A 57,671-nucleotide genomic window follows, 5' to 3' on the forward strand; every position below is an offset into this window, starting at 1 on the left:
ATTTTATATTTTAAATTCATTAACTGTCTGGCCTTTGAGGACTTCCAGCTTGATTTCATAAGTCCTGCTTTCTCCAGGTTTCAACAAAATCAACGTTCCATTTTCACGTGCTGCTGCTTGTCCGATTGGAGGATTTGTAGCTGGCTCTAGCGCTGTTACGTATTCATTTTTGCCCCAGTGCTGCCAGTTGATTAACCATGGCATCTGCTTCTTGGAAAATGAAATACTCAAGCCAAGCTCCAAGTTATCATTCATATATCCACACGTGACCTGATCATTTTCATCAGTTGAAGGATCTATGAAAGCCACATCCTCTCCAAAAGCAGAATGCTCATCTAATGGAGCAGCACATTTGGTAAATCTATTTTTCTTGTTGAAATCAGATATAGAATCATCTGATTCTCTTTTCTGGATTTCTCCTTTCCAAACTATCCTAGTTCCATCATCGATCAGAGGCCATCCGCAATTGATATGATATAATACCATATGAGGTGCTGGTGAATTACCACGATTAAAGACCTCATCTTTGATATTAATTTCCGCGGATCCGAGCCTTCCAGAGATGGTTCTTTTTACTTCTAAACTCGGTCCGAAAGTCGTCGTCTCACGAATGATTCCTACGATTTCATAACTCAGATCTCCTGAATATATATCTGGCTGTTTGATGGAAATGAGTTCCGCAGGCGTATTGCTATAATTACCGTGCAATCCACGACTTCCAGTTTCATCCGAATTAGGTGGTCCCATGGAAGCAATCCCACAGGTGGTCAATAACCCTCCACCGAATGTCCTCAACCAATCTATACCTTGGTTAGAAAAAGGCTGAGCAGCAATGTGTCCCGCATTACTGATCCAAGATAAGCTATGCTCATTATGAAATGCGTCCAAAATATCCATTCCCCGGTCCAACACGACTTTAAATCGAAGGCCGGCTCCGGTATTAATCCAGGCTATTCGGGTTCCGCGTCCAGCTCCATTGTCTAGTACGGAAGTTTCTATTCCGCCTAGCTGTCGGAAATTGGACAATTTATCTTTCCAAGTGGATGGATCTGAGAGGTTCATTCTTAGGTTTGAGACTAGTGTGTAATCTATTAAAAAGGCCTTCCGACACTGTCCTGCCCTATATGGGTCGAGTGCGTAAGCAAGTGTTAATTTATAAAAATTGTAAGGGACAAATATGCCGTTAATAAAAAATGGCCTATGTAATTCAACATAGACCATTTAGATATAAAATATTATTTTGTCAAGTGACGAAAACTAATGCAAAACCTCAATCCTCACTCTCATCTTCCTCAAAAAGAATCACCTCGGCATCAAACTCTGCTTCTATAAACTCATCTCTAGCAATCCAATATTCCGATGTGATAAGCTGATATTGCCCCCCTTCAATTTTTCTCAAAACCCAAATAATTGAATTTGCTTCTTCAAATTTGACTTTACCTTCCAAGTGGTCTGAGAAAAGGCGTTTGATCAAATTGCTATCCTTTAGCGTATGTTGCAATGCTTTCAAAACAATCTCTTTGGTAATTTCTTCAGCATCGTCACCTTCATTACTAATTTCCAATTCAGCGATAGTTGCTTTGGCACTTGGAAATGTACCATTATACGCCTTGTGCAATAGCTGGTTAATATTAAAAAGCTGATGATGCAGACCAATTTCCGGATATTCCTCAGAGATTTTATCCAGCAGCATATCATGCGACATTTGATCTATTTGTCTTTCATTGAGAGTTTCGGAAAGTCTATAGTCAAGCAGTATCGCTGCAGCTTCAGCTGGTTCAAAATCAGAAATAGCCATATTGAGCAATTCCTTTAGCTCCGCAGGATTGGAATTGGAAGCATCTGGAAAACCAAATCGATCGAGCAACTCTACTAAATCTTGATTGCTCCAACTTCCCGGTAATTCATCTACTGTTTTTACACTGTTAATGATAATATGGTAATTCATAAGAATGGTTGTGGTTTTAAATAAAATTGATTTCTGATTCGCTAGAAAAAGGTAAGGCTAGCTAATCTTTCCATAGTTTTCTTAACGCAGGTTCTACGGCAAGCGTTCGGGTGAGGAAGTAGATCACCCGTCAAAAATGATAAAATCAGGTGCTAACTAACTCATCACAAGAGTTAGATTCAGATATGTTAATGTTTGTGAGTAAAATTGAATGGCTATGGTTTCCCTAGCAATTGGTTCAAGTCTTATAACTAGGACTTGGGATATTAGAGTTTTCAGACTGCTTTATAAAGAATTGAAAAATAATTACAGAAAATTGAACACCATAATTAATCAACGATTTACTCAATTACTACTTACTAGCTTTTTTCAGTCAGGAGACTGCATTGATGTGAGTCAAAGCCTGCCTGTTGCAGGCAGGTCTGAAGACTTAAACTAGTGATCTTCTAACTTGAACTAGCTAGTAAAATAAAAAAATGGCCCATATTTTTCAACATGGGCCATTTAAATATTGTTTCCAAGCCTGCCTGTCGTCGGACAGGCCTGAGGACTTGAACCAGATTTCCAATTACTGCTTCAGCATCACTTCTTTAAACTGAACAATCATAGGTGGACCCACATGAACCTGAACACCTAAATAACCTGATGCAAGTCTATTGCTTGGATCTTCATCATGAACTTCAGACATCAACTGTCCATTCACAAAATGTTTCATCACATTGCCTTTTGCTACAATATGAATAGTATTCCACTCACCTGCTTTAATCATAGCTCCTAGTTCTGCTCGATCGCCGATTTCATTTTCTACGGAAAGCCCTTTCCATGCATTTTTCTCAACAAATTCACGAACTCCAACTCCCTCTGGCTGAGATGTGATCTTAGTTTGCTGACCTCTATAAGCCAAAGTAGCACGCTTACGTTCTTCGTAATTCTGACCAGTGTATGTGTTTTTTCCGTCGATATCTGCTTGATAGCCTTTCAGTGCAAATGGTACATCTTCTACCATCTCACTTCTGTAATTTATACCTGAATTACCTCCTTCAGAAACTTTAAATTCAGCCTTCAGCTCAAAATCACCAGGTTGTCCACCTTGCCAAATCAAGAATGTATTAGCTTTCAATAGTGTTTCCGGCGTGATTTCACCAGTGATTGCACCATCTTTTACAGACCAATAAACCGGATTTCCATCCCAGCCATCTAGCGTTTTGCCATCGAATATGGATTTAAAACTTGCTTCTGATTCCGCGACAGGCTCTAAGATAGATTTCGATTTTTCAGTGGGTTGCTGGCAATTGGCTAATCCTATTACCAGCATTGCTCCTATACTGAGCGCTTCAATTCTTAGCCATTTTGATTTTATAAAATTTCTCATTCTTGGGCTTGGGCTTTAGTTTGATAAACTGTATGATTTGGATTACCACCCGAAACCAGGTAAGCCATCAAATCCTTAAGTTCTTCGTCATTTAGACGATTGATCATACCTGGCATCATGACAGATATTTTTGAATCTTTCACAGTTGAGATATTCTTCTTCTCCACTTTACGTAGAACATCTGGAGAGAATGGATTTTGGGAAACTGAATAGCTCGTTTCATCTTCATTGATGATTCTACCCATTACTGAACTTCCATCCTTCAACTCAAGTACACTTGCTACATATTGCTCTGATATCTCATCACTTGGATTGATAGTAGCTTGAAGAATATCTTTAGGAGAAAAACGAGTCCCTAATTGTGATAAGTCTGGACCAATAACCCCGCCTTGACCCGCCATTGTGTGACAGGATAGACACTGAGATGCCGCATACATCGCTTTGCCTCTAGCCAAATCCCTTCCGCTCAAATCTGCCATCAAAGGCTCTGCTTCCTCTACTGTCCATCTTTTTCCTGGACCTTCTGGCTGGATGTCAGTATTAACAAGATCATTTCCATTTCCTGTAAGCATCGCTGCACCAGAAAGTTCATTGTATTTATCAAAGTCTCCAGGAGCGACATGTTGCAGAGCCATTTTTCTAGCTCTATCAATAAATCCTACATAACTACGACCGCCTTTGTACTTGAAGGCATCCTGAATCCAAGTGAAATACTTCTCATGAAGTTCTGGAGTCCAACCAGTAGTGGCGCCACCAAGTACTGTAGCAAGGTAAGTTTGCTGAGCAGGCGGTACATTTGCCAGCATATTGGCGATATCCATTCCATACTGAGGGTTTCTCATAATCAAATCTTCAGATGAAGTGAAGGTCTTCTGGTAATCCGGGTCATCCTTAGCATTATCAAGTAGAGCCAAGGTCTTTTCTACAGCAGTAGGAGCATCCAAATACACAAGAAGAACTGCCAAGGCACGATCAAGATTATTGTTATTGGCAGGGAAATTAGCATCCAAATAAGCTACAAGATCAGATTTTAAAGAACCAGTTGGCTCTCCTTGTCTAGCAAGAATTAATTCAAAAGCTCTCAACAAATCCTGCTTTTCTTTTTCATTAAGCGAGCTGTAATCAATCCCCATCAGAGCTTGAAGCATAGGCGCTCCAGTTCCTTTGTCAGAATGTCTAGACAATGCGATCATGGTCTGCGTGAGCACTACAGGATTTTTCTCCGCCAGCGCCTTTGCTTTCCATGAATTAATCGGTTGATGCTCCACAGCAATTCTCGCAGCATATTGTACGAATCTATCTTTATTAGTTAAGTTAGCCCAAGCCAAATCAAGTCCGGAAGCAGGAGCTCCAGGCACATGTAGCGCCTCAAGTTCACGGCGAGTTTTTGCCTCAGCTGGCAAATCAGCAACAGTCAACCCAGTTTCCTTCTCATCTATGTCACCATCATAATAAACTCTATATAAGTCCGACTCTAGTCTTCTACCACCTGTCATTAAGTACATAGCTCCATCTGGGCCAATAACTCCATCTGTAAGTGGGAGCGGAGAACCTGAAATAAACTCTTCCGCTTTAGCCTCATAAGTTCCACCTTTAGGTGTCAAGGTCATAGAGTAGATGATACCAAAACTCCAGTCAAAGGCAAAAAGAGAGTTTCTGTATTTAGCAGGGAATTTGGATCCTGTACCATACATCACATTGGTAGGTGATCCTTGACCAATATTTAAAGTAGCTGGCAAATTATCTGGATAATTCGGAGACCATTTTTGGTTACCAGTTCTCCAGCCATATTCACTTCCGCTGGTCACATGATTGATACGAGTAGGTCTATACCAAGGCATTCCAAAATCCCATTCCATGTCAGAATCGTAGGTAAACAAATCGCCTACTTCATTAAATGCGATATCAAATGGATTTCTATATCCCGCTGAGACTAATTCCCAGTGTTTGCCTTCAGGATCTATATTTGCCACCCATCCACCAGGTGCCATTCTGTTATTTGCGTGACCTCTTGGGTCCTTGATTTCCGGAAAAAGATTATCCTCTTGCCATACGTTTGGAAGTCTGTAACTATCCATCTCAGGAACATCCGTATGATTTCCCGCTACGATATAAAGAGATTGACCATCAGGAGAAAGTTTGATACTATGCGGACCGTGCTCGCCTGGTTGACCAGTAAATTTTTTAATAGTTGTCACTGATTCATACTGATCATCGCCATCCAAATCTTGGATTCTATAAAGACCTGTACTTTCAGCGAACGTCTCATTCCCATTGTGATTTACCATCACATAGATACTATTGAACGCATAAAGAAGTCCTTGCGCATAGCCCATTCCGACCTGTGGCTCGGCTACATTTCCTATTATGAGCCTCTCAACAGTAGGCTTCAACGAATCTGAGCCAATTGCAGGAATGTCTAATCTGTATAGAAAGCCGTATTGATCAGCGGTTATCAAACGATTCTTATCATCAAAAGTCATGGCCACCCATGATCCTTCATCATTTTCTCCAGGACTTAGGAGATGCTCTGCCACAAACCCATCCGGGAGTTTGAGCTTGTCTAATTTAGGATTCCCGGTAAGCTGTCTTTGTTTGGTTTCTTCTCCTTTGTCTGTGTCACATGATACAGTGAAGAGTGCCACAGCTGATAGTAGAAAAAAACTCCTTATTGAGTATTTGAGTCGCATAGGTCAAATGTTAATGGATAGCAATAGTTAGATTTTAAATTGGTGAATAATTTCTCAATTCAGAAACCACTCATGAAATATACTAGGTATTTATCTCCACAAAATCCTTCGATAAAGTAACTAGAGAGGCAATTAAATAACCCAACACCATAGACCGATATTTCATCTAGATGTTGGGCTATTAAAAACTATGTTTTATTTTAGAAATAAGGACTCAAATCTGATTCTGCAGCAGGATAAGCATAGAACTTTTTGATATTAGTAAATGCATTGCTCCTAGGAACTGCACCTGCGATAGGTGGATAGTAATAATCCAACGGATTTGCGATGATTCGCTGACCATAAGGAACGATGATTTCCTGTATTCGATCAGTTCTCACAATATCAAACCAACGCTTATTTTCAAACGCAAGCTCAACTCTTCTCTCCTTGAAAATCGCCTCACGAAGTTCAGTTTGACCTGCTGCGGTTGAATTATTTAGCCCAGCGCGAGCACGAACCGTATTGAGATAACCTGCAGCTCCACCTTTTCCTTGCTCATTAAGAGCTTCTGCCATGAATAATAAGACTTCAGCATAGCGATAAACCACCCAGTTTGTACCGGTGTTGTTATTCTGAGAGTGTTGCTTCGCATGCTTCTTTATGTATGGATAGTTCTTATCTGTTCTAAAACTCCCTGATAAAAACACAGTGCCGATTGAGGCATCTTTTCTTTTGTCACCCACCTCATAAGCTGCGATAATATCTGGGGTAGGAATATTATTTCCTTCTCCATCAATATTCTGCGGGTTACTTGTCCCCATGATTGGCTGCAATTCAGCAGCACTAATCGGTCTAGGCATAAATTGATAAATAAAATTACCATTTAGACCTGCTGCTCCTTCTATAAACTGAACTTCAAATACAGACTCTGCATTATTTTTATTAGCAGTATTTCCAGGAAAAGCCAAATCATAACTACCCATCAACTGATAGCCGTGAGTCAATACTGGAGCTAAAATCTGCTCTGCTTCTGGCCACTTCTTTCTCTGGATATAGACATTTGCCAATAAAGTTCGAGCGGCTCCTTCAGTTGCTCTACCTGGAGTTTGAACTGCTTTTTTTGGTAATAATGAAACCGCTTCAATTAAATCCTTTTCAATCTGAGCATAAATCTCAGCTTCAGTAGACAAAGGCAATGCAGCTTCATCTCGCTTAGCAACTGGCGTTAGGTGAAGTGGCACACTGCCAAAATATCTAGCTAATTCAAAATAGGCATAGGCCCGCAAGAAAAGAGCTTGACCTTTCACATTAGCCTTCGCAGCAGCTTCAAAATCCACGTCATCGATGAGGGCTAGAATTTGATTAGTTCGCGCAATTATTAAGTAATCCTGTCTCCATTGCTGTAATACATGGCCATTTGCCGTTGTTCCATTAGATTCAGGCACTGAGAAATCCGCCAAATCTTCTTGATTGTCTGTTGCCCCAAAGAGTACATTTCTAGCATAGTAAGTGTTGTCAGAATGCATCTCAGAAAGCAGCCAAGCGCGATCATTTATAATACTTCGTAATGGTACATATGCAGCATTAACGGCTTGTTCGAAGTCAGTTTGGTTTTTATAAAAGGTGGCCGAGCTAAGCTGAGTCTCAGGCACAACCGTAAGGAAGTCTTCACAGCCAGTTAGCGCAAAAGATGCCACTAAGATGACTAAGATATATTTTTTCATTATGTTTTCTTATTTAGGTGAATAAATGAGGTGGAATACTTCCGCTTAGAAAGTAACATTGACACCAAAAGTGATCGTACGTGGTACTGGATAGGATCCCAAGTCAACACCTTGACTTAAATTACCTCCATCTCCTTGACCATTACCTTGCATACTGACTTCTGGGTTTGACCCTCCCCAATAGCTCGTAAGCACCCACACATTCTGAGCAGAACCGTAAATTCTAGCTGACTTAAATGTTTTAGGTAAATTTTTGAAAGTGTAGCCTACCGTGATATTTCTTATTGTAAAATAAGATGCATCGTAAACAAAATTGCTATTGTTCCAGTCACGCTCAATTCCTGTCACGTTACCTCCACCTACTGTGGTACCGAAGATTCCGTCACCTGGATCTTCTGGAGATCTAAAGCGATTTTTGACTTTTGCCACCATATTAAAAACGCCGTCTAGGTTTGCCGTAGAATAAAGGTGTCTCATGTATAACTGATTTCCTTCAGATCCTGAAGCTGTGATACTTGCATCCCAATTTTTGTAGGCAAAATTATTGATTATACCATAGGTGAAATCTGGAAATGGATTACCGATGATTGTTCTGTCATCATTATCGCCACCATTAGTGATCACACCGTCTCCATTAATATCCTGCAGTTTGATACTTCCCACCGTAGATCGACCAGGCACTTGGGGTGAATTAGCTAAATCTTCTGCATTTGCATAATTCCCTAGTTTTACCAATCCATAAAATTGACCAAATGGCTCCCCTACTTTAGTGATATGCTGGCTTCCATATACTCTATCGATCCCGTCTGCCAATGCTATTACTTCATTTCTATTGAATGAAATGTTTGCATTTGTAGTCCATCTGAAGGCTCCTGTAGTATTTACCGACGTAAGTGAAAACTCATGTCCCCAAAATTTAATTTCTCCAATGTTATCGTTGAAATTTGTAAAGCCCGACTCCTGCGGAATCTGTACAGCATACAATAAATTGGTGGTGTTTTTAGTATAGAAGTCATATACGAATGTCAATCTATCATCCCATAACCCAAAGTCTAACCCAATGTCAAACTGAGTTGTAGTTTCCCAACCCAAATTTGTATTGCTTAATGAAGTCACACCAGCACCTGGGAAAACTGTATTTCCAAATGCCGCATTTATAGTATTATTGACCAAGGCATACTGCGTGTAATTACCAATGTTATTGTTACCAGTAACACCATAACTAGCTCTTAGTTTAGCAAATGAAACGGTAGAATTAGCGTTTAGGAATCCTTCGTCAGATAGCACCCATCCTAAAGAAGTAGAAGGGAATACACCCCAGCGATTATCTGCTCCAAAACGTGAAGATCCATCGCCTCTGACAGAAGCCGTAAATAGATATTTGCCTTTATAATTATAGGTAAGTCTAGAGAACAAAGAAGTTAGAGACCACTCGTTCACTCCAGAAATAGTACCACCACGGTTTATATTGATTGCTCCCTGAATGGTAGGAAGTCGATCATCTGCATAGGTATCAGCAGCTACTCTGGTACGATCTTGTCTGTACCTCTGATTTGAAAAACCAACTAAAGCCTCAAAATTATGATCTCCAATACTTCTTCCATAGGTAGCAATATTTTCATTCAACCAAGATAACCCTTGATATTCATCGCGTACAGATGATGCCACAGTAGGAAGTGCCACATTGATTCGATTGGTTGCCGTAGAAGGGTTGAAGTAAAAGTAATTAGAGTTATTAAGTTCTGCATTGAAGGTAGTCTTCAAAGAAAGTCCTTTGATAGGTTTCCATTCCAAATACGTATTCGCTAAAACATTGATTACTTTAGTTTCATTTGTGATTTCATCTGCTGACCTCAGCCAGTTGGGATAGGCAAAAATATTTCCTGTATTAGCAGGGAATCGGTTAAAGGAGGTCAAGGTTTTTCCATCTTCTTCATAAATCGGCATTACTGGCCATGTATGAAGTGCATTAAATATTAAACCCGTTCCACGATCACCATCTGTCTGCGGCGTATTGTCAACCACATAACTAGGTGCAATATTTACTCCTACATTAACTTTATCAGACACAGTATAATCTGTATTCAATCGAAGTGAGAACCTCTCATAGTCAGTGTTTCTTACCACACCTTTCTGATCAAAATATCCCATGATAACTGCAGTATTAACTTTTTCCTTATTAGAGGTCACAGTCAGATTGTAAGAAGTGATTGGGGCAGTTTCCATCATAGCTCCATACCAATCATTATTCTCATTTCGGAAATCAGCAGGATTTTGAAAAATCTCTGGAACCGGCTGACCTGCATCTGTATAATATTCTTTCTTGAATTGCGCAAACTCCTCTGCATTTAGCATTTCCAATCTTCCTTTTTCTGGAACTGTCTGCCATCCAGTATATACGTTAAGATTAACATTGGTTTGTCCTACGCTACCTTTTTTGGTTGTAATCAAAATCACACCATTCGCAGCTCTAGAGCCATAAAGTGAAGTAGAAGCAGCATCTTTCAATACTGTAATTTCTTGAATTTCGTCTGGGTTCAAAGCGTTGATATCTCCGGTAATCGGAAAGCCATCAACTACGTACAATGGCGAGCTACCTCCAGAAACAGAAAGCTGCCCCCTGATCCGAACATTCATCCCTTGTCCAGGCTTTCCTGTAGTTTGATTGATCTGTACTCCAGCCAATCGTCCCTGTAGCTTCTGTGCTACGGAAGAAACCGGAAGATCTTTCAAATCTTTTTCACTTACAGATTGAATAGAACCTGTTACTTCTCGCTTAATCTGGCTACCATAACCTACAACGACTACTTCTGATAAATCTGAAGTGGAATAAGCAAGAGTAACGTTGATATTAGTACTGTTTGCATTGATCAAAACTGCATTGGTAGTAAAACCAACGAAACTCACTATTAATGTTTCGCCTACTGAAGCTTCAATACTGAATTCGCCATCTATATCGGTCACAGTTCCTTTCTGCGTACCCTTGACGGTGACTAATGCTCCTGGCACTGGCTGATTATCTCCCTCGGAGACAACGGTGCCCTTTATTGTTACCGACTGTGCGTACGATGTAGACACAGAAACGATAAACAAGGCTAATAAAAACCCTATAAAACGGGTTTTTATAAATGTTTGATAATAGTTTAGCATAGGATTGGGTTTAAATAGTATTAATTAACTTATCCAATTAACTATTATTAAGGCCCTGTTGTATCCTGCACCATCCTGAATGATACACTTCTAAGAGAATTTTTTAACAATTATAAAACAGGATACTAAAGGACAGCGAAATAAACAAAGTACTATGACATTAATCAGATGGAAGCTATACCAATACCAATAATATAACCTGAATAAAATCACCAAGAAACTATACTCACATAGGTTAAATCTATATTTAGCTATAGAAAACACTGGAACTCTTTAGGAGCTTGCCCCCATCAGCACAATTCTTTACATTGATGTTTTATTTTTAAATAAAATTTCAGGACTCCACAGGACAGTCCGGTTAGGGCAAAAGACCAAATTGTATAAACAATTAACCCTTAATAAATGCTAAAACATAAACAAAACTTGAGGAAGGCTCTAAAAATAGGTCTTCTTCTAACTTTATTTTCCTTTTGTGGATTTGCTTACGGGCAAACAACTTTTGTGAAAGGCAAAGTAACTGAAGAAGGTTCTCAGGAACCAGTCGCAGGTGCACTAGTAGTAGTAAAGGGCACACAGCGTGGCACTGTCACAGATGCAAATGGAGCTTTCAGTATCGAGGCGAAACAATCAGAAAGATTGGTAATCAGTTTTATTGGCTACATTTCAAAGGAAGCACTAATTGAAGATCTCTCTAGAGAATTAAACATTTCCCTAGAATTAGACGAAGCCGAGCTAGACGAAATAGTTGTAATCGGATACGGAACTCAAAGGAAGTCAGATTTGACTGGATCTGTGGGATCAGTCGGTGAAAAGGCATTACAAGACAGACCTTCTGCCTCTCTTACCCAAAATCTTTCGGGTAGAGTACAAGGAGTAAATGTGTCGGTCAATTCAGGGCGTCCCGGAGGCCGTGCAAATATTCGTATCAGAGGAAATACTTCGGTAAGTATTGCTAATGATCCGCTATATGTAATAGATGGTGTGATAATGCATTCTGCTGGCTTAGCAAATGGTAGCACTCCAATAGATTATATAAATCCAAACGACATAGCTTCTATCGAAGTACTAAAAGACGCTTCTGCTACAGCAATTTACGGAGCACGTGGCGCGAATGGTGTAATAATGATAAGTACCAAGCGCGGAAGTAAAACAGGTGGAACAATCACTTATGATGGAAACTTCAGTATTGGAGTTCTTCCTAAAAAGATCCCATTATTGAATTCAAGCGAGTTTTTGGCAACAGAAGATTTGGCCTATCAGAATGCACAAAAATATGATCCAAACGGTTGGGCAAACGGGATTTATAAAGATCCAAAACTAAAAAGAACAGATCCTAAACTTTTTGATTCAAATGGCAATCCACTTTACGATACAGATTGGCAAGATGAGTCATTCCAGCAAGCCTTCACCCAAAATCACCAGCTGAGTTTTACTGGAGGAAATCAAGATGATAGCTTTGGAGCGTATCTAGGCTATAGAGACGAAGATGGTTTGATGAAGGAATCATGGATGAAAAGATTTTCTGGCAGATTTGTATTTGACAGCAAAATTAAGGATTGGGTTAAAGTAGGTGGAGGCTTGAGCTATAATGACCAAAAAGAGAGTCAAGTTGATCCATTAGGTAACGGAGGTATTATAGCAATGCGTCAAGTTTTGGAAGCACTACCTATTATACCGGTAAGATATCCTGACGGAAACTGGGCAGGAAATGCTGATTATCCTGGAATGGAAGGTGGAAATAATCCGCTTCATGTAGCGAAGGAGCGAGTGTATCTTGTAAACACCCAAACCATGATAGGTAATATCTACGCAAACTTTTACTTGGCAAAAGGCCTTGAATTGAGATCAAACATCTCAACGAACATAGTAAATCAAAGGGTTGATTATTATGGCGGTAGAAACTTAAATTATATTGCTAAAAACCAAGGTGGCGATGCATCTGTATTTAACGACAGACTAAATTCATGGCAATTTGAAAACTATTTGACTTACATTAAAACTTTTAACGAAAACCATGCTATAAGTGCAATGGCAGGTCTTTCTTGGCAGCATGTAGACAGATTTAATACTACAGCAAGATCTCAAAATTTTCAAGATGATTATTTTCTGTTCAATAACTTGGGAGCTGGTGCAAATGCAATTCAACCACAATCAGGTAGTGTAGCTTATGGCCTTAACTCTTACTTCTCAAGATTGAACTACACTCTGAATGACAAGTATCTATTTACACTGACTGGTAGAGTTGACGGCTCATCCAAATTTGGTGAATCTAACCAATATGCATTTTTCCCTTCTGCGGCATTTGCATGGAGAGCTTCCGACGAAAATTTCCTGATGAACAGCTCTGTAGTTTCGAATTTGAAATTCAGATCAAGTTATGGAATGACGGGTAACTCTGAAATTACTGCCTATCAAGCTCTTGCGGGCATGGGTAACTACTCAGTGATTTTTAATAACCAAAGAGAAATAGGCCTTGGTATAAGCCGACTTGCAAATCCAGATCTTCGATGGGAAAAAACATCTCAAGTAGATATAGGAGCAGAACTTGGATTGTTCAATAATCGAGTATTGTTTGAGGTTGATTTGTATAGAAAACTCACGGAAGACATGTTATTAAGTGCTCCCGTTCCTTCCAGCAGTGGTTATACTGTCGTAAGCCAGAATGTCGGAAGTATGGAAAACAAAGGAATCGAAATCGGTCTAAACACAGTTAATTTTGAAAAAAATAATTTCTCATGGAATACGACCTTTAACTATTCATATAACAAAAATGTAGTAAAAGAACTTGCTGGAGGATCTGACATTTTCCTTGGTTCCACAATTGTGAGAAAAGGCGAGCCTGTTGGATCATTTTTTGGATTTGTTCATGAAGGAACTTGGAGCTCAAGTGAAGAATCAATCGCTGCATCATACAATAAACGTCCAGGAGATATCAAGTATAAAGATGTGAATGAAGATGGAGTAATAAATGATTCTGATAGAGTGGTTATTGGAAAAGGCATTCCTACTGGATTTGGTACGTTTGCAAACACATTTACTTTCAATAATTTCGAACTACTAGTTGATATACAATACACCTATGGCAATGATGTATTATTCAGAAGTAAGCACTCAGCAGAAGATAGAACAGGCATTGCTAATAGTTTCAAAACTGTCTTAAATGCATGGACTCCTGAAAACCAGAATACTAACATCGCACAAATCAGACCTCTAACTGCTGGATATAATACTAACAATGACTCAGATAGAGTTCAGGACGGGTCATTTATCAGAGGCAGAAACCTGATGCTATCGTACAATTTCATGCCACAGACACTTGAGAAAATCAGTGTGGCGAGAATGAGAGTTTACGCATCTGTACAGAATTTCTTCCTAGCTACTGACTACGCAGGATATGACCCTGAGGTATCCACTTCAGGAGCGGCATTTGATCAAGGTGTTGACTTATATGCTTATCCTAAGCCTAGAGTCTTTATGGTTGGTGTAAGTATCACATTGTAATATTTAATTAGCAGAACTATGAAACGTATAGAACTATATATAAAAAAAATAACTTTGGTTGCTTTGCTTATTTCAGCTGCCAGCTGTGCTGATTTTCTGGATGAGACTGATAATTCAAACTTCACCATTGAAAATTATTTCACTAAACCTGAACATGCGAAAAGCGCGGTAAACTCTATTTATCAAAGCTTACAACCAGTTATGTCTAGTGGATTTGGAGGAGGCCCTTGGATGATGGTAGAATTTGCAACAGGGCTTGCGGACACAGAGCTAGGACAAGCACAGAATAGCCTTTTTGTTAAAGATCTGGTGAACAACTCGGATAATGGATATGGACAAACTATCTGGACCACCTATTATAGAGGAATTGCTAATGCAAATATTGCGATAGCAAAAATTCCTGAAATAGTCATGGACGAAACTGCAAAGAAAAAGTTAATTGGAGAAGCAAAATTCTTAAGAGCTTACTACTACTTTAACCTCATACGAATATTCGGAAACATCCCATTGACATTAGAGCCTATCGACTTGACGTCTGCGGATTTATTCGCTCCTCCAGCTAATCCAGAAGTAGTATACAACCAAATCGTCTTGGATTTGAAAGATGCTGAAGAAGCAGGTCTTCCACTGAGAGAAACAACCGGCAGGGTGTCTTTAGGTGCTGTCAAATCCTTGTTGTCCTCAGTGTATTTGACAATGGGAGGTTATCCTCTTCAGAAAACAGAAAACTATGCACTTGCAGCAGCGAAGGCCAAGGAAGTCATAGATTCCGGTGAATTTTCCTTATTCCCAACATACGGTGACCTCCACATTCCAGCTAAGAAAAATTTGGGAGAAAATATATTCATGGCTCAATTCTCTGCATTTATTTTACCTTCTGATTGGCAGGTATCTATTATCCCATATAATAGAGGCATATCAAATTACAGTGCAGAAACTGGGGGAATATTTGCTAATCAGGACTTTATTGAATCTCACGAAGCAGGTGATAAAAGAACTGCTGAAAAAGAGTTCTATTACACTAGTTATTCCCTTCGTGCTGACAGAACTAAAACTCTGGAACTTGGTGATTACTATATCTACAAGCACTTTGATGTATTAGCTCAGACAAGTACTACGAGCAGTGGAATGAATTGGCCTATATTAAGATTTGCAGAAGTTCTATTGATTCATGCCGAAGCTTCAAACGAAGCAAGTGGACCAAACACCGACGCATACGCTTCTGTCAATCAAATCAGAAAACGAGCTGAATTGGCTCCTCTGAGTGGATTATCAAAAGAGAAATTAAGAGAGGCCATCTGGAGAGAAAAATTCTTCGAGCTTTCTTATGAAAATAAAACTTGGTTTGACATGGTAAGAATCCGAAAAGGGTTCAATGTAAAAACTCGTGAATTTGAGGAATACGTAGGTCACAAATTTGTCTATGGCCCAACCTTAAAAGAACGTGAATTACTCTTCCCAATTCCTACCGCTGAGATTAGAAACAACAAAAATCTTATCCAGAATTCAGGATATTAAGAAACACTCATAAGTCTACAACTTTATAATTATGAAAGGTATTATAAGAACTTTTATCATAACTCTTTTCATACTCTGTTTCAATGAAGGTTTTGCCCAAAACGGCAAAACCTTCTTGCAGTTTGAGGGGAAAGATGGTCCCGGGAAAGACAAGAATGTGGTGCTAATCTCAGGTGATGACGAATATAGATCTGAGGAATCTATGCCGATGTTGGCAAAAATTCTTTCAGAACAGTACGGTTTCAATACCACGGTAGTATTTGCTATCGAACCGGAAACAGGAAATATTGTCCCGAGTTACCAAAATAATATTGCAGGTTTGGAGCATTTAAAAAATGCTGATTTGGTCATAATGCTAATCCGCTTTCGGGATTTGCCATTGGATCAAATGAATCATCTGGATAACTATTTCAAATCTGGCAAACCATTTATTGCGCTGCGGACTTCTACGCATCCTTTTTCCATCAAAGACAAAAATTCTCCTTATGCCAAATGGACATGGGATAGCAAAGTCCCTGGCTGGGAAGGTGGCTTCGGTCAGCAGATCGTTGGCGAAACATGGATAGCGCATCATGGACATCACAAATTTGAGGGAACCAGAGTATTGATCGACGGAGTAGATCGTGATGCTGATCATCCAATTTTGCGTGGTGTAGATGATATCTGGGCGCCGACGGATGTGTATTCGATTAAGAATTTGACTCCTGATGCTAATGTACTTTTGTTCGGCCAGTCAACTGCTGGAATGACGAAAGAGTCGCCACTGATGTGGGACAAGTCAATTATGCCCGTCGCTTGGACTAAAAACTATTCACTGGATGGAGGGAAAAAAGGGAAGATGATGGGAAGTACCCTAGGTTCTTCAATTGATTTCGAGGTTGAAGACATGCGTCGCTTGGTGGTAAATTCTTCCTTTTGGTTACTTGATATGCCAGAGGTGATTACTCCTGATCTTTCTGTAGAGATAGTGGGAAGTTATGAACCGACGATGTTTGGTTTTAATAGTTTTAGGAAGGGGATGAAGGTTAGTGATTTTAAATAATAAAAAGTCAACTTAATTATTCTTTATTCAATATTCATCATTCATAGCTAAAATATCGAATGATGAATATCAGATTTTGAATGATAAATTTTTGAATGATTAAGCAAATATAATTGAGTGAAAAATTCATGAACAAAATAGGATTTAATGTGCTGGCATGGTCGGCTGAGATGTCGGAAGAGTTGTTACCAGTTCTCGATCGCTTGAAAAAGATCGGATATGACGGAGCAGAGTTTTTTATAGGAGGTTCACCCGAAGAATCCTTTAAACTGGTAGGCAAGCATTGCGCTGACATAGGATTGGAAGTGACAGCGGTGACCGTAATGGGGCCAGATCACAACCCTATTTCTCAAGATGCTAAAATCCGTGCAGCAGCGGGCGAACAACTTAAATGGGTAATCGATCGAGCATCGGATCTGAACGCACAAGTGCTTTGTGGCCCTTATCATTCAGGATTCACTGTTTTTGCATCGCGCGAACCAATAGAAGAGGAATACAACTGGTCAGCAGAATACCTGCATGCCATGGGTGATTACGCCCAGCAAGCTGGAGTATTATTGACGCCTGAAGCATTAAATAGATTCGAATGCTACCTCTGCAATACTATGGAACAGCTTTCCTATTTGCTTAAAAAAGTCGATCATCCAAATGTGCAGGCAATGTTTGATACACATCATGCGAATATTGAAGAGAAGAGTTTGTCTGAGTCTATCAAGTTCATTGCTCCTCAGCTAGGTCACTTCCATATCTCAGAAAATGATCGTGGAACTCCAGGTTCTGGCCATGTGAACTTTGACGAAACCTTCCAAGCCTTGGCTGATATCCAATACAAAGGCTGGTTGACCATAGAAGGCTTTACCAGAAACGATCCTGCTTTTGCTAATTCGATTGGCGTTTGGAGAAACTTCTCTGAGCCATGGAATATGGCAGAGAAGGGTTATGAGTTGATTCGAGAAAAACTTGCGAAGTATACAAAATAGACTAACCGTCTATTTAATAATTAAGCAGTACAATCAAAATAATCTTTGTACTTCTTCAAAAATAACATAACATCATTGTCCGAATACACACTATTTGGCTCAAAATTAAAAGTGTAACCTCTTATAAGCCATGCTTAAGAAATTCCCCAATCGAATCTTTATCCTACTTATTTTAGGATTTCTAACATTTCAATGCACTCAAAAAGAAACCATCGAGTTAAAACCAAACACAAGAATAGCTCTGATTGGTAACAACTTAGGATCCAGAATGATGGATTATGGGAGTTTTGAGACAGAAATGCAACTCAGAAATCCAGACAAGAATCTGTTTATTAGAAATATGGCTGATCCAGGTGACACTCCGGGCTTCAGACCAAGATCTTCTACTAATGATCCTTGGGCATTTCCAGGAGCTGCGGATTTCCAAGTAGAATTTGCTACACCTTCTGGAAGTATCGGTCATTTTGAAAAGCCTGATGAATGGCTGACTCGACTACAAACAGACGTCATCATTGCCTTCTTTGGATATAATGAGTCCTTTCAAGGTGTAGATGGGGTGGAAAACTTCAAAGCGGAATTGGATGCATTCATCAAACATAGCCTACGCCAAAAGTATCATGACACGCTTTCTCCAAAATTAGCGGTCGTCTCCCCTATCGCTTTTGAAGATTTGTCAGAAAAAATCGATTTGCCAAATGGTAAAATTGAAAATGAAAACTTGAATCTCTACATGATCGCAATGCGCGAAATTGCAGAGAATAACCAAGTGCTTTTTGTTGACGCATTTACTCCAAGCAAAGATTGGTATCTACAAACAGATGAAGATCTCACAATTGACGGCTCTCAACTAAACGAAGCTGGTTACAAAAAATTAGCTATTCTACTAGCAGATGAAATCTTTGGGAAGCAAAAAATTAAAAGTGAAGCCAATCGAGATTTGGTGCATGAGGCGGTGCAGGAAAAAAACTGGTTTTGGAGAAATGACTACAAAATTCCCAACGGCGTACACGTATTTGGAAGAAGATATGATCCATTTGGGCCAGATAACTATCCGTTTGAACTAGAGAAAATCCGTCAGATGACAGCTATAAGGGATACTGCTATCTGGATGGCTAATCAAGGAGAAGTAAAAGATCTAAAGCTTGCCGATGCAAAAACCAATACTCTTCCAGAAGTAGAGACAAATTACAATCCTGAGAAAAATGGTGACCTAAAATACTTATATGGCGAGGAAGCACTTGCTAAGTTAAAAGTAGCTCCAGGATATAAAATAGAGCTTTTTGCCTCAGAAGAAGAGTGGCCAAATCTAGCTAACCCAGTCCAACTTTCTTTTGACAATAAAGGCAGACTGTGGGTAGCAACTATGCCAAGTTATCCCCATTATAAACCTGGAGATTCTAGACCAGCCGACAAACTTCTGATCTACGAAGACACTGATAACGACGGCAAAGCGGACAAGGAAACTGTTTTTGCAGATGATTTGCACCTTCCTATCGGTTTTGAACTAGCAGAAGAGGGCGTCTATGTTTCTCAGGGAAACAACCTAATACTATTAATAGATGACAATAAGGATGACAAAGCTGACCGTAAGGAAATTCTATTAAGCGGTTTTGACGATCATGACACGCACCATGCTATTTCTGCTTTTACCACAGATGAATCAGGGGCAATTTATATGGCAGAGGGTGTGTTCTTACACACAAACGTAGAAACTTCTTACGGTCCTGTTCGTGCTACTAATGGCGGATTCTACAGATATACACCAAGCAGACATAAACTGGAGCGTGTAGCTCAGGTGAGTATTCCAAACCCATGGGGAATTGCCTTTGACGAATGGGGACAAAACTTCTACGCTGAAACCTCTGGCCCAAATGTGAATTACATGATGCCTGCCTCAGGACTTCCTCGTTACGGTAATGCGAATAATAAGGGAGCAAACTTGATTCAAAGAGATCAATTGGTACGTCCAACTTCTGGTCTGGAATTTATCTCAAGCAGACATTTTCCAGAAGACGTGCAGGGTGATATGATTATCAATAATACCATTGGATTCCTTGGGACTAAACAGCATCAAATGATTGACGAGGAGATCGGTTTTGCCACCAAATGGAGACAAGATCTTCTTTCTTCCACAGACAGGAATTTCCGTCCGGTAGATATGGAAATAGCTCCTGATGGTTCACTTTATGTGGTCGATTGGCACAATATCCTCATTGGTCACATGCAGCACAATGCTCGTGATCCACTTAGAGATCACCAGCATGGAAGAATCTACAGAATCACTTATCCTTCCAGACCGCTCGTTACGCCTGCCAAAATCGACGGTGCAAGTATTAATGCATTGTTAGATAATCTAAAACTGCCCGAATACAGATCACGCTATAGAACTCGTCGTGAACTGAGAGGTAGAGATAAAGCTGAAGTTTCAGCTGCAGTAGCTGATTGGGCTGGGAAGTTGGACAAAAATGATCCACAATACGAACACAATTTACTCGAAGCACTTTGGGTAACTTGGGGTGCCAACAATGTAAATAAGGACTTACTTGAGCAGGTCTTGAAAGCTAAAGATTACAGAGCAAGAGCAGCGGCAGTGCGGGTACTCCGCTATTCTGGGCATCAGGTATCCAATCAAAAAGAGTTGATGGTAGCCGCCATAACTGATGAAAATGGACGTGTGAGGATGGAAGCCATTACGGCTGCATCTTGGATGCCACGTGAACAAGGTCTTGAAGTCCTTGCTTCAGCGGAAGGCACCGAAATGGAAGAATGGATCACTCCAGCTTACCAGACGGCAGTAGCGCATTTATCAGGTTTATCCGTAAAAGAGAAAAAAGAGGAAGATATTAAGTCTTCCCTTACAGGTTCGGATAGAGAACTCTTTGTACTAGGTAAAGAAATATATGCTAGAGAAGGCTATTGTTCCACATGTCATCAGCCAGACGGGCAAGGTCTCACTGCGTCAGGATTCCCCCCTCTTGCAGGCACGCCTTGGGTCACCGGCGATAAAGACCGCTTGATCAAAATTGTCTTAAAAGGCGTTATGGGACCAATAACAGTAAATGGCAAAGATTATCCTGGCCAAGTTCCTATGACACCTTTTGAAGGGATGTTGGATGACTCTGAGATGGCAGCAGTACTTACTTATGTGAGAAATTCCTTTGGAAATCAAGCTTCAGCTATTTCTCCGGATATGGTAAAAAAGGTAAGAGAGGAGATCAAAGACATGAAAGGATTCTATCAGCCTGCTGATTTGCTGAAAGCTCATCCTATGGAAAAGTAATTAGTTATGGGTTGTTAGTTGTTAGTTGTTAGTTGTTGAAAATTTTGGGTTATAGGGATTGAGTTCCCTATGACCCAATTTTTTTGTCTATGAAAATTTACGGGAACAGGCTTTGCCTTATTTAAAAGTACTAGTAAGTCTTGTTTTTAGATGTTATGGAAGTAAAGAGAAATTAACAGCAAAATCTGCTGAGGAAAGAGATACCTACCCACATACCCAAACTAATCCGCAACCATTTTACTCTTATTTTTGCAATCATCGCATTCTCGTCTTGTATTAGGCTGTCAATGCTATTTCTATAGAAAAATCTACCTTCTGCCCACACCAATCCAAGAATTACAAAACCAAAAAGCCAACTATCGGAAGCGAATACGCTCACAGTAGTTGGCTTTTTTCAGTTCTGTTAAAGTTGTTCCTCGTTTTCGAAGAAATGCTATTACCTATTCGGCTTTCTTCCTCGGTTTTGGCTATTACCACCCTTACCAGGAGCTGAAGGTTTTCTTTGCTGATTTCGTTGATTGTTTTGCTTAGAAGCAGGTTTCACACCCGTAGGCTTATCCACCGGCTCATAACCCTCCATAATATCGGTGGGAATTCGCTGATCGATCAGTTTTTCTATCGCTCGCAAGTAATCAATTTCATCGGCGGCTACCAGTGAGATCGCCTCACCACTCGCTCCTGCCCTACCCGTACGACCGATTCGATGTACATAATCTTCAGGAATATTAGGTAGCTCAAAATTGATAACATGAGGAAGTAAAGGTATATCTAAGCCTCTTGCCGCGATATCAGTAGCGACAAGTACTCGTACTTTTCCATCTTTAAAGCCCGCCAACGCCTTCGTACGTGCCCCCTGACTCTTGTTTCCATGAATAGCTGCAGCAGTTACATCCGCCTTATTCATCTTTTCAGTCAGTCGATTTGCGCCATGTTTGGTTCGTGTGAAGACCAAAACCTGCTGCCATTTCCCTCCGGCAATCAGATCGATGATCATATCTGTCTTTTTAAGTTGATCAACTTTATAGGCTTTTTGAATAATTTTCTCAACCGTGGTATTTTCAGGAGTCGCTTCAACTAATACAGGATTATCTAAAAACCGATTAGCTAGATTTTTAATATCACTTGAAAAAGTAGCTGAGAAAAGCAGATTTTGTCTCCTATCTGGCACTAGCAAAAGGATCTTCTTAATGTCGTTGATAAAACCCATATCGAGCATACGATCTGCCTCATCGAGCACAAGTATCTCTACTTGCGACAAGGATAGCAGACGTTGGTTGATCAAATCAAGCAAACGTCCTGGCGTGGCAATTAGAATATCGACACCACGTCTTAAAGTACTTACTTGTGGGTTTTGATTGACGCCACCGAAGATCACCGTAGATCTAATGTCGAGATATTTGCCGTAGGACTCCACATTCTCGAGGATTTGCGCTGCTAGTTCTCGTGTGGGAGTTAGTACCAAAGCTCTAACTGGGCGGTTATTTCTACTAGGATTCTGCGCCAATAGTTGGAGGATCGGCAAAGTAAATCCAGCTGTTTTACCTGTGCCTGTTTGTGCCGAAGCGAGCACATCTCGTCCCTTGAGGATGAGCGGAATAGCTTTGATTTGAATAGGAGATGGCTCTGTATAGCCTTTTTTTGCTACTGCTCGCAGTAGAGGGTCTGATAGACCAAGATCTTTGAATGACATATATTATTTTAACCAAATGACTGTCTTTTGGAAAAAAGTGTCATTTCTGTTTCGTAACACAAAAATACCAAGAATAATTGCGGAAAGTGCTGTAAATCGAACATTAGCTCAGAATAAGGCTATCATCGTCTATCCTTTTCGCTAATATTCGTAGCTAATTATCCTTTGATGAATAGATTTGAAAATCATTAACTATTAGTATTCCAGCTAGTTATATGGTTGATATACTGCCGGTTGAATCTAATGAACGAAGGATTTAAGGAACACTTAGAAGAAATAGGATCATCAGTGAAGGACTTAGTTGGCGCATCTACTCTTATTTATGTGAAAAATGCCTTTGGCAATCCAATCCTCACCTTTTTCTCCTGATATGGTAAAAAAGGTGCAAGATGACATCAAAGGAATGAAAGGCTTTTATCAGCCAGTTGATTTGCTGAAAGCGCATCTGATGGAGAAATAGTTTTTAGTAAGCAGTCTCAGTTTTCTGTGAATAAAATCTGGGTTAAAAGGAGAGCGCTCCTGTTGACCCAATTGTTTTTATGAGTATCCTTTTACCTCTATCTAAATATTCAAAAATGAGGGCTAGGGGAATTTTTCAATGACACATGGTAAACTGATGAATGTGACTAAACCCTGAATTGACTAATTTCACCCCATGAACCTATTAGAAAAACTCAACACTACCCCAGAAATAATCGACTTCTCTGATGTGATCGAATTCATCGATGCAAACTTCAACTTCACTCCTACCCGTTTCACCAACGGCGACACAGTAAACGAAGCCGGACAAAACAACGGCAGTTGCAAGATCTTTTCCTTTGCAAGCCTGCAAAACCTTACGCAAGACCAGACACTAGCACTTTTTGGAGATTATTACCGAACAGACGTACTGGCAAATCCCGAAGGAACGGATCATCAAAATATTAGGAACTTTATGCAAACTGGCTGGGAAGGAATCCTATTTGAAGGAGAGGCCTTGCGTCCCAAGAATTAAAAATTTGGATCTCTAAATTAGTGTAGAGAGCCATCCCTATTCAGAAAACAGATTATAAATTTATATTTTTCATCACATAAAAATGCCCAGAATAAGTTTTGTACTTATTCTGGGCATTTCACATTATCGACAAGCTTAACTTATGATTTTCACATCTTCAATCCACTTTATCTCCAACCAACTTTGCTACTTTTTCTTCAAACCTAAACCTCATTTCACTCAGCACATCAGCGTATTTCTTTTTACCTGCAAGGTTTTTCTTTTCCAAAGGATCTTTTTTTAGATTATATAATTCCTCGTGAACCAAATCCGCTTGATATCTAAAATACTTCCATTCTGGAGTTCTAAGACCTTCGCTGGCAGGAATAATATTAACCTTCCAAAGATGCTCAGCAATAAATTCCTGACGGGACGCTGCCGGATCTTCCCCCTTCACATAGCTGGCTAGGCTTTTTCCTTGCCATAGAGCTGGAGCTGATACTCCTGCAAACTCAAGTATGGTCGGTGCGATATCGATGTTCAGCGCAAAGTCAGCCACATCCCTATGCAAAGGATTTCTTGGATCATAAATGATCATTGGCACGCGTAGAGAATTATCATACATCAACCATTTTCCAGCTAGTTGGCGCTCACCATAGAAATAGCCATTGTCGCCCATGAAAATAATCACCGTATTTTCAGCTAGTCCTTTTTCCTCCAGAAGCGCCCTGATCTTGCCGATCTGAATATCCACTTCTGAGATCATGCGATAATAACCTTTCATACTTTGCTGATAATGATCCGGCGTGTCATATCTCCAAAACCAGCGTGTACGGCTTTCACTGTTTTGCACATAGTCCGGTTGCGCATCGAAGTATTTTTTCTGGCCCAAAACAGGCCCGGGAATCTTCACATTCTGGTACAAGCCATCAACCGCTTCCGTCCAGAAAAATTGATCTTTTGCCGGATCATGCGCATGTGGAGCACTGAAAGCCAGTGACAGCAGGAAAGGCTGATCTTCGGGTGCATTCTTGATAAACTCCTGCGCTTGGTAAGCGGTATATTCAGTCAAATGAGTTGAATCTCCATTAATAGTTTTGTAGAAATAACCACGTCGATCAGCATACTTCACATCTCGATCGTAATCATCGGCCTCATCAAAAAGCGATTTGAACCCAGGATATTTAATCCCAAACTTCCCAAAAAAACCTGTGTGATATCCAGCTTTTTTCATTTGTAGCGGATAGGACTCTGAGGCATAGGAATCATTCAGCGTCTGTCCAAAGGTGTAACCATGCGTACGCTCATAGAGTCCGGTCAGAATACTTGCTCTACTCGCTGCGCAAATCGGGGTAGTCACAAAAGCATTTTTGAAGTAAACTCCTTCAGTTGCCAACTTGTCCATTTCGGGCGTTTGAATAATATCATTCCCAGCATAGCCCAGTGCATCCCAGCGCTGGTCATCAGTAAGAATGAAGATGATATTCGGTTTTTTCTGCTGCGCAAAAGCAGTAGAATTCACGAGGAGGAAAAGGCAAAAAAGCAGTTTGGGTAATGAGTGGTTATTCTTCATATCTTCCAAAATAGTCAGAAAATTCCATCTGAAGTATCCTGTAGAATCCTATTTTGCTGAATGAAAACATATTAGCTCTAAGCTAAGTAGCAGTAATATGTCCTGAGCCAAAGGCTCTCACCTATGATCAATCACCTAAACTTCCACAGTCTCAAGTCCATGATTACAACACTGGCCGAGCCTGCCTACCGCAGGCAGGCCTAAAGCACTTACTAACTACACACAATTGTATTCCTCCAAAAGCCGTAGGCTTGGCTCATTTTGTAGGGTAGGATTTCAGTCCAGCCCTTGGACAAAAGCCGTAGGCTTGGTACATCTTGTAGCAAGGGATTTCAATCCCTTGCAAAGGACTCACCTATGAAATCAGAGTGCCGTAGGCACGGGACATATTACTAATTCTGAATTCATACCTAATATAATACCTGCAACTGCTGTAATGAAGAGCAAACATCTAGTAGCTTAACAAGCTCAACTTCTAAAATCATGAAATCAAAATACCTCCCACTCCTTTTGATATTCTTACTAATCCTAGGTTGCACCAGTCAAAAAAACATCCCAGCGACTACATCAAAAGAAAACCTTCACCTCTATCTTCTCATGGGACAATCCAATATGGCGGGTAGAGGGAAAGTGGAAGCCTTGGACACGCTCAGTCATCCACGTGTAATGATGCTGGACAAGGATATGAATTGGGTTTCAGCAAGAGATCCTATGCATTTTGATAAATCTGCTGCAGGTACAGGCCTCGGCTTGACTTTTGGGAAAATTATGGCAAACAATAACCCAAGCATCAAAATAGGACTCATCCCTACTGCGGTTGGAGGAAGCTCGATTAATTACTGGTTCGCTGATTCCCTTTTTTCCCAAACCAATACTTACCCTTACGATGATATGATACGGCGCACAAAAAAAGCCATGGAAACCGGCGCCTTGAAAGGGATACTCTGGCATCAGGGAGAGTCAGACTCGAATTCTGAAGAAGCTTTAAATGGGTACAGGCAAAAATTCGAAGCCATGCTGGATTCTCTCAAATCTGATTTGGGAATAGAATCAATCCCGCTTGTAATGGGAGAAATTGGCTACTTTTTCTACCCTAAAGCTGACTATGCTCAAAAAATGAATGGAGTCATTTGGCAAATCTCTAATAGTTCGGATTGTGTAGGACTAGTCACGGCAGAAGGCTTAACTCACAAAGGCGATAGCACCCACTTCGATTCCAACTCCTACCATGCGCTGGGAGTGAGATATGCTGCCAAAATGCAAGAACTTCAAACTAAGTGCCCGATCAATTTCAAAAAGTAAACTCAATCATTCAATCCCTTTCCGGCCAGAATTTGGGGGCTGTATTTATCTATCCTTGCCTCTCGGGTTTTAGCTTGCTTAGCTGCCGAAAAATATAACAAATACCCACGTTGGCGACCTGGTGTCAAAGCGTTAAAAGCAGTTTTCAACTCAGCGTTCTCATCCAATTTCACTTGGAATTCGGCTGGGATAGCATACTCCTTCGTCTTTTTCAATGGTACTTTCAAGCCAGCTTTTTCTACTTCAATAGCTTCATAAATGTAGGCTTTCAGTGTTGGTTTCAATGTTACGATCTCGGAAAGATTGCTGAACCTAATCTGACGGGCAGCCTGTACATTTTCTGTCTGCTGGATCAGAATACCTTCCTCATCTTGAAGCAAAGCCCCTTTGTGAAACAAAAGCGCACAGTATTCTTTGAAACCATGTATCAATACCACATTGCTTCCTTGATAAGTGTAGCAAGGCACACCCCATTTCAGTTCTTCAGTTAGTCCACAATCCAGCACCAGCGTTCTTAGCTGCCTGTATTCTTCCTGCCACTGGGATGCTTTATCGAAAAAAAAGTCCACTTTAGAATTCATCTTTTTGTTAGTTTTCTTTAACCGCGGTGCACGCAGAGTTTAACACAGAGGGCACTATTGAATAGTAGGGATTACATTTGTCTGAGGTTAATACAGTTTGGTTTCAGCCCCACTTCTTATAACCCCAGAGTCGGCAATTGCTTAACCTGATGATACCTTAACGCGGCTTTGATACAGTTCTTCAATTCAGTTTCAGGTATTTCCTCATCCAATTTAAAAACTAATGCCCTATTTCCTTCATAGTCAAAGATTTCATTATAAGTCAAACGAAAACTAGTAACAAGCTTACTGGTGCATTTGAAATACATCGCATATTGATTCGGATTTTTCTCTTTCCAATCCATGCGAATGGTGCTCCCTTTTTTGGCAAGAAAGCTTGGCTCTCCCCACTTGAGTACCTCCTCTAAACTTGACAAATCCATTTCTGTAGCAACTTGTAAAACCAATCTTCTCAAATTCATTATTTTATCTCGTACGAAGTCCGGATAATTTGCATAAACTAATTCAACTTCAGGACTTGTTTTCAATTCCATAGTTCAAAAATTAATAGCACGAATTCTATCTCAATTGAAGAAGCCAAGAAGGAGCATTTCAGCTTTTCCCTTCTTGGCATCCCACTATTCCAGTCTCGTCTCAGACCGTAACCTCATAATCATCAAATCATATGAGGCACAACTCAATCCAAATCTTACTCTAAACTATATTGCTTTTGCTCCAGCTTCAGCTACTGTATGATCATTTTCCACTGAGCTTCCACTTACTCCAATGGCACCAATGATTGTCCCTTCAGCATTCTTGATCGGTATCCCCCCTGGAAAAGTGATCAAACCAGAATTGGAATGCTCAATATTAAATAGTGGGCCACCTGGCTGAGAGAGGCTTCCTACAATTCCCGTATCCATATCAAAAAACCGAGCAGTTTTCGCCTTCTTGATTGAGATATCAAGAGAGCCCAACCAAGCTCCATCCATACGTGTAAAGGCTACCAAGTTTGCACCCCCATCCACGATGGCAATATTCATTTTAGTGTCTATTTCAGCTGCTTTAGCCTTTGCTTCTTGGATTGCTTTCTCTGCTTGTTCTAACGTAATATTCATAGTAATGATTAGTTGTGATTATTAAATAACTCTTCAATATAACTCAAAAAAACCTTTGTTCTAGACTTCGGCTATTCCAGCTTTCCTGAAAATATCCTGAATGCCCGGTGTAATCAAGAAAGGCTTTAGCGCTGGCACATTGGCTCCACCTGAATTCCCCATAAGCACTTTCCCCACGAAAGATTTAAACCCCTCCTACCAGGAATCGCGGTATTTGGCCGATGATTTCTTTTGCGCTTTTGATTCTAAATCCAAACTGCAGCATTATCAATGGACAATGCTATGCTCAAATGGATAGCGCTGGCCTAATAAATATGTGCCCGTTCCAATTGCTGCCAAGCTCCTGGCAAATCTCCCGATATATATTTCGGTATTGTTCTAATTCTGCCTTGTAAAATGGCAATAGAGAATTAGGCATGGTCGTGTATAACTTCATATGCTTATTTCTAAGTAATAATTAACTCCCCGTATGCATTGACTTATAATTCAAAAACCTCCCCGATTCTAGCAATTCGAAAGCCTTTCTCGATAGCCAGCTTTGACTCCACACTGCCTTGGTTGATCACGGGATTGGTATGGTTGAAATGAATGAAGATCACTTTGGACTTATCTTTTTTAGACAATCCATCAAATTCGCTCATACTCTCTAAGATAAAAGGATGCGGAATCTCGGCCATATCACGATTATTCAATTCCTTCCCGCTAAAAAAAGTAGCATCTACAAATGCATAATCCACCGACTTAATCTCTTTTAGGATATCCTTCTCCCACTTTTCCCACTTGTCAATATCAGGGATGAACAGAGCCGTTTTAGTAGGACCAAAAATCTTATAACCCACCGTTTCTGAGAATTCATCACGGTGTGGCACTTGGACTGGCACTACTGTTAACTGTTGCGAAAGAGTAATCGGAACTTCATTATCCAATGGCATCAGCTCAATATTCTCGCTGCTCACCAACTGGCTCCAAGGACCATTGTTGCTGAGGAATTCTATCATTCTTGGCATCGCAAACACAGGTACTTTTTTCGCATCACGAGCTTCTTTTCCCAAAAACATCAAACCTGCATAATGGCCAATATGCGCATGTGTTAAAAAAATTCCATCAGGCATCTCACCTTCAGTTTCTACTCCAAAATTCTTTAATACTTTGACTTGTCTTCCAATATCAGGCGTTGCTTCAAAAAGGTATTTCTTTTTCGTCTCCGCATCAAATACCCCTAGAGAAGCTACCTGCCTGTCTTCATCCGGATTTTCAAAAAGCATGGCACAACATTCCTTTGTACATCCTATATGCGGAGATCCCCCATCTTGGATAGTCCCAAGAATGATTATCGAGGTAGTAGAAATACCTTTATTTGAAGCTTTCTCGATATCATCATCTTTCTGCGCCGAATCATTACAAGCTGAAAACAGAAGTGCTAAAAGTGCTAAAACAACGAAATTATATAACATAAGAACTTGAGATAACTTGATAAGGGATTTTTAAATTAATAAGGATATTTGAAATTAGTCGGAAGGATTATCCTTACTCACTTGCAAATGCTCCATTGAAAAGCCTAGCAATTCTCTATCCTCCACGAATGCAAAGCCAAGTCTCTTATAGAGTTTCTTTGCTCTATAATTAGTTTTATCCACAAGCAAACCAAGTGTCTGACTTTGCTTGTACACGATTTCTTCGATTAAATAACCTAGCATTTTTGAACCCAAGCCTTTCCCTTGATGACTTAGCGCTACTCCCAAAGAATCTATGTAAAACTCACCCGCTTGGGTTTCATCTTCTACTTTCAGATTTGCATCATAATGCTGATGAACATAATCCAAAACTGGTCTCCGCAACTCCTCCAACCTTGCCCCATCATAAACTAGCGCAGCTGCGACGACCTGTCCCCCATCCAACACGACATAGCAGTTCTGAAAAGAATATTGGTTCTCCTCACTGCTGACAAAGTGAAGCAAAAAGGCTTTGCCCTTTTCGTACTGCTCCTCCCCGATGAACTTATAGATTACATCTCCCGAAGCAAGCATCAGAAGTGGTGCAATCGCCTCAGCGTCTTCAAGTTTGGCTTTTCGAATGTTCATCTTTCTACCCCTCCGTCCAAACCGCCAATTCATTCCCTGATGGATCAAGAAATTGGAACCTCCTGCCTCCGGGAAATAAAAAAATATCTACTGAAATCTTCCCATTTGCCTTCAGGACAGCTTCTCTTGCAAGTTCCAGCTCTTCATGTTGGAGCACTATCAGGGCTCCATTGTGTATCTCATTATCTGTTTTCTCAAATCCTCCAGCTATTCCACTTTCAGAAAATGCTGTATATCCAGGTCCATAATCAGTGAAAACCCAACCAAAAGCCTGCTCATAAAACTGTTTGATTTCGTCAAGGTCTTTTGCCTTAAATTCTACGTAATTGATGTGGTTATCTGTATTTTTCATCTGGGAGGCGGAGTAAGTAAAATAATAATCGAAATGCTAAACTAGTGGTTTTTGACACCTAGGGCCAGATCTCTACAAGCTCATACCTTGTTATGATCCTTTTCCGGCTTAAAGTTTTTAAGTGACAAATTAATCAGAGAGCAGCTAATCATCTTACACAAAGTACCAACCATGACTTCCAGCCACAGCACCAAGAATAGTAATTAAGCTCAAGATCAGTAATACCCAATGTAATCTATGCATAAATGCAAAGGTCTTTTCTGGGTTTTCAGCTACCTTCTTTTTGAAGATTTTATGCAATACAAATGGCTCTAGAACAAATAACATTACAGTGAAAAGCAACCATACTAGAGTCATCGCATGAACCCACCAGAATCTGTAATCTAAGTATCTACTCCAGGCATCCAACTTGTAGAGCATATAGAAACCAGACAATCCTGTCAGAAGTGTCGTGATTTTAGCCTGAAGTGCAAACCTACCTTCTATCTGCTCAAACACCTTGATCTGATCCTCTTTTGATGATAGCCTTTTGACAGCTGGAAAAATTACTGTGGTTACCATCGCTACTCCTCCTATCCACAGCACCACTGCCAAGACATGAATTATTCGAGCTAATGTCAATTCCTCCATTTTACTGTATTTTAATCAGTTATAAAAATCACCAAACAGATACTGAAACCTTTAAAGATTTATATCGCTTCCCTTAGAAAATTGTCCTGAATAAAGATAGAAATTAAGCTCCATACGCACCTAGTTCGTTTCAAATATCCTTCATGACATATCCTCGAACTACCTTATGGAAATTTGCTTTTCCTTTAGAAAAACAAAAACAGCTCGATGTTCTTTCGAAATAGGGGTCTTGGAAAGTAAGCCTGTAAATGATAGGTTTGCTTTGGTCATCTCCACCCACGTCTATAAAAATGCACAAATTTACCTCAGCGTTAGCACTATCACTTTTTTCTGGCCTGCTATTACTTGGGCTAAATTCCTGCACTACCAAGCAAGTGAGCACGCCTCCTAACATTATCGTATTTATGATAGATGATATGGGATTGATGGATACTTCACTTCCTTTTGTCATGGATGAGGCAGGTAATCCCGTCTCTTATCCGCTGAATAAGTTTTACCAGACGCCAAACATGGAGATTCTAGCCAGCCAAGGCATACGATTTTCCAATTTCTACGCGCATTCAGTCTGCTCTCCTTCTCGAACGTCTATCCTCACCGGTCAGAACTCCGCTCGCCATGGTGTCACCAATTGGATTCGTTCGGAAGAAAATAACCGTACGGAGTTTGGCCCAGCAGACTGGAATTGGAAAGGACTGGACAAGAACTCCACCACGCTTCCTAGACTGCTTCAACAGCATGGCTACAAAACTATCCATGTTGGCAAGGCGCATTTTGGACCCTTCGACAGCGAGGGAGAAGATCCACTGAACTTGGGCTTTGACATCAACATAGGCGGGAGCTCCATTGGACAGCCAGGCAGTTACTTAGGTACAGAGTCCTTTGGGCATGCAGGAGGAAATAAATCCCGAGCTGTGCCAGGTCTAGAAAAATACCATGGGCAGGACATCTTCTTAACCGAGGCTCTCACACTAGAGGCAAATGCCGCTATTTCTCAGGCAAAAGCAGAAGGAAAACCTTTCTTCCTCAATATGTCCCACTATGCCGTCCATGCCCCATTTTACTCAGATCCACGGTTTGCAGAAAAGTATGAGAAATCCGATTATCCGGAAAAAGCCAAAGCTTATGCTACGCTGATTGAGGGAATAGACAAGTCACTGGGCGATATTATGCAGCATGTAAAAGAATTAGGCTTGGGGGATAATACCTTAATTCTATTCCTAGGCGATAATGGTTCGGACGCTCCCTTGACAATAGAAGATGATTACAGTAGTTCTTCTCCACTCAAGGGCAAAAAAGGCAACCATTGGGAAGGTGGAATGCGCGTGCCATTTATAGCTGCATGGATAAGTAACAATGCCAAAGCCTCCAATCAACAAAAACTACCTATTACGCCAAATACAATACAGCAGCAATTAGGAAGCATCATCGATATTTTTCCTACCCTTTGCAACCTAGCAGGCATTCCCATACCAAAAGCATATGTCATAGATGGGTTTGATCTAAAACGTCAATTCAATGCTGAACAAAATTCAGTTCGTGATGAGCGCTTCTTAAATCATTTCCCACATGGCGATCACCGCTCAAATTACTTCAGCAGTCTTGTCGATTCCGATTGGAAAATAGTCTATCATTACCCCGTCGATAGCGCACCACGATATGAGCTGTTTCATTTGAAAAGGGATCCTTTTGAAACGAAGAACTTGGCAGATTCTAATCCTGCAGAGTTGAAAAAAATGATGAAAATCCTTGCCGAGGAAATGAGCGAGAAAAACGCACACTATCCATCGCAAAACGATCAGCAATTGGAGTTAGTGATACCTGATTGAGAAAAATAGTTTAAGCAGCTAAAGACCAAGAATTCCTTAAGGAAAAAAATAGATTCTAGAAAACTGATGTAAGTAAAACAACAGCTTCTCCGTTCCTGAAAACTGCAGGTTGCAGGAGAAAGAAAGGGAATGTATTTTTCAGGAGCATTTAGAAGGGGATAGCCCCCCCAAATTCATTTTAACTTGCCTACTATACCCATGAACAATTCAGCATCAATCATCAATTCCATTAAGGAGACATCAGGAAATCTTAACTGGCAAGAAATGCTGGAATTAATTATTTCGGACTTTGACTGTACTACTGGAACGCTCCATACACTTGATCAGACAACCAATCTGTTGATGCTCAAGTCACAAAAAGGAATACCTGATTTTCTTTTGCCAAAAATGTCCTCTATTCCTATCGGAAAGGGGATGGCCGGAATCGCCGCTGAGCGGAGGACTCCTGTGGAAATGTGCAATTTGCAAACCGATGATTCGGGTGTTGCGCGACCTGCAGCCAAAGAAACTAAAGTGGAAGGGTCTATTGCCGTCCCTATGTTATTAGACGGTGAATTATATGGCACCTTGGGCATTGCCAAGTCAGTCCCTTATGATTTTACCAAGTCAGAAAGTGATGCGTTGCTAGAGATCGGCGAAGCAATCGCCCATTTCATAACCTCCCGTTAAAGTAGGAGGTGAATTAAACGGACAATAATGGAATAGGAAGGAGGCTATCATTAGACTATAGAATACAGGATAGAACGGGTTTTCTCCAAATTATTTTCTCACTCTTATTATTTTTCTGGATTTGTAATCCAAACAATTCCAAAGAGTTCGACGGCTTCACCGTCGTAGAATCGCTCTCTGACTCTTTAACCCCCAGTTGCACCGGGGGCTATTCATGGTTCGATCCTTTCAGGATCATTTTAGATATTGAGTTGGAAAAACTATTTTGGAAGCTTTTCTTTAAAGACCACTAAGTGGTCAAACCATGAATAGCCATGGGTGCCCATAGACATGATGAGCCCGGTGTTTCGTAGCACGACCCCGAAGGGTGTCGAATAATTCTTGGATTTGTGATTCATATTTCAAATGATAAAGATGAATTAGGCTAAAGCCCTGCGAGATATCGCTCATATCTTTGCCTCCAAATAAAGCAGTGGGCTGTTTAAACGTACAGCAATTAAATTGGAATGTGGCTTTAGCCCATTCATTTGAGTTTAGAATAAAGGATAGAACGGCTTGAGCCAAATTATTTTCTAAACCCTTGCGTAAAGATCTTTGCGGTAAATAAACTAAGGCAGTAGATTAAACCCACCATGGGTCAGAATTACAGTCTTTTCATCCAAAGACTCATTAGGCATAAGCTCGGTCATCTCATTATTTTCTATTCCTGTTTTTACAACTACTTTCTCCAGCTTGTAGCCTGTTTCAGTCTTATCTCGCTGCACCAATACATAGCTTTCTCCTTCAGACACGACCACTGCAGTAGACGGAACTACCCAAGTATCTTTAGGATCCAGCCTTAATCTAGCTTCTATAAACATTCCTGGAATAAGCATCGCCTCCTCCTCTCTGTTTGGCAAATCAGCGTGAACAGTGATCTGTCTATCCTGACTGATTGATTGGCCTACCATCTTCACCTCAGCGGTTAATGTCTTGCCAGGCAAGTCAGGAATGGTAATTATAACTCGCTGCCCAACTTGGATATTTGCCGCATCCTTCTCAAAAAACACCAACTCTACATGCATATGTTCCTTACTGATAATCGTCATAGCCTTACCTGCCACCGGCAAAAATGACCCTTGAACCAAATGAATCGCATCAACAAACCCAGAAATTGGTGACAAGACAGGCACTTTGGAACGGATATTCTCTGGAAGTAATTGGTCCGTATTAATATTGATCAAAGCCAATTGGCGCTTCAAACTTTCTGTCGTGGCTTTGGTTGCTTGATAGTCAGCTTCTGCCTTTAGGTAATTCTTCTGAGCAGAAATCTTTTCTCCGAAAAGCGTCTTCTGACGCTCATATTCAGCAAATAAGTAATTCAACTGGCTTTTTGACTCTAAGTAGTCTTGTTGTAAACGGATGAATTCGGGGTTTTCAAGGTAGAAAAGTACTTCACCTTTGCGCACGGACTGGCCTTCCAGCTTGTTTAAACCACTTACATATCCTCCGAAAAATGCTGAAATCTCCTGTATACCTTCTACCGGAACTTTCACCATGCCCTGTACAGCTACCTCTTTAGAAAACTCCTCGATCTTGGGACTTCCCCAAGTCATATTCATGGTCTCAAATTGCTTCTGAGAAACCATAATATATGCGCCCGAAGAAGTCCCTTCTGCTACTTCTACCCCTTCCGCTGCGGGTTCACTTGATCCTTTACACTGGAAAAATAAAAGACTAGTAGCCAGTAGTGAAAAACTTACGATTGATTTTATAGGAAAATTATTCATCTGTTTATAATTGATTTTTTATGTTCATCTCGATAGCTATCGGATGGAATTTCGGATGGTTAATAATCATCTCAGTGTATGAAACTTTCGACATGCTCGATTTCATCAGTTCAGTAGGAAGTTTATATCCAAAATAGTTTGTTGATACGCAAATTTGCTTTGCAGATACTGAAGAGTTATCGTCCTAGAATTATCTAGAAGTTGCACGTACTGGAGGAAATCAATCTCGCCTTCTTGGTAGGAACGCTGGGCTTGTTCGAGGATTTGTAGAGAAAGGGTTTTGCCCTCCGATTCATAATAAGTGATGACTCGAAAATTTTGATCCAATTGCCGCTGCAGTTGTTGCGCTCGGCTTGACAATTGATTTTGATATTGCTCCGCTTCAAGCTGGATTTTTTGCTGATGAAACTCACTGCTTTTTACACTCGCTTTTTGAGCTCCAAAAAAGAGAGGAAGTGATATTCCGGCCTGAAAACCAGGATAAACCTTAGCATCTGCACCTTGATTTGTTCCTCGAAACACTTCAATGTTAAAGTCTGGCAGCAATTTTCTTTTTTCTGTTTGGATTTGATATCCAGATTGATTGACGGCAGACTCATAATATTCCACACCTGGATGAGAAGACAAATCTTCCTCCAATAAAACATCCAAATCAATCTCCTCTTTTGCAAGGGTAAGATCACCTTCCCAATTGAGTTTCAATTTAAGTTGATCTAACGCAATCAAATAGTTTTCATTAGCCTCACTTTTTTTCAAGCTGATCTCCTGACGTTTTCCTTCGGCTGTTAGCTTTTCCAGATAGTTAGTTTCTCCCGTTTCAAATTTCCGAGAAGCGGCACGTGTAAATTCCGAATAAAGTGAATCGAGGTAATCGTAATTTTCTATCAATTCATCCCAATATCTCACCGCAATAAACGCCTTACTTATCTCCCCCTCCAACTTGCGCTGTTGTAATTCAAATTGACTGAGTTGCATCTCTGCTCCTGCTTCCAATGCATTTTTCTGTGCTCCATAAAGAGTCGGAAAGGAAAAATTTTGGCTCAGACCCCACTTCCTGTTGTAAATGCCGTTTTCGGCAATGTCATTTTTATCCTCCGCATAATAGATATTCGTTTTTTCCAGATTCCAACCCTGACCTATGTTGGCATTTGCCATATCCAGCGACTTGCTTGCAGCTTGAAGAGTAAGGTTTCTTTCCACTCCTATTTCCATGGCTTGCGCCAGAGTAAGTGGAGTTTCTTGCGCGGTTGCTCCAAAGGAAACTGTCGCAATCAAAACAAGCGATGCTAGGACTTTTTTGGCAGAAGAGGTTGATGATCCAGCCTTCTTTTTAAATAAAACATACAGCACAGGTAAAACGATCAAGGTCAAAATAGTAGCAGAAATCAATCCTCCTACGACTACTGTGGCCAACGGCCTTTGTACTTCTGCACCTGCAGAATTGGAAATTGCCATCGGCAAGAAGCCTAGTGCAGCTGCTGAAGCGGTTAGCAAAACTGGCCGAAGTCGTTCCATAGCGCCTTTTATCACGAGATCTTTGAGGTTAGAATAGTGTGTTTCCATAGACTTGAAATGTTCTATCAATACGATACCGTTTAGCACCGCAATACCGAAAAGCGCAATGAATCCGACCCCGGCTGAGATGCTAAATGGCATGTCTCTAGCCCACAGTAGCAAGACTCCCCCTATTGCTGAAAGCGGAATTGCGGAATAGATCATTAGCGCGTCTTTGGCAGATGAGAAGGCAAAATAGAGTAGTACAAAAATCAGAAACAGCGCTATCGGAACAGCGATCATCAGGCGATTTCTTGCCTGCTGTAGATTTTCAAATTGACCACCGTATTCTACACGATACCCCTCAGGGAAATTTATTTGATTAGCTACAATCGCCTGAATATCATCTACCACTGACTGCAAATCACGGTTTCTCACATTCACTCCGATGACTATTCTACGGTTAGTATTATCTCTAGATATTTTCGCCGGGCCTTTGGTGTAGCTGATCGTCGCGAGTTCAGAAAGTGGCACCGAACCTCCATTGGGAAGTTGAATAGATGCCTGTTCGAGATTTTGAATATCCTTGCGGAAAGGCTCCGCAAATCGAACCACCAAATCAAACTGCCGCTCTCCTTCGAACACTTTCCCGGCACTCATCCCAGCAAAACCCATTGATACGATCTCATTGAGATCAGAGATATTCAAGCCAAACTTGGCGATTTTACCTCTATCGTATTCGATCTTCATCTGCGGAAGCCCATCTACCTTTTCCAAAATAATATCCGCAGCTCCTTCTACACCCTGTATCGCTGCTTCGATCTCCTCTGCAGTTTTCAGCAGTACATCCAAATCCTCTCCGAAAACCTTAATGGCCAAATCAGCTCTTACTCCTGTGATCAGCTCATTAAATCTCATTTCTATGGGCTGAGTAAATTCGTATTCCATACCAGGTATCACTTCCAGAGCCTCTTTGAATTTCTCCGCTAGCTCATCCTTAGTATTCACTGTTGTCCATTCCGAGCGAGGTTTCAGCGTCACGATCACATCACTTTCTTCCATAGACATAGGATCCGTGGGGATCTCCGCTGCCCCGATTCGAGTTACAATCTGATTCACCTCAGGGAATTCTTTCAGTATTTTCTCAATTCGTGTAGTAGTTTCTACCGTGTTAGTCAGTGATGTACCAGTCTTCAAAAATGGCTGAATCACAAAATCACCTTCATCTAGCGTAGGCACGAACTCAGACCCCATCGTAATGAAAATCAAAATAGTACCAGCCAATAAGCCAAAAGCACTAAGCAATACTACTTTGGTATGATCCAATGCCCATGTAATTGTAGGCTGGTAAACTTTGTTTATACCATTGATAATAATGGTAGAGATATTCTTTGGACCTGGTGGAGTGGTCTTCAGGAAAAGTGCTGACACTACCGGTACGTAAGTCAAGCCTAGGATCATGGCTCCGATGAGCGCAAATGAAAACACTTCCGCCATAGGTCGGAACATCTTGCCTTCCACTCCGGTCAGCGATAAAATCGGGATAAAAACGATGATGATAATAATTTGTCCAAAAATCGCTGAATGCATCATCTTTGAAGCGCCTGTGAAGGATATTTCATCTTTCTTTTCCTGACGCTCAACTTTGGAAAGTCCCGCTAGTTGATGATCGGAGCGCGTAAACTGGTAAGCAATGAACTCTACGATAATCACAGCACCGTCGATGATAATCCCAAAGTCAATCGCACCCAAACTCATGAGGTTAGCATCGACTCCAAAGATATACATCATCGAGAGGGCAAAAAGCAAACTCAGTGGAATCACTGAGGCTACGACCAAGCCGGATCGAAAATTTCCGAGTAACAAAACCACTACAAAAACCACAATCAAACATCCCAATATTAGGTTTTCAGCAATTGTGAAGGTGGTTCTTTCGATCAATTCTGAACGATCCAAGAACCCATTGATAATTATTCCATCTGGCAAGGAGGACTCAATTTCTTCCAATCGCTCCTTCACTCTATCAATGGTCCCTTTGGAATCAGCCCCTTTCAGCATCATCACTTGCCCTAGCACTTTTTCACCTTCGCCATTGGCCGTGATTGCTCCAAATCTATTCGCATGTCCAAAGCCAACCTCTGCTATGTCTCTGACATAAATCGGAGAGCCATTTCTCACCTCCACCACTATATTTCCGATATCCTCCAGGCTAGCAACCAAGCCTTCTCCACGGATAAAGAAACTTTCATTTGTCTTTTCTATATACCCTCCACCGGCAATGGAGTTATTGCTTTCAAGTGCATGAAACACCGCTGCAATATCTATCTGCATCCCCTTCAATCGCTCTGGATTGATGGCTACTTCATATTGCTTGAGAAACCCACCCCAGGTGTTCACTTCCACTACTCCTTCTATACCTGAGAGCTGACGGCGGACCACCCAATCCTGAATAGAGCGCAGATCTGTGATGGAATAGTCTGACTCGTAACCAGGCTTCACGTCGATTATATATTGATAAATCTCTCCTAATCCAGTCGATATAGGCCCCATGATAGGCGTGCCAAAACCAGTCGGGATACTCTCCTCAGCCATCTTTATCCGCTCGGCGATCAATTGCCTAGGGAGATAAGTGCCCATGTCATCTTCGAAAACTATAGTAACTACAGATAGTCCAAACTTTGAAATTGAACGGATTTCGATCACGCCGGGAAGATTTGCCATCTCCAGTTCTACTGGATAAGTCAGGTATTTTTCTACGTCTTCTGTGGCAAGATTTCTGGAAGTGGTGATCACCTGCACTTGGTTGGTCGTCACATCAGGCACAGCGCCTATAGGCAAATTGCTAAGCGCAAAAATCCCGAACCCAATCCAAGCGGCAATAAAAATGAAAACTATGAGCTTATTTGCAATACTCCAATGTATAATTCGATCTAACATGCAAGCGGGTGTAAGTAGGTATTGTTATCCACAGTGATGCCAGTTGCCTTTTTCCATTTAGTTTAAATACATGGAATATTTCCCGATATCTATCGGGAAAGATACAGCCTCATGGACAAATTCAGCATATCCTAGATGCATTGGTCTCTTAACTGGCAGAAAAGCGAAACAATAGATTGAGCTACAAAAATGGCTTTTAAACACCTCAATACACGAAAAACTCCCTTAAGATTGTCTTAAACCTCATTTACAAAAATCAATCGAAACGAGCTGCCTTGACCTTTTTGACTCTCCACTTTTACCCGTATATCCGACTCAAGTGCAAGTTTCTTCACAATAGCCAAACCCAGACCTGTACCCTGAATGGCACTTCCCATTTCATCCATTTCTCTATAGAAAGGATCAAAAATCTTATCCAATGACTCCATGGCCATGCCTTTCCCCGCATCTCTCACCAGAATAAAAGGTGCTCCATCATGCCGACCCACCTGCATTAGAACTCTAGTGCTTTCTGCAGAATATTTAATAGCATTTTGAGTGAGATTATTAAGTATCATCTGCAGGGATTTCTCATTGACCAGCGCAAATAGTGGTGTCAAAAGATTGGTCTCAAAGGCAATTTCCCTACCCGATTCTTTCTCTGTCTGCTTTGCAAAATTCTGAGTAAAAGAAATCAACTCTACTTCCTCCCTACTCATTTTCCCTTTTCCTGCTCTTGCAAGCGAAAGTAATTGATCTATCATCTCTGACATTCGATCTATGCTTCCCAAAGCCATTTTAACTTTTTCTACATATTCCTCAGAAGTTCTCGGCTTGCGAATCAAGACTTCGAGAGTTCCTCGCATCACCGCCAATGGTGTTCTCAACTCGTGGGAAGCATCTGAAGTGAATTGCTTTTCCCTTATCATAGATTGCTCCAGTCGTGCCAACAACTCATTTATTGACCGGGTGAGCTGGGCGATTTCATCATTCGGCTCCGCTACAGCAATTCGCTCATTGAGGTTGCTTTGAGAAATTAGATTGGTCTTCTGAATGATAGTTTTAATTGGCAGAATACTTTTACCTGCCAAAAAACGCATAGATAAAAAGAGGGAGATCAGAATGCCAGGATATAGAATTAACAGAATATTCCGAAGGTTAGTCAGCAACTCCCTTGCATCTTCAAAGGATTTGGCCACGAGCATGTAGCCCTCTTGCTTCCCAGCGTGATTCAAAGGTATCTGCATCTGACGCACTTCCCTGCTTCCAGTTTTCAAGGTCCAAGCCTCTTTTTTTATAGCCCTATCAGGATAAAAACTTAAGTGGTTTTCCCCAAGATTTGGAGATCTGTCCATGGAATTACCTTCCATATCCACGATTTCTATAAAAATAGGATTTAGCTGAATCTGGCTATGCTCCTGCTCCTGCCACTCATCTTTATGCACAAAGCGAATCTCTCCATTCACTATAAAAATTTGTCCTACATGCTTGTCAGTTTCCAACTTGAGCTCCCGATCTATGCTTTCTATTACCGTATAATTTACGACCAGATAGATAATAGCAAATACTACTAATACGATCAATGCAGTGACCAAAGTCAATCGACGTGCTATGCGTTCTTTATAGGAAACATTCATAAATCCTTTGCTATATAACCCACTCCACGCACCGTATGTATGTAATCTTCATTGGTCGTGAACTGAAGTTTTTTCCTGAGTGCATTCATAAAGACATCTATCACTCCGGTATTATAATCAAAATGAATGTCCCAAACATCTTCGATAATCTGCGTTCTCCGGCAAACCTGATTTTTATTCTTCATCAGATACTCAAGTAAAGCAAATTCCTTTTGGGTCAAGTGAACCTGTTCATCTCCTTTCAGTACGAGGTGCTTGTCTGTGAAAAGTGTAATCGGTCCTAAGGTGTATTTCTCTTCTGAATTTACCTTGGTACGTAATTGAACGCGGATTCTCTCCAGCAACTCCTCAAAGTGAAAAGGCTTTTTGATGTAGTCGTTTGCGCCGGCTTGCAATCCAGTGATCGTCTCATCCACGGTGTCTTTTGCCGTAAGAAAAATTACTGGAGTTATCGGAAACTGCTTGCGAAATTCCCGGCAGACCTCCACACCGCTTTTCAGAGGAAGCACCCAATCCAGTAGCAAGAGGTCGTAATCTCCACTTAGCGCCAAATGAAGACCTTTCTCTCCATTTTCGGCGATGTCTACCATATAGGATTCTTCCTCCAATCCTTGTTTTAAAAATCCGGAAATCCCCGGCTCATCTTCTACAACTAGAATTCGCATGATTGAGTCTCTTTTAACCACAAAAGCCACGGAGGTTACGCAGAGAGCATTAATTAGCCTTCCGTGGAACTGATCATTAATTGTAATCTCATCCACCTTTGTCAAGCCAGATTTTTTTTAATTACTATGCAAAAGTTAGCAATTCAATCTAAGGTCGGTAATTCTGTGGCTTAATATTCACTTAAAGTTATGGAGGACTAGTCAAAAGTCCCACTAGGGACAGGCTCTGGGTACAAAGAAAAATGCAATAAAACTTTGCAGTGCCTTTAGGTACGGTGCTTTAAAATATTTACAAATATTGCGGTACCTAAAGGCACAGCTAATGAACCTATTTAATTAAGCAACTTATAGTCAGTCCCTAAAGGGACAAGTTTAACACCATAGTTTGGGCTTTCACAAACCACGAAGCATTCTAACCCGAAAGGACGTAACCGTAATATCGAATTAAAGCAATACCAAATCCTGCTTCTGGAGAAGCAGGATAACCAGAGTTGCGCCCTCTGCGAAAACTCAGTGGCCTCCGCGGTAAAAAACAAAAAAAAGACCTTCCGATATCAGAAGGTCTTGAATACTTTACGCCATTTTAGCTACACGCTTTTCAATTGGCTTTTTCTTGGACGGCTTTTTCTTTCTTTTATTCCACCAGATCAATGTACCAGTGATAGGTAAAGATGTCGCAATCAAACATGCCACAAACCAAAGGAACTTAGAGAATTGCCCAAAAATATCTCCAATATGTAGTGACTTTACCGATCTACCGACCTGTTGACGGAAAGGCAAATCAGAAAATAAATTAGCTTCTGTGATGGATAGATCTGATGAACTCAAGGTCAATTGATCTGCACCGGCTCTTGCAAAAAAACCAGTTCTGTATTTGCTTACTCCAATAGGTTCAGAAGCATTGGAAGGAAGAGTTAATCTAATATTGCCTTTGTATGGAAGTTTTTCATTGGTTGTAGCCATAATATCCTCCAATGACAAAACCGATAGTGTTCCTTCTTCAACTTGAGCTACTAGCTCAGGTATAGCCTCATTCTTTGGCTTGCCTGTGTTATCAGCTTTTGTAACTGGCGCTTGATACGTATCCCAAGTCTTCTGCCAGCCTTCTCTGTACCAAGTGTAAGACCAGAAAGGTCCTGTTACTGACATGATAAATAAAAATATCAGAGAGTAAAATGCCAAGCTATTATGCAAGTCATGGTTGATCCGCTTCCAATTGCCAGACCATTTGATTTTCAGCCCTTGCTTCCAGCTTTTGACCTTATTTGGGACCCAAATCACAATACCAGTAATCACACCAAGTAAAAACAGTAATGTTGCTACGCCATTGATAAACCTACCCAGATCACGATTTCCTATGCTTTCCAGGATTGGTGTCTCTATTCTATCCAGTAACAACCATCTATGAAGACTAAACATATAACCCATAAATTCGGTCGTTTGTGTCTTATCAGAAGTATTTCCAAGTATTGCTCCAGAATATGGATTGACATAATAGGTGGTGCCTTTCCCCTCTTCCTCTGATTTCTTTAGGGTAAACTGCACACTTCGATCTGCCTCCTCATTCCACATCAGACCTATCACGTCTGCCTCATTGTTTATTTCCAAGCTATGCTTCAGCTCATCTGCAGACTTACGCTCTCCTGTCTCCTTCACGTAGTAAAGCTCTGAATCCATGAACTCGCGAATCTCTGTATTATACACATATATAGTACCGCTGAGACAAACAGCAACAACCACTAAGCCGGATATCAAGCCCGCATATAAGTGTACTTGATCAAAAATGTTTCGAATACTTTTCCAAGTGGAAGGTTTCTTGGGCTGCATAAAAAGAATAGTTTATTTAGACTGATAATAAATAGATAACCAAAAGTAAGGAAGATTTTTCTTATTTAGATTCAATCTAAGAAAGAATTAAAAAAAAATTCGAAGTTCATCTTCATCTGTTTAAATACTTACTATACTGGAAATTTTATGTATAGTAGATAAATTCTCATGCAGCAGTTAGAACTTTTGTGATTCTCAAAATGAAATTCTGACAATTGGTCAATTCTCCATTTCCTGCTACATTGAGATCTCAAACACCTTTAAAATGCGCAAAATCAGTCTAACCTTTGCTACTTCAGCACTGCTGCTTATCAGCTTTGCATGTCAGAAAGCGACAGAAAAACCACTTCCCGAGCTCACTCCAGAATTCACTGCTGTATTAGAATCACATGGAGATTGGCAAAAGTGGTACTATGCTAAAGCTGAGAGCTATGCTATGATTCATGAAACAATGATGATAAATGAAAGCTCTTTTGTGAATCTAGAAAGTAGAGAAATTAGAATCTCGAACCCAGAGTTTGAAATTGGATTCGATGGAAAGCAGACTTGGGTAAGCCCATCTAGAGAAGCATATAAGGGGAGATCAGTGAAATTCTACCATAACCTATATTTCTATTTCTTCAACATCCCTTTCATCTTCACAGATCCTGGTGTGACGGTAGAGCAGGTGGAAGACAAATCCATCAATGGGCAAAAATACATGACATTGGAAGCCACATTTGCCGCTAACACCGGAGCCAGTCCTGAAGATCAGTATTTCATGTTGATAAACTCAGAAACTAAACGCTTGGAGTATTTACTCTATGCAGTATCCGACAGTGGCAATCCCAACCCGTCATTAAATGCGCTAAAGTATGAGGACTACCGCAATTCAAATGGCGTTTATTTCCCTCGAATTCTAACCGGATATACATTTGAAAACGACTCTACAAAAAACTTAAAGTATCAAGTAAGTTTTGACGACCCCCTGCTTCTGGATGAAGCATTTGACTCGGAAATATTTGAAAAACCAAAAAATGGTATTTTCGCTGACTAGAGATTTAAGCATTTCTAGCTTTCAACCTTGAGATTGACTTTGCGGTTGGGAGGTATTATTCGATCTTATTGTAAAGAAGTTAGCATCTACCTCCATGGAAATTCGGTTTATTTTCATTTGAAGGTCATCCAAGTATTCGTGTAAGCCAAATCCAATAATCTCACTTACCTCGGCAAATTCAAGCTTAGAACGAAGTTCACCTATCGCTTTTTCGGCTGAATTCAAATAGCCACCACCCGAATTGCCTGAAATGTTATGTAGGCATTTTTCTGCTTCTTTGATGCAGTGGTAGATGGATCGCGGAAAGTATTTATTTAACACCAAGAACTCCACTACATTGGAAGAATCAATGTTTCCATACAATCTTCGGTAGGTATTGAATGCTGTAACTGATTTCAACAATGCCATCCAATGAAGGAAATCTAGTGGCGTCCCTACCTCTTGATCCGAAGGCAATAAGATATGATACTTCACGTCCAAAATCCTGGAGGTCTTATCGGCTCGTTCCAAGAATTGCCCTAGCTGCCTGAAATACCAACCATCCACTCTAGCAACACTACTATCAGCGATGCCATAAATCAAAAGAATTTGGTTTTTGACTTTTTCAAAAAATGGTCTTGGGTCTTCTTTTTTCCATACTTTCTTTTCCAAACCTTCCTGCATCATATAATAGAGCTCGTTGGTTTTCTCCCAAGTCTCCTTACTTAGATTTTCACGGATAATTCGGGCATTTTCACGAGCATTAGTGATCGCAGAAAGCATGGAGTTAGGATTTTCAGCATCAAAACCCAAAAAGTATAATACCTGGTTTTTCTCATACCCTGTACATTTCTTCTCATAAATAGGTAAATCACCTGTGGCTGCAATCAGAGGATGCCACTGCTCTTTTAGATCTATGGGCAGATCTTGCATCAGATTGAAATTCACATCAATAAATCGTGCATAGTTCTCTGCACGCTCCAGGTATCTTCCTAGCCAATAAATACTATTTGCTACTCTACTTAGCATATTCTTGTTCTTTAAATATAAGGTGTATTCGCATTTGTAACAGTAAATGGGCAAAAGCGACTTATTAAATGATAATCAAATACAATGTGGCTTCTTCGGTCACCCATCATCGGACTCCTGATAACTATCGGGACGACCTGACAAGCAAAGAAAATAGAGTTATAGACATAGCTGACCACAACAAATTTTTAATACAAAACCCACGTATCCTTACTTCCTCCACCCTGTGAACTGTTCACAACAAGGGAGCCTTTTTTCAAAGCCACTCGTGTAAGTGCCCCTGGGATTACCTCTATTTCCTCACCATACAATATATAAGGTCTCAAATCCACATGCCTTCCGCTTATTCCTTCCTCTGTCAAAGTCGGAACGGTGGAAAGTGAAAGTGTAGGCTGAGCGATATAATTTGTAGGATTATTCTTTATCAGCTCGCGAAATTTAGCATGCTCTTCCGGTGTAGCTTTCGGGCCAATCAGCATCCCATAGCCCCCTGCAGCATTGGTTTCCTTCACTACCAACTCTTCAATATGATCCAGCACATATTGTCTGTCATTCTCCTCTCTGCAGAGGTAAGTAGGAACATTATTCAGAATTGGCTCTTCGCCTAAGTAGTATTTGATTATTTGTGGAACGTAAGCATAGACCGCTTTATCATCCGCTACGCCAGTTCCGGGTGCATTTGCTAAAGCTATATTACCCGCTTTATAGGCTTCAAAAAGACCTGGAACTCCGAGCATAGAATCAGGATTGAATGTCTCTGGATCCAAAAATGTGTCATCAATTCTGCGATAAAGCACATCGATTTGCTGCAAGCCTTTCGTAGTTTGCATGTAAACTCTCTTGTTCTCCACTATTAAATCTACTCCATTCACTAATTCTACTCCCATTTGCAAAGCGAGGTAGGAATGCTCGTAGTATGCAGAATTATAAACTCCAGGAGTAAGCACACCAACAACTGGTTTTGGCTTATCTGAAAGATTCTGGAGCATCCGAAGGAGTTTAGTCGGATAGTTAGAAACAGGCATTACACCCTTTTGATTAAAAATATCTGGATATACACGCTTGATAATCTCGCGACTTTCCAACATATAAGACACTCCGGATGGACATCTAAGATTGTCTTCTAAGATGTAATACTCCCCATCTTTACTTTTCACCAAATCCGTCCCGGTGATATGGCACCAAATACCTTTTGGCGGCGTAAGGCCTATACAAGGCTCAAGATAATCCCTGCTTTTCAGAATCAGATCGGAAGGCACTATCCCATCTTTCAAAATCCTGCGCTCATTGTAAATATCCTGAAGAAACATGTTTAGAGCTTGCGTTCTCTGCTTTAATCCTGCCTCCAGTTTCTTCCATTCTGAATTGGGAATAATCCTTGGAATAATATCCAAATGGAGAATTTTTTCCAACCCTTGATTATCATGATATACATTGAAAGTCATCCCCATTGAGCGCTGAGTCTGATTTGCTGAGTGCTGTAATTGGCCCATTTTCCGAGAGCTAGTCTTCTTTAGATGATTAAAAATCTCATCATAATGCGCTCTAATCTCCCCGTCTTCGGTGATCATCTCATCATAGTGCTCTCCTGCGTTGTATCCGTCGGTCTTCATAAGTTTATCATATCATAAAACAAGCTTCAAAAAGATAGAAGAAAAAGAGTAATTGTCAAAAATTATAGGAAAACAGACCTAATCTTTTGTCCTAATCTATTTACATATTGTTGAAAATATGATTCAATAAACACCAATTTCTCAATCAAGTTAATGGCTAGTTTAACTCGCTCTACATTTTTAAGTTAAGAATTTATTCTTGGTTTAGTTTATTTTGATAGCATAACAGTTGCTTAAAAAATTATACTTTCGAAGCATGGTTAAAAGACTTTTAAATATTCAGGACTCAGGTTTAGTGAAGCGGATTACGATTTGGAGGCAAATCAAGGACGGAATATTCATCGCGATTGGGGTAGTGATGGCGAGTATTGGTCTAAAAGGCTTTCTCCTGCCAAATGGATTTTTCGACGGTGGGGCCATGGGTATGTCACTACTCTTGGAAATGCTGACCCCGGTCAACTTGTCTGTTTTGATCATCTTAGTCAATCTGCCCTTTATTTTGCTAGGGGCGAAACAGGTTTCAGTGCCTTTCGCCATCAAAAGTACACTCGCAATTTTAGCACTGGCGCTATTAGTTCATTACATAGAAGTACCTGCAATTACTGCTGATAAATTACTGATTGCCGTTTTTGGAGGCTTCTTTCTAGGAAGTGGAATTGGATTTGCAATCCGAGGCGGGGCGGTAATAGATGGCACAGAAGTTTTGGCAATTTCTGTGAGTAGGACATCCAGCCTTACTGTTGGTGATTTTATCACAGTTTTCAATGTTTGTCTATTTATTGTCGCAGCAATCTTTGTCGATTTAGAGACAGCCATGTACTCGATGTTAACTTATTTTTCGGCTTCCAAAACGGTCGATTTCATCATCAATGGCGTAGAAGAATACCTTGGCGTGATGATCATGTCTCCTTTTGCAGAAGATATCAAGCAAATGATCTCTCATGGCTTAGGCCGTGGAGTCACTGTACTTAGATCTGATGGAGGTTATGGGAAAAATGCTGAATCTCTTCCCGATAGAAAAGTCCTTTTCTGTGTAATTACCCGATTGGAAGTCACCAAGATGCTGGTGGAAATACAAAAAATAGATGCAACAGCTTTTGTGATTCAATATCCTATCAAGGACACCAAAGGTGGGATGATTAAGAAGAGGCCGCTTCATTAGACCTAAGTAACAAGTAGCAAGACATTAGACTTTTGGAACAAGAAAAAAGGGCGAATAATTATTCGCCCCTACTGATATCATGAATCTTTGTTCTACTATCTAAAATCTAGATACTTGATACTAATGTCTTACTACTTATGAAATGGTCGATCCACTCGCAGTTCCCTCATGTGGCACCATTAGCTTCAGTTTTCCGTCTTTGTCTTCAGCCATCAGGATCATACCTTCAGAGTCGATTCCCATCATTTTTCGTGGAGAGAGATTAATTAACATAGTTACTTTTTTTCCAACCAAAAACTCTGGCTCGAAGTGCTCTGCTACCCCGCTCAAAACAGTTCTCTCTCCAAGACCTATGTCTACTTTCAACTTGAGTAGTTTCTTAGATTTAGGCATTTTCTCTGCTTCCAAAATAGTTACCACACGCATATCTAGCTTTGCAAAATCCTCGTAGGTGATAATGTCTTTCATTGGTACTACTGGTATATTTTCCGCTTCATTCATCTTTTTAGAATCTAATAATTTTTGCACTTGTTTTTCTACAATTTCATCTTCGACTTTCTCAAAAAGAAGCCCCATCTCTCCGAGGGAAACCCCCGTTTTTAAAAGCTCTCCCTGACCCGCTTCAGACCAATCGATCTTTTCCATACCAAAAAGACCCACTAGTTTCCCAGCAGTATGTGGTAAGAAAGGCTCCGAAAGTATTGCCAAATTTGCAGCGATATTCAACGCTATATTCATGATCGTCGCTGTCCTAGCTTCGTCTGTTTTGATCACTTTCCAAGGCTCAGTATCTGCAAGGTATTTATTGCCCAAGCGAGCTAACTCCATCACGATGCCCAATGCCTCACGGAATCTGTAGCGCTCGATGGAAGAGGCAATTTTCTCAGGAAACTCAGCTAGCGCATCCAAAACCTCCTGATCGTAACCAGTCAATTCTCCTCGCTGAGGAATGATTCCTTGGTAGTATTTATGAGTCAACACCACCGCACGATTCACGAAATTCCCGTAAATAGCAACCAGCTCTGAGTTATTTCTAGTCTGAAAGTCTTTCCAGGTAAAGTCATTGTCCTTAGTCTCTGGCGCATTTGCTGTCAGGACATAACGCAGCACATCTTGCTGTCCAGGGAACTCTTCCAAATACTCATGTAGCCAAACGGCCCAGTTTCTGGAGGTAGAGATTTTATCTCCTTCCAAATTCAAAAACTCATTTGCAGGCACATTATCCGGAAGGATGTATTCGCCGTGAGTTTTGAGGATCGCTGGAAAGATAATACAGTGGAAAACGATGTTATCTTTCCCGATAAAGTGTACCAACTTGGTGTCTTTATCTTTCCAGTAAGGCTCCCAATCGATTCCTTTCTCTGCTGCCCATTCTTTCGTAGAGGAGATGTAGCCAATCGGCGCATCAAACCATACATAAAGTACTTTGCCCTCAGCATCCTGCAAAGGAACTTTGATCCCCCAATCCAAATCACGAGTCATGGATCTAGCCTGCAAACCTTCGCCAGCTTCTAACCAAGAACGACACTGACCGAGTACATTGTTTTTCCAATCATTTGCATGATCTTCAAGAATCCATTCTTTCAGAAATGCTTGATATTTTGCCAAATCTAAAAACCAATGTTTGGTTTCCTTCAAGATGGGCGTTCTACCACTCAATTTGGACTTTGGATTGATGAGCTCAGTAGGGCTCAGAGAGCTACCGCATTTCTCACACTGATCTCCATATGCATTTGGGTTGGCGCATTTCGGGCATGTGCCTTCTATGTATCGATCAGCCAAAAACTGATTGGCATCCTCATCGTAATATTGCTCAGTACTTTGCTCTAAAAACTCACCTTTTTCATACAAATCCTTAAAAAATCCCTGCGCTGTCTCGTGATGAATAGGCGCTGAAGTTCTGGAATAATGATCAAAACTGATCCCAAATTCCTGAAAGCTCCCCTTCATGATCTCATGATAGCGATCAACGATTTCTTGAGGTGTTTTACCCTCTTTCTTTGCTTTGATTGTGATCGCTACACCATGCTCATCGGAGCCGCAGATGTAGGCTACATCTTTTCCCAAGCTTCTTAAATAACGCACGTAAATATCTGACGGAATGTAACATCCAGCCAGGTGACCGATGTGAAGTGGCCCGTTGGCATAAGGAAGCGCCGCAGTAATTGTATATCTTTTGAAGTGGGTATTGCTCATCTTTGATCTAGGATTCGGATTAGTCAAGACTGCCATTAAATAATATTTCCAGCAGAATTAGGCCGCAAAGATAAGAAAATCGATTCAACGCAATTAGGCATTTGCAAATTCATTGCGCGCCTCATCAGTCAAAATACCTGAGTAGATAATAGTGATCGCCTGATCATACATTTCTGCGGGCGATATCTTTACTCCCCTTTGGATATCGTCTGGAAACTGTGCTAAAAACTTGGGATCCATGAGCGATTTCACAGCAGATGCATACAGCATCACCACCAAATTAATGTTCACAGATGGCTTGATCAAACCTTCGCTAATGCCCTGTTCCATCAATTTTTTTACTCGGATATAAGCTGATTCATTGATGTACTCCTCTAACCCTCGCCAGATATCAGGCGCTTGCTCTCTGATATCTTCGAAGAGCTCAGGATTAATCGGACCAAGTACAGAAGCCATAACTATCAAAGTTGATTTGAGTTTGAGGGGAAAAGATATGTACCTATTCTCTACAATTGCCTCAACTTTGGCTGTGAGTTTAGTTCGCGTTAACTCAAAAGAAGCAGCAAGCAACTCAAGTTTGCCTGGATAATATTTATAAAGTGTCTTTTTGCTCATCCCTAACATCTGAGCGATATCATCCATGGTTGTTTGCCGATAGCCCTTTTGCATAAAAAGTTTATACGCTACATCTAGAATCTTGCTTTCAATACTTGCTTTATTCGGCATAGGGGTTTTTTAGGGACATGGAGGGCAAAGATTCGAAATAATAGAAGGATACACAAAGGAAATAGTTTGGCTGGAAGACCAAATTAGTTGGTGTTCGATTTTGCTCGCGGCGGCGCAATGAGTGTAACCTTAGAGTATTTTTTGAACCTTGAAGATTTTGTACTTAAAAGTTATCTGTCTTCTGATTGCTCTAAAGGAGACTTCAAATCATCAGCAAAAATTCAAATTAAAAAATTGTTAATGTTACCTTTTAAGATAACTTTGATAAATGAATAGAAGAATAATCTTCTACGAAAATTACTTCATAGAATTCTACCGAGAGCAAGATCAAAAAGTAAAAGGTAAAATCCAGTATGTTTTCGAATTGATTAAACAAGTTGACCGTGTTCCTGAAAAATTCTTGAAGCATTTATCTGGAACGCATGGACTCTATGAAATCCGCATCGAATACCAGTCTAGTATTTATCGGATTTTCTGCTGTTTTGATGAGGGACAGCTAGTTGTTCTGTTTAATGGTTTCCAAAAAAAATCACAAAAGACACCTCGAAAAGAGTTAGAAAAAGCGGAGAAAATAATGAGAGATTATTTTGAAAGTAAAAACTGAAACTATGAACGATTATAAAAACATAAAGACATTTGATGAATTGATCGACCTCGAACATGGAAAAATCGGCACACAGAATCGCAATAAATACGAGGAAGGTTCCCAAATGTTCATTGTAAGTGAAATGCTAAAATCAGCACGCAAAGAAGCAAAACTGACTCAAGAACAGTTGGCTGAGAAAGCAGGCACAAAAAAAAGCTACATTTCCAAACTCGAAAACGGAAAAGGGAACATCCAACTTTCTACACTAATCAGAATTTTTGAGCAAGGATTGAACAAGAAAATTGGATTAACATTTTTATAATTTCATCAAGCCATCATTTCAGTTTTTAATTCTGAATACAAGAACGAGAGTCCTTATTGACAGAATTTTCTATCTTAAATACTGAATCACCTTATCCCAATTGGACGATTGTACCTAAATGAAGAACGTTCATCGAATTTTGACCATCGTTCCTTCATTTTGGTAGAATTATCTATCCGGGAAAAGAACGTAGTTACATTTTTGACCGACCTTGGTGCAAATTGCATGAACGATGGTTTGTAAGGAAAAATCAAAATGCCGTTCAAATATCTCAAAGATAAGGTTCTAATACGGATAGATTAGGCATTTAAAATTACTATTTTGTGTTAGGAATATCTTTCCAAAACATCCGCCCAAACCAGATTCAAGTTCTTAAAATGACAATAACAAGTCGATATAACAAAGTGAATGCGATAGTAATCCCAGTACTGATTATTATTCTACTGGCTGCAATAGGCTATTTTACTGCTTTTCTTTCTTTCCTAGACTTAAACAACGGAAAAGTAGATTCAATTTTTAAAACGCCAATCTACGGAACTGTTCTTCTATGTGTAGTAATTATTGGTCTGGCTATTCATAACATAAAAACCTGTAAGACGATCAAGATTAATAGCAAAGGAATAATGCTCAGCACCTTATTCAACAAAGAATCCATCAAGTGGAATGATATTGATAAAATTGAGTTGTTTGGCAAAAGTCAAGTCAACACTTCACCCATAGATACGACCAACCTGATACTCAAAAGTGGAAAGCAAATAGACATCATGGCTTCTTATTATGAAAATATGCCAATCATGCGAAAAACGTTTGAGCATGTAATTGATTGCCTCAATACCCAAGCCCCAATCGAACTAAATATAAAATCAGACACCTTGAAAGCAGATTCTATAGAATTGGTGGATAAGGCTAACATGACAAAATACAGTGGTAATCATTTCCTCTCATTCAACGGAATTATACTTTACGGCTTGAATGCCTTTACCCTTTATATGATAATAAACTCACCCAACTTTTTCATAGCCTTATTTATTGTATCCATCATCATCTTTGCCTTCACTTATGGGTATTTAGGGCATCAACTGCATTATTTTTATCTGGACAAAAATCACTTGCTAATGAAAAATCATATTTGGCCATGGGTAAATTACAACTATAGAATTGACAACATTAAGCAGGTTATTTGTGAAACTCCCTATAAAAGATCAACCTCTTTAAGAGTAATTACAATAGACTATAATTCAAAACATTATTCAGGAGGCAGCTTAAAAAACAGCACCTGGAAGGTACTATTACATGATATCCAAAGCTTGAATATCGAAACAAAAAATGAAGCCCTTTATTAATTGATGCTTTAGACCCTTATAATAAAAACATCCCAAACCCCTTCCTGCCTTACATTGCAACACTTCCCGGTTAAAATGCCTGTACAGATTGCTCTTTCCGGATCGAAATCCTATTTTTACGAGCCAGAATTTCCCCACAAAGCCCATGAATACACAGGAAGCCGATCAGCGAATTTCTCAACTCACCCAGCAGATCAATCATCACAATAATCTTTATTACCAAGATAGTAATCCTGAAATCTCTGATTTTGAGTTTGATAAACTATTGGAGGAATTGATCCAGCTGGAAACATCTTTCCCTGATTTGCTGGATCCAGATAGCCCAAGTCAGCGCGTGGGCGGGACGATCACCAAGGATTTTCAGACGGTCGAGCACAGCACTAAAATGCTCTCCCTAGGGAATACCTATTCTGTGGAAGAATTAATTGCATTCGATGAGCGCGTTTTGAAAGGACTGGGGCATTCCAACTTCGAATATTTCTGCGAGATGAAATTCGATGGCGTTGCAATTAGTATAGTTTATGAAAATGGACGCTTAGCACGAGCAGTTACTCGTGGTGACGGATACAAAGGAGATGATGTCACAGCAAACGTGCGGACAATTCGTAATATCCCTCTGGAGGTAAAAGGTGATAATATTCCTGTATTATTTGAAGTGCGTGGCGAAATCTTTCTACCGCTCAAAGAATTCCAAAAAATCAATGCGGCCCGGGATGAGGCTGGGGATTCGTTGCTTGCAAACCCTAGAAACGCAGCTTCCGGAACGCTAAAGATGCAGGATTCTTCAGTGGTAGCCAAGCGTAGATTGAACTGCTATTTCTACCAGTTACTTGGTGATGAACTGAGCGTAAACACTCATTCTGAAGCTATATCACTGATAGAAACTTGGGGCTTCAACGTCTCGCAAACCTATAGAAAAGTTGTGAATATTCAGGAAGTCATCCACTACATCGAGGACTGGAAAGATAAACGTCACTCCTTACCTGTAGAGACAGATGGAGTTGTTTTAAAAGTCAATAATTACGACCAGCGAGAGGAACTCGGCTTTACAGCCAAGAATCCCCGATGGGCGATATCTTTTAAATATAAAGCAGAAAATGCGGAGTCCGAACTATTGTCCATCACTTATCAGGTAGGACGAACTGGAGCGATCACACCAGTAGCAAATCTTTCACCAGTAAGCCTTGCAGGCACGACGGTGAAGCGCGCTTCCCTTCACAACGCCAACGAGATTGAGCGCTTGGGTCTCCATGAAGGTGACTTTGTCTTTGTGGAAAAAGGTGGGGAAATTATCCCTAAAATCACGGCAGTGAATCCAGAGAGAAGAAACAACGAAGCCAAACCAATATCCTACATTACCCACTGTCCAGAATGCGGAACTGAACTGGAGCGCAAAGAAAGCGAAGCCAAACATTATTGCCCAAATGCAGCATCCTGTCCACCTCAAGTACTTGGCCGAATTGAGCATTTCGTATCTAAGCGAGCGATGGATATTGATTCGATGGGAACAGAACGGGTCCGTGCATTAATAGATCAGGGATTTATCATCGATCCAGCAGACATTTATGAGCTGGAGGCCCGAAAAGAGGAGCTTCTGGGTCTGGAAATGTCCCAAGATCAATATGAAACTGAAGGCGATGGTTTGCTTTATATCACTTTGGAGAAAGCACTTTATGCAGTCACAGAAGGAATCACGTCGAAGCAGGTTCATGATTTCTTAGTCGAGAATACTGAATTACCTCTCACCTTGGTTTTAAAAGCTTTCCAAGAGCAAATCCGGAAATGGAAGAAAAAAGTACCTTCCAATACAGCAATGATCGATTATTTGATTTCAAATTTGAAAGATCACCACCTTCCCAAATTAGAAGATTACGTGCCTGTAGCGGTAGTGTTAGATCTCTTCCTCAGTAGGAAAGTAGATTTCCAACAGGTATTAGAAGTGAGCAAAAAAGAAGGGACTGTTCACGCTATTCTGCTAAAATTAAATCTTGACCTGAGTCAAGATTTAACAGATCGCATCAAAAAACTCAAAGCAAACACCTTCCAAGATGGTGTGATCAAAAACATGATGGAGGGAATTGCTGTCTCTAAAAACCAGCCTTTCGAGAAAGTTCTTTTCGCTTTGGGAATTAGAAATATAGGAGAAAACACCGCTCAATTACTTGCCAAGCATTTTGGAACTATCGAAAAACTGGAAGCAGCTACTTCTGAGCAATTACTAAATATCAACGGCATAGGCGAGACTCTTGTGCTTAGCTTACAGGACTTTTTTGCGCAGCCAAAAAATAAAGAAATCATCTCCAGACTGAAGGGATTTGGTTTAAATCTCGAAATTCATGAAAGTGAATCAAGCAAACTAGGCAATTCTCTGGAAGGAAAACGGATTTTGGCCAGCGGAAAACTTATCCATTTCAAACGAGACGAGATCAAAGATGCGGTCATCGCTCATGGTGGGCAGTACATTTCCTCGGTTTCAAAGAATTTAGATTTTATCATTGAAGGCGATGACATGGGACCAAGCAAAAAAGAAAAAGCGCAGAAATTAGGTGTGAAGATGATAAGCGAGGAAGAATTCTTGAAGATTATAGAGAAGGCATAGTTGTTACTTTTCAGTATATAGTTTCAGTTGGATTTCATCAGATCTAAGACTAAATACTGTGACTGATCACTTGTATCTCCCTTTTTTTCCAAAACAGTATTCCAATTCCTCTCATCCCATTATCTTTAGCCTCCCAAACCTTATAAACATGAATCAACTCAAAGGAACCGGCGTAGCCCTTGTCACCCCGTTTCACGATGATCAATCAATAGATTTCGATGGACTTAAAAAACTCATCGATCATGTAATTGATGGCGGAGTGGACTATTTGGTGGTTTTAGGTACAACCGGGGAGACTGTTACGCTTACTTCTGCTGAAAAGAAACAAGTGTTAAAATCTTGTCTAGAATATAATGCCGGGCGAGTGCCTGTAGTTTATGGCTTGGGAGGGAATAATACCATGTCAGTATTAAATGATATTGCAGGAACAAATTTCGCTGGTATTACTGCTATTCTTTCGGTCAGCCCATATTACAATAAACCTACTCAAGCAGGGATTATTGAGCACTACAAGGCGATTGCGGATGCATGCCCAGTTCCAGTGATTTTGTACAATATCCCAGGCAGAACGATGTCTAATATTACTGCTGAAACAACTCTAACTCTTGCCGAACATTCTAATATCATCGGGATGAAAGAGGCTAGCGGGAATTTGGAGCAATGCATGCATATCGCTGCATCCATGCCGAAGGGTTTCTTGCTCGTTTCCGGTGACGACCTTATGACCAAAGCGCTTTATAGCATTGGTGGATCTGGGATCATTTCTGTGATGGCCAATGCGTTACCAGCAACTTTTAAGGCTTTATGCCAT

At 40.5% G+C, this 57,671-nt stretch carries 44 protein-coding genes (1 of these 44 running past the window's edge); 17 read left to right on the plus strand and 27 right to left on the minus strand.

The genetic code is table 11. The annotated features are described in order from the left end of the window. Positions 1–3: 3 nt before the first annotated feature. The 6 genes from BVH02_RS11245 to BVH02_RS11270 all read right to left on the minus strand — a co-directional run bounded on the left by BVH02_RS11245 (position 4) and on the right by BVH02_RS11270 (position 10,866). A complete protein-coding gene (locus tag BVH02_RS11245; RefSeq protein WP_086501554.1) occupies positions 4–1,062 on the minus strand; it encodes an aldose 1-epimerase family protein in 1,059 nt (352 codons plus the stop codon). Positions 1,063–1,270: 208 nt separating this feature from the next. After that, complete coding sequence (locus BVH02_RS11250; RefSeq protein ID WP_086501555.1) at positions 1,271–1,948, minus strand: hypothetical protein; 678 nt, start codon at positions 1,946–1,948, stop codon at positions 1,271–1,273. Positions 1,949–2,516: 568 nt separating this feature from the next. Beyond that, the gene (locus BVH02_RS11255; protein WP_086501556.1) at positions 2,517–3,320 is read right to left on the minus strand and encodes a 3-keto-disaccharide hydrolase; all 804 of its coding nucleotides are present in this window, start codon (positions 3,318–3,320) and stop codon (positions 2,517–2,519) included. Further along, positions 3,317–6,010 (minus strand): c-type cytochrome, encoded by a 2,694-nt coding sequence (locus BVH02_RS11260; protein ID WP_086501557.1) that lies wholly within the window; start codon positions 6,008–6,010, stop codon positions 3,317–3,319. The genes BVH02_RS11255 and BVH02_RS11260 overlap by 4 nt, the downstream gene beginning before the upstream one ends. A gap of 200 nt (positions 6,011–6,210) precedes the next feature. Beyond that, positions 6,211–7,716, minus strand: coding sequence for a RagB/SusD family nutrient uptake outer membrane protein (locus tag BVH02_RS11265; RefSeq protein WP_191278329.1), 1,506 nt, complete (start codon positions 7,714–7,716; stop codon positions 6,211–6,213). A gap of 45 nt (positions 7,717–7,761) precedes the next feature. Further along, positions 7,762–10,866 carry a SusC/RagA family TonB-linked outer membrane protein gene (locus BVH02_RS11270; protein WP_086501559.1) on the minus strand — a complete coding sequence of 1,035 codons (3,105 nt, stop codon included), beginning with the start codon at positions 10,864–10,866 and terminating at the stop codon, positions 7,762–7,764. 402 nt (positions 10,867–11,268) lie between these two features. On the opposite strand from BVH02_RS11270, the gene BVH02_RS11275 reads away from it, so the two are divergent. The 5 genes from BVH02_RS11275 to BVH02_RS11295 all read left to right on the plus strand — a co-directional run bounded on the left by BVH02_RS11275 (position 11,269) and on the right by BVH02_RS11295 (position 21,187). Next, a complete protein-coding gene (locus BVH02_RS11275) occupies positions 11,269–14,367 on the plus strand; it encodes a SusC/RagA family TonB-linked outer membrane protein (RefSeq protein WP_086501560.1) in 3,099 nt (1,032 codons plus the stop codon). Between the two features lie 18 nt (positions 14,368–14,385). Then, on the plus strand, positions 14,386–15,885 hold the full coding sequence (locus BVH02_RS11280) for a RagB/SusD family nutrient uptake outer membrane protein (RefSeq protein ID WP_191278327.1): 1,500 nt from the start codon (positions 14,386–14,388) through the stop codon (positions 15,883–15,885). Positions 15,886–15,916: 31 nt separating this feature from the next. Then, positions 15,917–16,927: a ThuA domain-containing protein gene (locus BVH02_RS11285; RefSeq protein ID WP_086501561.1), complete on the plus strand. Its 1,011-nt coding sequence runs from the start codon at positions 15,917–15,919 to the stop codon at positions 16,925–16,927. A 128-nt stretch (positions 16,928–17,055) separates the two neighbouring features. Next, positions 17,056–17,907: a sugar phosphate isomerase/epimerase family protein gene (locus BVH02_RS11290; RefSeq protein ID WP_086501562.1), complete on the plus strand. Its 852-nt coding sequence runs from the start codon at positions 17,056–17,058 to the stop codon at positions 17,905–17,907. Positions 17,908–18,037: 130 nt separating this feature from the next. Further along, a complete protein-coding gene (locus tag BVH02_RS11295; RefSeq protein WP_086501563.1) occupies positions 18,038–21,187 on the plus strand; it encodes a PVC-type heme-binding CxxCH protein in 3,150 nt (1,049 codons plus the stop codon). Between the two features lie 172 nt (positions 21,188–21,359). Here BVH02_RS11295 and BVH02_RS21250 read toward each other — a convergent pair whose 3' ends face one another. Continuing rightward, positions 21,360–21,566, minus strand: coding sequence for a hypothetical protein (locus BVH02_RS21250; RefSeq protein ID WP_143244206.1), 207 nt, complete (start codon positions 21,564–21,566; stop codon positions 21,360–21,362). Between the two features lie 57 nt (positions 21,567–21,623). After that, positions 21,624–22,877, minus strand: coding sequence for a DEAD/DEAH box helicase (locus BVH02_RS11300; RefSeq protein ID WP_086501564.1), 1,254 nt, complete (start codon positions 22,875–22,877; stop codon positions 21,624–21,626). 331 nt (positions 22,878–23,208) lie between these two features. On the opposite strand from BVH02_RS11300, the gene BVH02_RS21905 reads away from it, so the two are divergent. Further along, positions 23,209–23,337 (plus strand): hypothetical protein, encoded by a 129-nt coding sequence (locus tag BVH02_RS21905; RefSeq protein ID WP_262481342.1) that lies wholly within the window; start codon positions 23,209–23,211, stop codon positions 23,335–23,337. Between the two features lie 195 nt (positions 23,338–23,532). Next, the gene (locus BVH02_RS11305) at positions 23,533–23,871 is read left to right on the plus strand and encodes a HopJ type III effector protein (protein ID WP_086501565.1); all 339 of its coding nucleotides are present in this window, start codon (positions 23,533–23,535) and stop codon (positions 23,869–23,871) included. A gap of 157 nt (positions 23,872–24,028) precedes the next feature. On the opposite strand, the gene BVH02_RS11310 is transcribed toward BVH02_RS11305, so the two are convergent. After that, positions 24,029–25,423 carry a sulfatase family protein gene (locus BVH02_RS11310; protein WP_086501566.1) on the minus strand — a complete coding sequence of 465 codons (1,395 nt, stop codon included), beginning with the start codon at positions 25,421–25,423 and terminating at the stop codon, positions 24,029–24,031. 483 nt (positions 25,424–25,906) lie between these two features. Between BVH02_RS11310 and BVH02_RS11315 the strand changes: the two genes are divergently transcribed. Then, positions 25,907–26,725 carry a sialate O-acetylesterase gene (locus BVH02_RS11315; protein ID WP_086501567.1) on the plus strand — a complete coding sequence of 273 codons (819 nt, stop codon included), beginning with the start codon at positions 25,907–25,909 and terminating at the stop codon, positions 26,723–26,725. Positions 26,726–26,727: 2 nt separating this feature from the next. Here BVH02_RS11315 and BVH02_RS11320 read toward each other — a convergent pair whose 3' ends face one another. The 9 genes from BVH02_RS11320 to BVH02_RS11355 form a co-directional block, all read right to left on the minus strand. Further along, positions 26,728–27,306: a YdeI/OmpD-associated family protein gene (locus tag BVH02_RS11320; RefSeq protein ID WP_086501568.1), complete on the minus strand. Its 579-nt coding sequence runs from the start codon at positions 27,304–27,306 to the stop codon at positions 26,728–26,730. 116 nt (positions 27,307–27,422) lie between these two features. Continuing rightward, positions 27,423–27,839 (minus strand): DUF1801 domain-containing protein, encoded by a 417-nt coding sequence (locus tag BVH02_RS11325; RefSeq protein ID WP_086501569.1) that lies wholly within the window; start codon positions 27,837–27,839, stop codon positions 27,423–27,425. A 165-nt stretch (positions 27,840–28,004) separates the two neighbouring features. Continuing rightward, positions 28,005–28,403, minus strand: a complete 399-nt coding sequence (locus tag BVH02_RS11330; RefSeq protein ID WP_086501570.1) for a GlcG/HbpS family heme-binding protein — start codon at positions 28,401–28,403, stop codon at positions 28,005–28,007. A gap of 60 nt (positions 28,404–28,463) precedes the next feature. Beyond that, the gene (locus tag BVH02_RS21960; RefSeq protein WP_317045427.1) at positions 28,464–28,580 is read right to left on the minus strand and encodes a hypothetical protein; all 117 of its coding nucleotides are present in this window, start codon (positions 28,578–28,580) and stop codon (positions 28,464–28,466) included. Between the two features lie 7 nt (positions 28,581–28,587). Beyond that, positions 28,588–28,668, minus strand: coding sequence for a DUF3703 domain-containing protein (locus BVH02_RS22045; protein ID WP_317130476.1), 81 nt, complete (start codon positions 28,666–28,668; stop codon positions 28,588–28,590). Between the two features lie 214 nt (positions 28,669–28,882). Then, positions 28,883–29,857: an MBL fold metallo-hydrolase gene (locus BVH02_RS11340; protein WP_086501571.1), complete on the minus strand. Its 975-nt coding sequence runs from the start codon at positions 29,855–29,857 to the stop codon at positions 28,883–28,885. Positions 29,858–29,911: 54 nt separating this feature from the next. After that, entirely contained in the window at positions 29,912–30,484 is a 573-nt protein-coding gene (locus BVH02_RS11345) for a GNAT family N-acetyltransferase (protein WP_086501572.1), read from the minus strand. Positions 30,485–30,488: 4 nt separating this feature from the next. Next, the gene (locus BVH02_RS11350) at positions 30,489–30,836 is read right to left on the minus strand and encodes a VOC family protein (RefSeq protein ID WP_086501573.1); all 348 of its coding nucleotides are present in this window, start codon (positions 30,834–30,836) and stop codon (positions 30,489–30,491) included. Positions 30,837–30,989: 153 nt separating this feature from the next. Beyond that, a complete protein-coding gene (locus BVH02_RS11355) occupies positions 30,990–31,466 on the minus strand; it encodes a hypothetical protein (protein WP_086501574.1) in 477 nt (158 codons plus the stop codon). A 290-nt stretch (positions 31,467–31,756) separates the two neighbouring features. Between BVH02_RS11355 and BVH02_RS11360 the strand changes: the two genes are divergently transcribed. After that, positions 31,757–33,292, plus strand: a complete 1,536-nt coding sequence (locus tag BVH02_RS11360; RefSeq protein WP_086501575.1) for a sulfatase — start codon at positions 31,757–31,759, stop codon at positions 33,290–33,292. Positions 33,293–33,490: 198 nt separating this feature from the next. Next, positions 33,491–33,961 (plus strand): GAF domain-containing protein, encoded by a 471-nt coding sequence (locus BVH02_RS11365; protein WP_086501576.1) that lies wholly within the window; start codon positions 33,491–33,493, stop codon positions 33,959–33,961. A 608-nt stretch (positions 33,962–34,569) separates the two neighbouring features. Here the strand turns inward: BVH02_RS11365 and BVH02_RS11375 are convergent. The 5 genes from BVH02_RS11375 to BVH02_RS11395 all read right to left on the minus strand — a co-directional run bounded on the left by BVH02_RS11375 (position 34,570) and on the right by BVH02_RS11395 (position 44,269). Beyond that, the gene (locus BVH02_RS11375) at positions 34,570–35,730 is read right to left on the minus strand and encodes an efflux RND transporter periplasmic adaptor subunit (RefSeq protein ID WP_086501578.1); all 1,161 of its coding nucleotides are present in this window, start codon (positions 35,728–35,730) and stop codon (positions 34,570–34,572) included. A gap of 105 nt (positions 35,731–35,835) precedes the next feature. Continuing rightward, a complete protein-coding gene (locus BVH02_RS11380; protein ID WP_086501579.1) occupies positions 35,836–40,161 on the minus strand; it encodes a CusA/CzcA family heavy metal efflux RND transporter in 4,326 nt (1,441 codons plus the stop codon). 236 nt (positions 40,162–40,397) lie between these two features. Further along, the gene (locus BVH02_RS11385; protein ID WP_086501580.1) at positions 40,398–41,777 is read right to left on the minus strand and encodes a sensor histidine kinase; all 1,380 of its coding nucleotides are present in this window, start codon (positions 41,775–41,777) and stop codon (positions 40,398–40,400) included. After that, positions 41,774–42,442, minus strand: a complete 669-nt coding sequence (locus BVH02_RS11390) for a response regulator transcription factor (protein ID WP_086501770.1) — start codon at positions 42,440–42,442, stop codon at positions 41,774–41,776. The genes BVH02_RS11385 and BVH02_RS11390 overlap by 4 nt, the downstream gene beginning before the upstream one ends. Before the next feature lie 573 nt (positions 42,443–43,015). Continuing rightward, the gene (locus tag BVH02_RS11395; RefSeq protein ID WP_086501581.1) at positions 43,016–44,269 is read right to left on the minus strand and encodes a PepSY-associated TM helix domain-containing protein; all 1,254 of its coding nucleotides are present in this window, start codon (positions 44,267–44,269) and stop codon (positions 43,016–43,018) included. 265 nt (positions 44,270–44,534) lie between these two features. Here BVH02_RS11395 and BVH02_RS11400 point away from each other — a divergent pair, with 265 nt between their 5' ends. Beyond that, on the plus strand, positions 44,535–45,305 hold the full coding sequence (locus BVH02_RS11400) for a DUF6503 family protein (RefSeq protein ID WP_086501582.1): 771 nt from the start codon (positions 44,535–44,537) through the stop codon (positions 45,303–45,305). 21 nt (positions 45,306–45,326) lie between these two features. On the opposite strand, the gene BVH02_RS11405 is transcribed toward BVH02_RS11400, so the two are convergent. After that, positions 45,327–46,313, minus strand: a complete 987-nt coding sequence (locus tag BVH02_RS11405) for an alpha-E domain-containing protein (RefSeq protein WP_086501583.1) — start codon at positions 46,311–46,313, stop codon at positions 45,327–45,329. Positions 46,314–46,501: 188 nt separating this feature from the next. Next, positions 46,502–47,926 (minus strand): circularly permuted type 2 ATP-grasp protein, encoded by a 1,425-nt coding sequence (locus BVH02_RS11410; protein WP_086501584.1) that lies wholly within the window; start codon positions 47,924–47,926, stop codon positions 46,502–46,504. 256 nt (positions 47,927–48,182) lie between these two features. Between BVH02_RS11410 and BVH02_RS11415 the strand changes: the two genes are divergently transcribed. Further along, entirely contained in the window at positions 48,183–49,088 is a 906-nt protein-coding gene (locus BVH02_RS11415; protein ID WP_086501585.1) for a YitT family protein, read from the plus strand. Between the two features lie 135 nt (positions 49,089–49,223). Here the strand turns inward: BVH02_RS11415 and metG are convergent, their stop codons facing one another. Together metG and BVH02_RS11425 are read right to left on the minus strand one after the other, a co-directional pair. Continuing rightward, the gene (gene metG / locus BVH02_RS11420) at positions 49,224–51,284 is read right to left on the minus strand and encodes a methionine--tRNA ligase (protein WP_086501771.1); all 2,061 of its coding nucleotides are present in this window, start codon (positions 51,282–51,284) and stop codon (positions 49,224–49,226) included. A gap of 93 nt (positions 51,285–51,377) precedes the next feature. Beyond that, positions 51,378–52,010 carry a TetR/AcrR family transcriptional regulator gene (locus tag BVH02_RS11425; protein ID WP_086501586.1) on the minus strand — a complete coding sequence of 211 codons (633 nt, stop codon included), beginning with the start codon at positions 52,008–52,010 and terminating at the stop codon, positions 51,378–51,380. Positions 52,011–52,278: 268 nt separating this feature from the next. Here BVH02_RS11425 and BVH02_RS11430 point away from each other — a divergent pair, with 268 nt between their 5' ends. The 5 genes from BVH02_RS11430 to dapA all read left to right on the plus strand — a co-directional run. Further along, entirely contained in the window at positions 52,279–52,614 is a 336-nt protein-coding gene (locus BVH02_RS11430) for a type II toxin-antitoxin system RelE/ParE family toxin (RefSeq protein ID WP_086501587.1), read from the plus strand. Between the two features lie 4 nt (positions 52,615–52,618). Then, positions 52,619–52,918 carry a helix-turn-helix domain-containing protein gene (locus BVH02_RS11435; protein WP_086501588.1) on the plus strand — a complete coding sequence of 100 codons (300 nt, stop codon included), beginning with the start codon at positions 52,619–52,621 and terminating at the stop codon, positions 52,916–52,918. Between the two features lie 377 nt (positions 52,919–53,295). Beyond that, a complete protein-coding gene (locus BVH02_RS11440; protein WP_111357137.1) occupies positions 53,296–54,261 on the plus strand; it encodes a hypothetical protein in 966 nt (321 codons plus the stop codon). Positions 54,262–54,406: 145 nt separating this feature from the next. After that, the gene (ligA, locus tag BVH02_RS11445) at positions 54,407–56,860 is read left to right on the plus strand and encodes an NAD-dependent DNA ligase LigA (protein WP_086501590.1); all 2,454 of its coding nucleotides are present in this window, start codon (positions 54,407–54,409) and stop codon (positions 56,858–56,860) included. Positions 56,861–57,008: 148 nt separating this feature from the next. After that, positions 57,009–57,671, plus strand: the 5' portion of a protein-coding gene (gene dapA, locus BVH02_RS11450; protein WP_086501591.1) for a 4-hydroxy-tetrahydrodipicolinate synthase. It continues 201 nt past the right edge of the window; only the first 663 of its 864 coding nucleotides appear in the window; the start codon lies at positions 57,009–57,011; the stop codon falls past the right edge of the window.

The organism is Algoriphagus ratkowskyi (assembly GCF_002150505.1).
GTDB lineage: Bacteria > Bacteroidota > Bacteroidia > Cytophagales > Cyclobacteriaceae > Algoriphagus > Algoriphagus ratkowskyi.

Bases quoted from the DNA above. Each gene is read 5' to 3' on its own strand.
- BVH02_RS11245 (WP_086501554.1), bottom strand. From the start codon at position 1,062: ATGAACCTCTCAGATCCATCCACTTGGAAAGATAAATTGTCCAATTTC.
- BVH02_RS11250 (WP_086501555.1), bottom strand. From the start codon at position 1,948: ATGAATTACCATATTATCATTAACAGTGTAAAAACAGTAGATGAATTA.
- BVH02_RS11255 (WP_086501556.1), bottom strand. From the start codon at position 3,320: ATGAGAAATTTTATAAAATCAAAATGGCTAAGAATTGAAGCGCTCAGT.
- BVH02_RS11260 (WP_086501557.1), bottom strand. From the start codon at position 6,010: ATGCGACTCAAATACTCAATAAGGAGTTTTTTTCTACTATCAGCTGTG.
- BVH02_RS11265 (WP_191278329.1), bottom strand. From the start codon at position 7,716: ATGAAAAAATATATCTTAGTCATCTTAGTGGCATCTTTTGCGCTAACT.
- BVH02_RS11270 (WP_086501559.1), bottom strand. From the start codon at position 10,866: ATGCTAAACTATTATCAAACATTTATAAAAACCCGTTTTATAGGGTTT.
- BVH02_RS11275 (WP_086501560.1), top strand. From the start codon at position 11,269: ATGCTAAAACATAAACAAAACTTGAGGAAGGCTCTAAAAATAGGTCTT.
- BVH02_RS11280 (WP_191278327.1), top strand. From the start codon at position 14,386: ATGAAACGTATAGAACTATATATAAAAAAAATAACTTTGGTTGCTTTG.
- BVH02_RS11285 (WP_086501561.1), top strand. From the start codon at position 15,917: ATGAAAGGTATTATAAGAACTTTTATCATAACTCTTTTCATACTCTGT.
- BVH02_RS11290 (WP_086501562.1), top strand. From the start codon at position 17,056: ATGAACAAAATAGGATTTAATGTGCTGGCATGGTCGGCTGAGATGTCG.
- BVH02_RS11295 (WP_086501563.1), top strand. From the start codon at position 18,038: ATGCTTAAGAAATTCCCCAATCGAATCTTTATCCTACTTATTTTAGGA.
- BVH02_RS11300 (WP_086501564.1), bottom strand. From the start codon at position 22,877: ATGTCATTCAAAGATCTTGGTCTATCAGACCCTCTACTGCGAGCAGTA.
- BVH02_RS21905 (WP_262481342.1), top strand. From the start codon at position 23,209: ATGCCTTTGGCAATCCAATCCTCACCTTTTTCTCCTGATATGGTAAAA.
- BVH02_RS11305 (WP_086501565.1), top strand. From the start codon at position 23,533: ATGAACCTATTAGAAAAACTCAACACTACCCCAGAAATAATCGACTTC.
- BVH02_RS11310 (WP_086501566.1), bottom strand. From the start codon at position 25,423: ATGAAGAATAACCACTCATTACCCAAACTGCTTTTTTGCCTTTTCCTC.
- BVH02_RS11315 (WP_086501567.1), top strand. From the start codon at position 25,907: ATGAAATCAAAATACCTCCCACTCCTTTTGATATTCTTACTAATCCTA.
- BVH02_RS11320 (WP_086501568.1), bottom strand. From the start codon at position 27,306: ATGAATTCTAAAGTGGACTTTTTTTTCGATAAAGCATCCCAGTGGCAG.
- BVH02_RS11325 (WP_086501569.1), bottom strand. From the start codon at position 27,839: ATGGAATTGAAAACAAGTCCTGAAGTTGAATTAGTTTATGCAAATTAT.
- BVH02_RS11330 (WP_086501570.1), bottom strand. From the start codon at position 28,403: ATGAATATTACGTTAGAACAAGCAGAGAAAGCAATCCAAGAAGCAAAG.
- BVH02_RS22045 (WP_317130476.1), bottom strand. From the start codon at position 28,668: ATGCTGCAGTTTGGATTTAGAATCAAAAGCGCAAAAGAAATCATCGGC.
- BVH02_RS11340 (WP_086501571.1), bottom strand. From the start codon at position 29,857: ATGTTATATAATTTCGTTGTTTTAGCACTTTTAGCACTTCTGTTTTCA.
- BVH02_RS11345 (WP_086501572.1), bottom strand. From the start codon at position 30,484: ATGAACATTCGAAAAGCCAAACTTGAAGACGCTGAGGCGATTGCACCA.
- BVH02_RS11350 (WP_086501573.1), bottom strand. From the start codon at position 30,836: ATGAAAAATACAGATAACCACATCAATTACGTAGAATTTAAGGCAAAA.
- BVH02_RS11355 (WP_086501574.1), bottom strand. From the start codon at position 31,466: ATGGAGGAATTGACATTAGCTCGAATAATTCATGTCTTGGCAGTGGTG.
- BVH02_RS11360 (WP_086501575.1), top strand. From the start codon at position 31,757: ATGCACAAATTTACCTCAGCGTTAGCACTATCACTTTTTTCTGGCCTG.
- BVH02_RS11365 (WP_086501576.1), top strand. From the start codon at position 33,491: ATGAACAATTCAGCATCAATCATCAATTCCATTAAGGAGACATCAGGA.
- BVH02_RS11375 (WP_086501578.1), bottom strand. From the start codon at position 35,730: ATGAATAATTTTCCTATAAAATCAATCGTAAGTTTTTCACTACTGGCT.
- BVH02_RS11380 (WP_086501579.1), bottom strand. From the start codon at position 40,161: ATGTTAGATCGAATTATACATTGGAGTATTGCAAATAAGCTCATAGTT.
- BVH02_RS11385 (WP_086501580.1), bottom strand. From the start codon at position 41,777: ATGAATGTTTCCTATAAAGAACGCATAGCACGTCGATTGACTTTGGTC.
- BVH02_RS11390 (WP_086501770.1), bottom strand. From the start codon at position 42,442: ATGCGAATTCTAGTTGTAGAAGATGAGCCGGGGATTTCCGGATTTTTA.
- BVH02_RS11395 (WP_086501581.1), bottom strand. From the start codon at position 44,269: ATGCAGCCCAAGAAACCTTCCACTTGGAAAAGTATTCGAAACATTTTT.
- BVH02_RS11400 (WP_086501582.1), top strand. From the start codon at position 44,535: ATGCGCAAAATCAGTCTAACCTTTGCTACTTCAGCACTGCTGCTTATC.
- BVH02_RS11405 (WP_086501583.1), bottom strand. From the start codon at position 46,313: ATGCTAAGTAGAGTAGCAAATAGTATTTATTGGCTAGGAAGATACCTG.
- BVH02_RS11410 (WP_086501584.1), bottom strand. From the start codon at position 47,926: ATGAAGACCGACGGATACAACGCAGGAGAGCACTATGATGAGATGATC.
- BVH02_RS11415 (WP_086501585.1), top strand. From the start codon at position 48,183: ATGGTTAAAAGACTTTTAAATATTCAGGACTCAGGTTTAGTGAAGCGG.
- metG (WP_086501771.1), bottom strand. From the start codon at position 51,284: ATGAGCAATACCCACTTCAAAAGATATACAATTACTGCGGCGCTTCCT.
- BVH02_RS11425 (WP_086501586.1), bottom strand. From the start codon at position 52,010: ATGCCGAATAAAGCAAGTATTGAAAGCAAGATTCTAGATGTAGCGTAT.
- BVH02_RS11430 (WP_086501587.1), top strand. From the start codon at position 52,279: ATGAATAGAAGAATAATCTTCTACGAAAATTACTTCATAGAATTCTAC.
- BVH02_RS11435 (WP_086501588.1), top strand. From the start codon at position 52,619: ATGAACGATTATAAAAACATAAAGACATTTGATGAATTGATCGACCTC.
- BVH02_RS11440 (WP_111357137.1), top strand. From the start codon at position 53,296: ATGACAATAACAAGTCGATATAACAAAGTGAATGCGATAGTAATCCCA.
- ligA (WP_086501590.1), top strand. From the start codon at position 54,407: ATGAATACACAGGAAGCCGATCAGCGAATTTCTCAACTCACCCAGCAG.